This is a genomic window from Methylobacterium sp. P3_A11, from assembly GCF_056403155.1.
Genome location: NZ_JBFUGA010000010.1, coordinates 1 through 55,866 on the forward strand (window position 1 = coordinate 1; position 55,866 = coordinate 55,866).

General features: G+C 70.8%; 54 protein-coding genes (1 of these 54 only partly in view). 31 read left to right on the forward strand and 23 right to left on the reverse strand.

From position 1 onward, the window contains the following. On the forward strand, positions 1–254 hold a 254-nt coding region (locus AC1DXK_RS05025), incomplete at its 5' end, for an integrase core domain-containing protein (RefSeq protein WP_456686273.1). A 37-nt stretch (positions 255–291) separates the two neighbouring features. On the opposite strand, the gene AC1DXK_RS05030 is transcribed toward AC1DXK_RS05025, so the two are convergent. Then, the gene (locus AC1DXK_RS05030; RefSeq protein ID WP_477297060.1) at positions 292–633 is read right to left on the reverse strand and encodes a YidB family protein; all 342 of its coding nucleotides are present in this window, start codon (positions 631–633) and stop codon (positions 292–294) included. A gap of 166 nt (positions 634–799) precedes the next feature. Here AC1DXK_RS05030 and AC1DXK_RS05035 point away from each other — a divergent pair, with 166 nt between their 5' ends. Beyond that, a complete protein-coding gene (locus tag AC1DXK_RS05035; protein ID WP_457104856.1) occupies positions 800–1,060 on the forward strand; it encodes a hypothetical protein in 261 nt (86 codons plus the stop codon). 11 nt (positions 1,061–1,071) lie between these two features. Here the strand turns inward: AC1DXK_RS05035 and AC1DXK_RS05040 are convergent, their stop codons facing one another. Further along, entirely contained in the window at positions 1,072–1,464 is a 393-nt protein-coding gene (locus AC1DXK_RS05040) for a YidB family protein (protein WP_457104857.1), read from the reverse strand. 125 nt (positions 1,465–1,589) lie between these two features. On the opposite strand from AC1DXK_RS05040, the gene AC1DXK_RS05045 reads away from it, so the two are divergent. From AC1DXK_RS05045 to AC1DXK_RS05070, 6 genes are all read left to right on the forward strand, one after another. After that, positions 1,590–2,471 carry an alpha/beta fold hydrolase gene (locus AC1DXK_RS05045; protein WP_457104858.1) on the forward strand — a complete coding sequence of 294 codons (882 nt, stop codon included), beginning with the start codon at positions 1,590–1,592 and terminating at the stop codon, positions 2,469–2,471. A gap of 132 nt (positions 2,472–2,603) precedes the next feature. Continuing rightward, complete coding sequence (gene yajC / locus AC1DXK_RS05050) at positions 2,604–2,936, forward strand: preprotein translocase subunit YajC (protein ID WP_457104859.1); 333 nt, start codon at positions 2,604–2,606, stop codon at positions 2,934–2,936. Between the two features lie 57 nt (positions 2,937–2,993). Continuing rightward, a complete protein-coding gene (secD, locus tag AC1DXK_RS05055) occupies positions 2,994–4,598 on the forward strand; it encodes a protein translocase subunit SecD (RefSeq protein WP_457104860.1) in 1,605 nt (534 codons plus the stop codon). Positions 4,599–4,788: 190 nt separating this feature from the next. Beyond that, the gene (gene secF, locus AC1DXK_RS05060; RefSeq protein WP_457104861.1) at positions 4,789–5,730 is read left to right on the forward strand and encodes a protein translocase subunit SecF; all 942 of its coding nucleotides are present in this window, start codon (positions 4,789–4,791) and stop codon (positions 5,728–5,730) included. Between the two features lie 12 nt (positions 5,731–5,742). Beyond that, positions 5,743–6,141, forward strand: coding sequence for an Mth938-like domain-containing protein (locus AC1DXK_RS05065; RefSeq protein ID WP_457104862.1), 399 nt, complete (start codon positions 5,743–5,745; stop codon positions 6,139–6,141). Continuing rightward, a complete protein-coding gene (locus AC1DXK_RS05070) occupies positions 6,141–7,019 on the forward strand; it encodes a phytoene/squalene synthase family protein (RefSeq protein ID WP_477297064.1) in 879 nt (292 codons plus the stop codon). The genes AC1DXK_RS05065 and AC1DXK_RS05070 overlap by 1 nt, the downstream gene beginning before the upstream one ends. A 109-nt stretch (positions 7,020–7,128) precedes the next feature. Here the strand turns inward: AC1DXK_RS05070 and AC1DXK_RS05075 are convergent, their stop codons facing one another. From AC1DXK_RS05075 to AC1DXK_RS05095, 5 genes are all read right to left on the reverse strand, one after another. Then, positions 7,129–7,776, reverse strand: coding sequence for a protein-L-isoaspartate O-methyltransferase family protein (locus AC1DXK_RS05075; RefSeq protein WP_457104864.1), 648 nt, complete (start codon positions 7,774–7,776; stop codon positions 7,129–7,131). Then, complete coding sequence (surE, locus tag AC1DXK_RS05080; RefSeq protein ID WP_457104865.1) at positions 7,773–8,537, reverse strand: 5'/3'-nucleotidase SurE; 765 nt, start codon at positions 8,535–8,537, stop codon at positions 7,773–7,775. The genes AC1DXK_RS05075 and surE overlap by 4 nt, the downstream gene beginning before the upstream one ends. After that, positions 8,537–9,877, reverse strand: a complete 1,341-nt coding sequence (gene serS, locus AC1DXK_RS05085) for a serine--tRNA ligase (RefSeq protein WP_457104866.1) — start codon at positions 9,875–9,877, stop codon at positions 8,537–8,539. Before serS ends, surE begins: the two co-directional genes overlap by 1 nt. 99 nt (positions 9,878–9,976) lie before the next feature. Continuing rightward, positions 9,977–10,342, reverse strand: a complete 366-nt coding sequence (locus AC1DXK_RS05090; RefSeq protein WP_477297066.1) for a YybH family protein — start codon at positions 10,340–10,342, stop codon at positions 9,977–9,979. A 79-nt stretch (positions 10,343–10,421) separates the two neighbouring features. Then, positions 10,422–10,865: an OsmC family protein gene (locus AC1DXK_RS05095; protein ID WP_457104868.1), complete on the reverse strand. Its 444-nt coding sequence runs from the start codon at positions 10,863–10,865 to the stop codon at positions 10,422–10,424. Between the two features lie 166 nt (positions 10,866–11,031). Here AC1DXK_RS05095 and AC1DXK_RS05100 point away from each other — a divergent pair, with 166 nt between their 5' ends. Beyond that, a complete protein-coding gene (locus tag AC1DXK_RS05100; protein WP_457104869.1) occupies positions 11,032–11,907 on the forward strand; it encodes an ATP-binding protein in 876 nt (291 codons plus the stop codon). Positions 11,908–11,918: 11 nt separating this feature from the next. Here AC1DXK_RS05100 and dut read toward each other — a convergent pair whose 3' ends face one another. Both dut and AC1DXK_RS05110 read right to left on the reverse strand, forming a co-directional pair. After that, on the reverse strand, positions 11,919–12,389 hold the full coding sequence (gene dut / locus AC1DXK_RS05105) for a dUTP diphosphatase (RefSeq protein ID WP_457104870.1): 471 nt from the start codon (positions 12,387–12,389) through the stop codon (positions 11,919–11,921). Continuing rightward, positions 12,386–13,267 (reverse strand): HpcH/HpaI aldolase/citrate lyase family protein, encoded by an 882-nt coding sequence (locus tag AC1DXK_RS05110; protein ID WP_457104871.1) that lies wholly within the window; start codon positions 13,265–13,267, stop codon positions 12,386–12,388. The genes dut and AC1DXK_RS05110 overlap by 4 nt, the downstream gene beginning before the upstream one ends. A 110-nt stretch (positions 13,268–13,377) precedes the next feature. Between AC1DXK_RS05110 and AC1DXK_RS05115 the strand changes: the two genes are divergently transcribed. The 3 genes from AC1DXK_RS05115 (at position 13,378) to AC1DXK_RS05125 (ending at position 15,459) form a co-directional block, all read left to right on the forward strand. Then, the gene (locus tag AC1DXK_RS05115) at positions 13,378–14,145 is read left to right on the forward strand and encodes a DUF429 domain-containing protein (protein WP_457104872.1); all 768 of its coding nucleotides are present in this window, start codon (positions 13,378–13,380) and stop codon (positions 14,143–14,145) included. Between the two features lie 88 nt (positions 14,146–14,233). Next, on the forward strand, positions 14,234–14,749 hold the full coding sequence (locus tag AC1DXK_RS05120; RefSeq protein WP_457104873.1) for an NUDIX hydrolase: 516 nt from the start codon (positions 14,234–14,236) through the stop codon (positions 14,747–14,749). A gap of 44 nt (positions 14,750–14,793) precedes the next feature. Beyond that, positions 14,794–15,459 (forward strand): carbonic anhydrase, encoded by a 666-nt coding sequence (locus AC1DXK_RS05125; protein ID WP_457104973.1) that lies wholly within the window; start codon positions 14,794–14,796, stop codon positions 15,457–15,459. Between the two features lie 167 nt (positions 15,460–15,626). On the opposite strand, the gene AC1DXK_RS05130 is transcribed toward AC1DXK_RS05125, so the two are convergent. Beyond that, positions 15,627–16,328 (reverse strand): DUF4142 domain-containing protein, encoded by a 702-nt coding sequence (locus AC1DXK_RS05130; protein ID WP_457104874.1) that lies wholly within the window; start codon positions 16,326–16,328, stop codon positions 15,627–15,629. A gap of 283 nt (positions 16,329–16,611) precedes the next feature. Between AC1DXK_RS05130 and AC1DXK_RS05135 the strand changes: the two genes are divergently transcribed. From AC1DXK_RS05135 to nudC, 5 genes are all read left to right on the forward strand, one after another. Further along, positions 16,612–17,760, forward strand: a complete 1,149-nt coding sequence (locus tag AC1DXK_RS05135; protein ID WP_457104875.1) for an acyltransferase family protein — start codon at positions 16,612–16,614, stop codon at positions 17,758–17,760. Between the two features lie 27 nt (positions 17,761–17,787). After that, on the forward strand, positions 17,788–18,651 hold the full coding sequence (locus tag AC1DXK_RS05140; RefSeq protein ID WP_457104876.1) for a universal stress protein: 864 nt from the start codon (positions 17,788–17,790) through the stop codon (positions 18,649–18,651). 111 nt (positions 18,652–18,762) lie between these two features. Continuing rightward, positions 18,763–19,359 carry a hypothetical protein gene (locus AC1DXK_RS05145; protein ID WP_457104877.1) on the forward strand — a complete coding sequence of 199 codons (597 nt, stop codon included), beginning with the start codon at positions 18,763–18,765 and terminating at the stop codon, positions 19,357–19,359. A gap of 81 nt (positions 19,360–19,440) precedes the next feature. Beyond that, positions 19,441–19,860 carry an HIT domain-containing protein gene (locus AC1DXK_RS05150; protein ID WP_457104878.1) on the forward strand — a complete coding sequence of 140 codons (420 nt, stop codon included), beginning with the start codon at positions 19,441–19,443 and terminating at the stop codon, positions 19,858–19,860. Between the two features lie 7 nt (positions 19,861–19,867). Next, a complete protein-coding gene (nudC, locus tag AC1DXK_RS05155) occupies positions 19,868–20,770 on the forward strand; it encodes an NAD(+) diphosphatase (protein WP_457104879.1) in 903 nt (300 codons plus the stop codon). 82 nt (positions 20,771–20,852) lie between these two features. Here nudC and cysG read toward each other — a convergent pair whose 3' ends face one another. The 7 genes from cysG to AC1DXK_RS05190 all read right to left on the reverse strand — a co-directional run bounded on the left by cysG (position 20,853) and on the right by AC1DXK_RS05190 (position 32,526). Further along, complete coding sequence (cysG, locus tag AC1DXK_RS05160) at positions 20,853–22,325, reverse strand: siroheme synthase CysG (protein ID WP_457104880.1); 1,473 nt, start codon at positions 22,323–22,325, stop codon at positions 20,853–20,855. A gap of 210 nt (positions 22,326–22,535) precedes the next feature. Continuing rightward, positions 22,536–25,232 (reverse strand): nitrate reductase, encoded by a 2,697-nt coding sequence (locus AC1DXK_RS05165; protein WP_457104881.1) that lies wholly within the window; start codon positions 25,230–25,232, stop codon positions 22,536–22,538. 116 nt (positions 25,233–25,348) lie between these two features. Then, a complete protein-coding gene (locus AC1DXK_RS05170) occupies positions 25,349–26,953 on the reverse strand; it encodes a sulfite reductase subunit alpha (RefSeq protein ID WP_457104882.1) in 1,605 nt (534 codons plus the stop codon). Next, positions 26,950–28,767 carry a NirA family protein gene (locus tag AC1DXK_RS05175; protein ID WP_477297073.1) on the reverse strand — a complete coding sequence of 606 codons (1,818 nt, stop codon included), beginning with the start codon at positions 28,765–28,767 and terminating at the stop codon, positions 26,950–26,952. Before AC1DXK_RS05175 ends, AC1DXK_RS05170 begins: the two co-directional genes overlap by 4 nt. 10 nt (positions 28,768–28,777) lie before the next feature. Next, positions 28,778–30,046 (reverse strand): NAD(P)/FAD-dependent oxidoreductase, encoded by a 1,269-nt coding sequence (locus tag AC1DXK_RS05180; RefSeq protein ID WP_457104884.1) that lies wholly within the window; start codon positions 30,044–30,046, stop codon positions 28,778–28,780. A gap of 897 nt (positions 30,047–30,943) precedes the next feature. Continuing rightward, a complete protein-coding gene (locus AC1DXK_RS05185) occupies positions 30,944–31,942 on the reverse strand; it encodes a CmpA/NrtA family ABC transporter substrate-binding protein (RefSeq protein WP_457104885.1) in 999 nt (332 codons plus the stop codon). Beyond that, the gene (locus AC1DXK_RS05190; protein WP_457104886.1) at positions 31,939–32,526 is read right to left on the reverse strand and encodes an ANTAR domain-containing response regulator; all 588 of its coding nucleotides are present in this window, start codon (positions 32,524–32,526) and stop codon (positions 31,939–31,941) included. The genes AC1DXK_RS05185 and AC1DXK_RS05190 overlap by 4 nt, the downstream gene beginning before the upstream one ends. Before the next feature lie 220 nt (positions 32,527–32,746). Here AC1DXK_RS05190 and AC1DXK_RS05195 point away from each other — a divergent pair, with 220 nt between their 5' ends. The 7 genes from AC1DXK_RS05195 to AC1DXK_RS05225 all read left to right on the forward strand — a co-directional run bounded on the left by AC1DXK_RS05195 (position 32,747) and on the right by AC1DXK_RS05225 (position 43,096). After that, entirely contained in the window at positions 32,747–33,394 is a 648-nt protein-coding gene (locus AC1DXK_RS05195; RefSeq protein ID WP_457104887.1) for a hypothetical protein, read from the forward strand. A gap of 111 nt (positions 33,395–33,505) precedes the next feature. After that, complete coding sequence (locus tag AC1DXK_RS05200; protein WP_457104888.1) at positions 33,506–35,395, forward strand: glycoside hydrolase family 15 protein; 1,890 nt, start codon at positions 33,506–33,508, stop codon at positions 35,393–35,395. Next, the gene (gene tkt, locus AC1DXK_RS05205) at positions 35,392–37,467 is read left to right on the forward strand and encodes a transketolase (RefSeq protein WP_457104889.1); all 2,076 of its coding nucleotides are present in this window, start codon (positions 35,392–35,394) and stop codon (positions 37,465–37,467) included. The genes AC1DXK_RS05200 and tkt overlap by 4 nt, the downstream gene beginning before the upstream one ends. An 83-nt stretch (positions 37,468–37,550) precedes the next feature. Further along, positions 37,551–40,397: a bifunctional transaldolase/phosoglucose isomerase gene (locus tag AC1DXK_RS05210; RefSeq protein ID WP_477297077.1), complete on the forward strand. Its 2,847-nt coding sequence runs from the start codon at positions 37,551–37,553 to the stop codon at positions 40,395–40,397. A 153-nt stretch (positions 40,398–40,550) separates the two neighbouring features. After that, positions 40,551–41,528 (forward strand): phosphogluconate dehydrogenase (NAD(+)-dependent, decarboxylating), encoded by a 978-nt coding sequence (gene gnd, locus AC1DXK_RS05215; RefSeq protein ID WP_477297079.1) that lies wholly within the window; start codon positions 40,551–40,553, stop codon positions 41,526–41,528. Between the two features lie 55 nt (positions 41,529–41,583). Beyond that, positions 41,584–42,309: a 6-phosphogluconolactonase gene (pgl, locus tag AC1DXK_RS05220; RefSeq protein WP_457104892.1), complete on the forward strand. Its 726-nt coding sequence runs from the start codon at positions 41,584–41,586 to the stop codon at positions 42,307–42,309. Positions 42,310–42,574: 265 nt separating this feature from the next. Then, on the forward strand, positions 42,575–43,096 hold the full coding sequence (locus AC1DXK_RS05225) for a cysteine dioxygenase (RefSeq protein ID WP_457104893.1): 522 nt from the start codon (positions 42,575–42,577) through the stop codon (positions 43,094–43,096). A gap of 22 nt (positions 43,097–43,118) precedes the next feature. On the opposite strand, the gene AC1DXK_RS05230 is transcribed toward AC1DXK_RS05225, so the two are convergent. Continuing rightward, the gene (locus AC1DXK_RS05230; RefSeq protein WP_457104894.1) at positions 43,119–43,580 is read right to left on the reverse strand and encodes an Lrp/AsnC family transcriptional regulator; all 462 of its coding nucleotides are present in this window, start codon (positions 43,578–43,580) and stop codon (positions 43,119–43,121) included. 35 nt (positions 43,581–43,615) lie between these two features. Next, positions 43,616–44,731, reverse strand: a complete 1,116-nt coding sequence (locus AC1DXK_RS05235; RefSeq protein ID WP_477297082.1) for a 2'-deoxycytidine 5'-triphosphate deaminase — start codon at positions 44,729–44,731, stop codon at positions 43,616–43,618. 275 nt (positions 44,732–45,006) lie between these two features. Here AC1DXK_RS05235 and apaG point away from each other — a divergent pair, with 275 nt between their 5' ends. From apaG to speG, 3 genes are read left to right on the forward strand one after another with little or no spacing between them, the layout of a single operon-like run. Next, complete coding sequence (apaG, locus tag AC1DXK_RS05240; RefSeq protein WP_043355208.1) at positions 45,007–45,399, forward strand: Co2+/Mg2+ efflux protein ApaG; 393 nt, start codon at positions 45,007–45,009, stop codon at positions 45,397–45,399. A 34-nt stretch (positions 45,400–45,433) separates the two neighbouring features. Further along, the gene (gene argE, locus AC1DXK_RS05245; protein WP_457104896.1) at positions 45,434–46,603 is read left to right on the forward strand and encodes an acetylornithine deacetylase; all 1,170 of its coding nucleotides are present in this window, start codon (positions 45,434–45,436) and stop codon (positions 46,601–46,603) included. Beyond that, entirely contained in the window at positions 46,600–47,169 is a 570-nt protein-coding gene (gene speG, locus AC1DXK_RS05250; protein ID WP_457104897.1) for a spermidine N1-acetyltransferase, read from the forward strand. Before argE ends, speG begins: the two co-directional genes overlap by 4 nt. A gap of 44 nt (positions 47,170–47,213) precedes the next feature. Here the strand turns inward: speG and AC1DXK_RS05255 are convergent, their stop codons facing one another. From AC1DXK_RS05255 to AC1DXK_RS05270, 4 genes are all read right to left on the reverse strand, one after another. Next, a complete protein-coding gene (locus AC1DXK_RS05255; RefSeq protein ID WP_457104898.1) occupies positions 47,214–48,443 on the reverse strand; it encodes a hypothetical protein in 1,230 nt (409 codons plus the stop codon). A gap of 170 nt (positions 48,444–48,613) precedes the next feature. Continuing rightward, the gene (locus tag AC1DXK_RS05260; protein ID WP_477297085.1) at positions 48,614–49,645 is read right to left on the reverse strand and encodes an Hsp33 family molecular chaperone; all 1,032 of its coding nucleotides are present in this window, start codon (positions 49,643–49,645) and stop codon (positions 48,614–48,616) included. A 328-nt stretch (positions 49,646–49,973) separates the two neighbouring features. Continuing rightward, a complete protein-coding gene (gene argF / locus AC1DXK_RS05265) occupies positions 49,974–50,954 on the reverse strand; it encodes an ornithine carbamoyltransferase (protein WP_457104900.1) in 981 nt (326 codons plus the stop codon). 169 nt (positions 50,955–51,123) lie between these two features. Beyond that, complete coding sequence (locus AC1DXK_RS05270; RefSeq protein ID WP_457104901.1) at positions 51,124–52,314, reverse strand: aspartate aminotransferase family protein; 1,191 nt, start codon at positions 52,312–52,314, stop codon at positions 51,124–51,126. Between the two features lie 342 nt (positions 52,315–52,656). Here AC1DXK_RS05270 and AC1DXK_RS05275 point away from each other — a divergent pair, with 342 nt between their 5' ends. From AC1DXK_RS05275 to AC1DXK_RS05290, 4 genes are all read left to right on the forward strand, one after another. Continuing rightward, entirely contained in the window at positions 52,657–53,130 is a 474-nt protein-coding gene (locus tag AC1DXK_RS05275; RefSeq protein WP_457104902.1) for a RidA family protein, read from the forward strand. Positions 53,131–53,132: 2 nt separating this feature from the next. Continuing rightward, positions 53,133–53,882, forward strand: a complete 750-nt coding sequence (locus AC1DXK_RS05280; RefSeq protein WP_457104903.1) for a glycerophosphodiester phosphodiesterase family protein — start codon at positions 53,133–53,135, stop codon at positions 53,880–53,882. A gap of 190 nt (positions 53,883–54,072) precedes the next feature. Further along, on the forward strand, positions 54,073–55,341 hold the full coding sequence (locus AC1DXK_RS05285; RefSeq protein ID WP_457104904.1) for a GNAT family N-acetyltransferase: 1,269 nt from the start codon (positions 54,073–54,075) through the stop codon (positions 55,339–55,341). Beyond that, a protein-coding gene (locus tag AC1DXK_RS05290) for a M20 aminoacylase family protein (protein ID WP_457104905.1) crosses the window boundary here: on the forward strand, positions 55,338–55,866 show its 5' portion. Its footprint extends 632 nt past the window's final position; 529 of the gene's 1,161 nt are visible here — the first part of the coding sequence; its start codon is at positions 55,338–55,340; the stop codon falls past the right edge of the window. Before AC1DXK_RS05285 ends, AC1DXK_RS05290 begins: the two co-directional genes overlap by 4 nt.

The window sequence follows — 55,866 nt, forward strand, 5'->3', positions numbered from 1 at the left end:
ACCCGTGGACCAATGGCCAGGTCGAGCGCATGAACCGGACCCTCAAGGACGCGACCGTCAAGCGCTACCACTACGACAGCCACGACCAACTGCGGGAACACCTCGCCGCTTTCCTGGATGCCTACAACTTCGCCCGGCGGCTCAAGACCCTACGCGGCCTCACGCCATACGAAGCGACCTGCCGAGCCTGGGCAGACGACCCAGGCCGGTTCAGATACGACCCAACCCATCTCACCTCGGGACTGAACAGCTAGGGCTCATGGGCAGGGTCGGAGTGACGGCGTCCGAGCTCTAGGCCTTGGGCACCTGCAGCGTCCCGTCGGGGCTGTGATGATCCACCGTCGCGGGCAGCGCCTCGGCCAGGGTCGGGAAGAGCTGGTCCATCGGGACCCCGAGCTTCTGTGCCATCTGGCGGACCTGCTCGTTGTCGAGGACCTTGCGCAGGTCGTCCGCGGTGATCGGCTCGTTCGGCCCGCGCCCGAGCCAGGAATTGACCTGGTTCTCGTAGCCGGATCGCCGAAGCTGATCGAGGAGTGCGTTGAGGCCACCCGGTAAGACCTGCTGGATCACGCCCGGCAACGCCTTGAGGGCCATCTGCCCCAGCGAGCCGCCGAGGGAATTGAGCAGACTCATATGGGCCTCCCGTCAGACAATCGGTCTTCCGGCATTTTAGGGCGCCGATCGGGAAGAGGGAGAGGCCGGCCGCCTGCGGCGGGCTCGCGTGAACCGCAATTTACTCGACAGCGCCCGGCCGTTGGCCCGGTATGCCGCCCTGGACGTCGTTCCCCGGTTGGCGGTCATGAGATCCCTGGCGCTGTGTCTCGTGCTCCTGGTGACGGCCGGCGCGGCGAAGGCGCTGCCGGTCAACGAGACCACCCGGGCCGCTGATGAGCGCGTCCTCTCGGATGCCGTCTTCGTCCGGCCGCTCTACGGCGCATATCGACATTGCGGCGGCGCCTGTCTGAAGAGCGGCACGTTGACGTGGTTCTGCTTCGCGAGGCAGAGCTGCTACCTGAGCTGCGCGACTGCGCCGCCCCTGATGAAATGCGCCGCCCCCTGAGGCCCGGACGCTCAGCGCACCTGCGTGCTGAAGTTCGGCTGCGGCTTCAGCGCCCCGTTCTCGCTCTGGTCCGCGACCGCGGCGGGCAGAAACTCGGCCAGCGCCGTGGCGACGCGCGGCTCCGGAACCCCGAGATCGTAGGCGAGGCGCTCGGTCACGCCTTCCGGCAGGCAGGCCGCGACTGCGGTCGCCGGCACCGTCTGCCGCTCACCTGACGCGAGCCACGACTCGACGGCGGCGCCGTGTCCGTCGGCGCGCAGCCTGTCGAGGAAGGCTGCCAAGCCGCCCGGATAGAACTTCGCCAGGGCCATGGCGATTTTGCCGCTGCCGGCCTCTTCGAAGGCTCGATCGGCCGCCGCGACAACATCGCCGATCAGGTTCTTCGCATCGTCGAGCAGGCCCATCACTCTTCACCGTCGCGCTTCTTCGTCGCACGGAAAATCGGGCGCCGGCCGGGATCGGCAAGCACGTGCGGCAATTGCGCGACGGAACGGGTAAGGTCCGTGCCCGGGAATCGCGGGAGCCTTCGATGAAGCGCGTGCATGCCGGCGTGCTGGACGTCGCCTATCGGGAGATCGGGCCGGCGGACGGGCCGCCCGCGGTGCTGCTCCACGGTTTCCCGTACGATGTCCACGCCTGCACGGCCTCCGCGGCGCTGCTCGCTGAAACCGGCGTGCGCTGCCTCGTTCCGTACCTGCGCGGCTATGGGCCGACGCGGTTCCTGAATCCGGCGACCCCGCGCTCCGGCGAGCAGGCGGCCCTCGGGGCCGACCTCCTGGCCTTCCTGGACGCCCTCGCCATCGAGCGCGCCGTGCTGGCCGGCTACGATTGGGGCGGCCGGGCCGCCTGCGTGGTCGCCGCGCTCTGGCCGAGCCGGGCCACGGGGCTCGTGAGCTGCGGCGTCGGCTACAACATCCAGAACATCCCGGCTGCCGGGCGGCCCGTCGCGCCGGAGACCGAGCATCGGCTCTGGTATCAGTACTACCTCCACGGCGAACGCGGGCGCGCCGGTCTCGGGGCGAACCGGGACGCCTTCTGCCGCCTGCTCTGGCAGCTCTGGTCGCCGACCTGGGGCTTCGAGGCCGCGACATTCGCCGAGACCGCGCAATCCTTCGACAACCCCGACTTCGTCGACGTCGTGATCCATTCCTACCGCCACCGCTTCGGGCTCGTCCCGAGCGATGCGGCGCTGGTGGAGACCGAGGCGCGGCTCGCCGCGCAGCCGGACATCACCGTCCCGTCCATCGTGCTCCTCGGCGCCGACGACGGTGTCGGGCCGCCACCCGAGACCGACACGGATGCCCGTCACTTCACCGGCCCGTATCGGCGTGAGATCGTCGCGGGGGTGGGCCACAACTTTCCCCAGGAAGCACCGGAGGCCTTCGCGGCGGCGGTCCGCTCGCTGCTGTAGGGACGGCGCAGGGGCGCGTCGCTTCGGCGTTGCTTTCGGGAAGCCCCTGGCTATAGTCCGCGCGCTTTTCGACCGGTCTGTCCATGCCGAAAACCGGCGGCAGGCTCGTTCGCCATTTGCAGGAGACGCTCGTTGATCACCCCCGCCTTCGCGCAAGGGGCCGCTACGGCCGCTGGCGGAGCGGAGATCGCCTTTCAGGTGGTCCCGTTCGTCCTGATCTTCGTGATCATGTACTTCCTGATCCTGCGACCGCAACAGAAGCGGGTCAAGGACCACCAGGCGCTGCTCAAGTCCGTGCGCCGGGACGACACGGTGGTCACCAACGGCGGCATCGTCGGGCGCGTGACCAAGGCGTCGGACGACCAGCCTGAGATCGAGGTCGAGATCGCCCCGAACATCCGCGTGCGGGTGGTCCGGACGATGATCTCCGAGGTCCGCGCCAAGGGCACGGTGAAAGCCGCCTGACGTCCCGGTTGAACCGGCCGGCGCCGAGCGCCGGCCCAAAAGAGAAACAGACGGCCGATGCTGCGCTTCTCCCGTGCGAAGATCATCGCGACACTAGGCTTGATCCTGGTGGGGCTGATGCTCGCCGTGCCGAGCTTCTTCTCGCCCGAGCAGCGCAAGGGCTTCGTCGCCAGCCTGCCCTCCTGGTTTCCCAGCTGGGTCGTGCCGACGCGGGCCATCGTGCTCGGTCTCGATTTGCAGGGCGGCTCGCAACTCCTGCTCGAGGTCGACCAGAACGAGCTGATCGCGTCCCAGGCCAAGGCCCTGCGCGATGATGTGCGCCGGGTTCTCCAGCAGGAGAACGTCCGCGCCGACGGCGGCATCGGCCTGCTCCAGCGCGGCGTCCAGGTGAAGGTCGCGGACGATGCGGCCCGGGCCAAGGTCCTGCCGAAGCTGCAGGAGCTGGCGCTGCCGATCACCACCTCGCTGGGCCAGACCGCCGCCCGGACCCTCGACATCGCCGAGCAGCCCGGCGGCGTGATCCGCCTGACGCTCACCGATGCCGGCATCACCGACCGCACCCGCCGGGCCGTGAGCCAGGGCATCGAGGTCATCCGGCGCCGCCTCGACTCCACCGGCACCACCGAGCCGTCGATCCAGCAGCAGGGCGCCGACCGGATCCTGATCCAGGTTCCGGGCGAACAGAATCCCGAGCGGCTCGAGCGCCTCCTCGGCTCCACCGCCAAGCTCGAGTTCCGCATGCTCGCCGACAGCCCGTCGGGCGACGTCGACATGCTGCCGTCGAAGGACGAGAAGGGCGCCAAGGTCCCGGTCGAGCGCCGGGTGATGGCCGATGGCGGCGAGCTGACCGATGCGCAGCCCTCCTTCGACCAGCAGTCCCACGAGCCGATGGTGAGCTTCAAGTTCAACTTGCGCGGCGCGCAGCGCTTCGGGCAGGCGACCTCCGAGAACGTCGGCCGGCGCATGGCGATCGTGCTCGACAACGAGGTGGTCTCCGCCCCCGTGATCCGCTCGGCAATCACCGGCGGCTCGGGCCAGATCACCGGCAACTTCACGGTCCAGCAGGCCAACGACCTGTCGGTCCTGCTCCGGGCCGGTGCGCTGCCCGCGAAGTTCACCGTGGTCGAGCGCCGCGTCGTCGGCCCGGGCCTCGGTCGCGACTCCATCGAGGCCGGCAAGCTCGCAACCCTCGTCGCTGCGGGCCTCGTGGTGGCCTTCATGTTCGCGACCTACGGGACCTTCGGCTTCATCGCCAACATCGCGCTGATGGTCCACGTCGGCCTCATCCTGGGCCTGATGTCGGTGCTGGAGGCGACCATGACGCTCCCGGGCATCGCCGGCATCGTGCTGACCATCGGAACCGCGGTGGACTCGAACGTGCTGATCTACGAGCGCATGCGCGAGGAAAGCCATGCCGGCCGCTCGCTGATCTCGGCCCTGCAGGCGGGCTTCGACCGGGCGTTCGCCACGATCATCGACTCGAACTCGACCATGGCGATCGCCGCCTTGATCCTGTTCTTCCTCGGCTCGGGCCCGGTGAAGGGGTTCGCCGTGGTCTTCATCCTCGGCATCCTGACGACGGTCATCACCGCGGTGACGCTGACCCGCATGATGATCGCGGTGTGGTACAAGACCTTCCGGCCGAAGGCCCTGCCGTTCTGAAGTTTTGGAGGGTCGACGAAGGAAGCGCTGGCGGCGCGACGGACCCCCTCTCCCGTGTGGAAGAGGGTTGGGGTGAGGGATGCGACCCATCCGGATAGGGCACGCCCCTCACCCTGTCCCTCTCCCGCACGGGAGAGGGGACCTGCGCCTCGGCTTCTCGCGTCGCGGCTCCCGTAGAAGAGACACGACCATGCGCCTGCTCCGCCTCTGGCCCGATGAATCGCATTTCGACTTCATGCGATTCCGGCGCTTCACTTTCCCGCTCTCGGCGCTGCTCTCGCTCGCCACGGTGGCGCTGTTCCTGACCATCGGGCTGAATTTCGGCATCGACTTCAAGGGCGGTACCCTGGTGGAGCTGCAGGCGAAGTCGGGCACCGCGGATGTGGCGTCGATCCGCCATACCGCCGCGGGCTTCGGCTTCGGCGAGCCGGAGGTGCAGGAACTCGGCAACCAGGGCACCGTGCTGGTGCGCCTGCCGCTCCAGCCCGGCGAACAGGGCCAGACCGCGGTGATGAACAAGGCGCACGCCGCCTTCGACAAGGATTACGACTTCCGCCGCACCGAGACCGTCGGCCCGCGCGTCTCGGGCGAACTCGTGCAGTCCGGGACCCTCGGCGTCGTGCTCTCGGTCGTGGCGGTGCTGCTCTATCTGTGGTTCCGGTTCGAGCGGGAGCTGGCGCTGGGCGCGATCGTCGGCACGCTCCACGACATCGTGCTGACGGTGGGCGTGTTCATCATCACCCGCATCGAATTCAACATGACCTCGATCGCCGCGATCCTCACCATCGTGGGCTACTCGCTGAACGAGACCGTCGTGGTGTTCGACCGGACCCGCGAGCTCATGCGCCGCTATAAGACGATCCCGACCGTCGACCTGCTCAACCTGTCGATCAACTCCACGATGTCGCGGACCGTGATGACCTCGATCTCGTCATCCCTGTCGCTGCTGGCGCTGGTGCTGTTCGGCGGCGAGGCGATCAAGGGCTTCGCCGTGGTGATGCTCTGCGGCGTCGTGATCTGCACCTATTCGGCGATCTTCATCTCGACGCCGGTGTTGATCTATCTGGGCCTGATGCTCTCCGGCGCCCGCGCGGCGGCCGAGCGTTCCGGTGTCCCGCAGGCGGCGGAGTAGTTTTTTCACGTTATGGCCGAGCCGGAGACTTCCAAGGGTTTCGAATCCGGGTTCGTGCCGGGGCGCCACATCATCGACACCTACGGCAATGGCGGCTTCCGCTTCGCCGGAATGTCCCACCGCGGCTCGATCCTGCTCCTGCCATCGGGTGTGCGCGCCTGGGAGGTGATGGAGCCCAGAGCGATCGACCGTACGGCACTTCGCCCGGTCCAGGCCGAGGCGGCGGGGATCGAGCTCCTGCTCGTCGGGACCGGCCTCGACATCGCGGCGATCGACCCAGCCCTGCGGGGCTGGCTCAAGGATTTCGGGGTCGGCCTCGACGTCATGCAGACCGGAGCTGCGGCCCGCACCTACAACATCCTGGTGGCCGAGAACCGCAAGGTCGCGGCTGCCCTGATCGCGGTGGCCTGATGCCGGAGGCCGATGGCAGGACGGCGGAGACCGGGCTCCCCTTCGCGCAATCCCATTGCGAGGATCTCGTGCGGGYCGGCGACCCGGACCGCTACTACGCGACCCTGTTCGCGCCGGCGGCGGCCCGCCCGCATCTGTTCGCCCTTTACGCCTTCAGCTTGACCATCGCACGGGTGCGCGAGGCCGCCTCGAACCCGATGGCCGGCGAGATCCGCCTGCAATGGTGGCGCGACGCACTCCAGGGGGAAGCCCGGGGCGACGTGCGCGCCAATCCGGTGGCGGCCGCCCTGGAGGAGGCGATCCGGGTGAACCGGCTCGGGCGCCAGCCCTTCGTCGACCTGATCGACGCCCGCGTCTTCGACCTCTACGAGGACCCGATGCCCCGGGTGAACGATCTGGAGGGCTATTGCGGCGAGACCGCCTCGGCCCTGCTCCGGCTGGCGAGCCTCGTGATCGGCACCGGCACAGAGCCGGGGGGTGCGGGCGCGGCCGGCCATGCCGGCGTGGCCTACGGGATCACCGGATTGCTGCGCGCCCTGCCCTGGCATGCCCGCTCGGGTCAGGTCTACCTGCCTGCCGACATCCTCGGCCGCTACGGTGTCACCCGCGAGGACATCGTCACGGGGCGCGGCGGCCCGGGCCTGCGCCGGGCCTGCGCCGACCTGCGGGGGCTTGCCCGGCAGCACCTCAAGGCCTTCGAGGCGGCCCGCCCGACCATCGCGCCCTCGGCCGGGGCCGCCTTCCTCCCCGTGGCGTTGGTGGAGCCCTACCTCGCCGCCATGGAGCGGGCGAGCTACGATCCGCTCAACACGCTCATCGAGCTTCCGCGCTGGCGGAGGATGTGGCGCCTTTGGCGCGCGTCGCGGCGGTTGGGATAGCGGCCGGGACCCGAACGGTACCGTTGGGCTTTGCCCGCGCCCGGCCGCCCGCATGCCGGAAAAGGCCCGAGGCGGCGACGTGCAGACGGCGCCGCCGGTCCCGCTGCCCTCAGAGCACCCGCGCCAGCCCGGGGGTCAGTCCTGGAAGACGGGCCGCCGCACCGGGCTCGAGCTCGGCCTCCGGCGATGCCAGAGTGGCGATCCGGCAGAGCCCGTCGCGGATCAGTCCCGTCACGAGCCGCCCGCCGGGCTCGAGCGCCGCGCGCCAGTGCGGCGGAATCGCCTGCACACTGCCCTGCACGAGGATCCGGTCGAATCCGCCATCCGGCAGGTCCGCGCCCAGCCCGTCCGCCCGGACGACATGGACCTCCGCGAGGGCCGCGAGCCGCCGCGTCGCCTCGCCGGCGAGGGTCGCGTAGCGCTCGAGGCTGAGCACCGCGCCGGCCCCGAGCCGGGCAAGCAGCGCCGTCGCGTAGCCCGATCCGGTGCCGATCTCCAGCACCCGCTGGCCCCGCTCGACCCGCAGCAGCGCCAGCATCACCGCCACAGTCGACGGCGCCGTCATGGATGCCCCGCAGGACAGCGGCAGCGCGATGTCCCGCCTGGCGTGCTCCCGGTACTGCGGCGGCGCGAAGGCCTCCCGCGGCACCTGCTCCATGGCCCGCAAAACCGCAGTGTCCCGAAGGCCCCGCCCCCGGAGCGCCATCACGAAGGCCGCGTTGCCGGCAGCCGCCTCCAGGCTGCCCAGATCGATCACTCGGCGAAGGCCTGCGCGAATCGCGTCAGCGTCGGCTCGTCGGTGAGGTCGAGGCGCAGGGGCGTGACCGAGATCCGCTTCTCGGCGATGGCCTTCAGATCCGAGCCGTGGCCCGGCTCGAACCGAGCCTTGGCGAAGGCCAGCCAGAAATACGGGTTGCCGCGTCCGTCGACCCGCGCGTCGATCGACAGCAGCGCCTGGTTGCGGAAGCCCTGCGCGGCCACCGCGATGCCCTGCACGTCGGCCGGCTCGCAATCCGGAAAATTCACGTTGACCAGGATGCCCGGCTCGATCCCGGTCTCCAGGATCTTGCGGACGACCCGCGCCCCATGGGTCCGGGCGCAGTCCCATTTGAGATTGCCGCGGCCGCCGGCCCCATAGGCCTGACTCATCGCGATGGAGCGGATGCCGAGGATCGTTCCCTCCATGGCGGCCGCGATCGTGCCCGAATAGGTCACGTCCTCGGCGACGTTCTGGCCGCGGTTGACCCCCGACAGGACGAGGTCCGGCCCGTGGTCGCCCAGGATGTGGCGCACGCCCAGGATCACGCAATCCGACGGCGTGCCCTTCACGGCGAAGCGCTGCTCCGAGACCTGCCGCAGCCGCAGCGGGTCGTTGAGCGAGAGCGAGTGCGACACGCCGGACTGGTCGCTCTCCGGCGCCACGACCCAGACGTCGTCCGAGAGTTCCCGGGCGATCTCCTCCAGGGTGGCGAGGCCCGGCGCGTGGATGCCGTCGTCGTTGGTGACCAGGATACGCATCAGCGGGTGCCCTCGATCCGGTTGAGCCCGCCCATGTAGGGGTGGAGCACCGACGGGATCGTGAGGCTCCCGTCCGGGTTCTGGTAGTTCTCCATCACGGCGATGAGCGCGCGGCCGACCGCGACGCCCGAGCCGTTGAGGGTGTGGACATAGGCCGGCTTGCCGTCCTTGCCCCGGTAGCGGGCGTTCATCCGCCGGGCCTGGAAGTCGCCGCACACGGAACACGAGGAGATCTCGCGGTGGGTGCGCTGGCCCGGCACCCAGACCTCGATGTCGTAGGTCTTCTGCGAGGCGAAGCCCATGTCTCCGGTGCAGAGGGTCATCACCCGGTAGGGCAGGTCGAGCTTCTTCAGCACCGCCTCGGCGCAGGTGAGCATCCGCTCGTGCTCGTTGGCGGATTCCTCGGGCGTGGTGATCGAGACCAGCTCGACCTTGTTGAACTGGTGTTGGCGCAGCATGCCACGGGTGTCGCGCCCCGCCGCCCCGGCCTCGGCCCGGAAGCAGGGCGTCAGCGCGGTGAAGCGCAGGGGGAGTTCCTCCTCGCGGAGGATCGACTCGCGGACGAGGTTCGTCAGCGGCACTTCGGCGGTGGGGACGAGCCAGAATTTCTCGGTATTGCCCGAAGCCGGGTCCGCATCGGAGTCCCGCGCCTTGACGGCATCTAGCCCCTTGAACACCGAGAACTGGTCGTCCTCGAACTTCGGCAGCTGCGCGGTGCCGAACATGGCGGCGTCGCGCACCAGGATGGGCGGCGCCACCTCGAGATATCCGTGCTCCTGCGTGTGCAGGTCGAGCATGAACTGGCCCAGCGCCCGCTCCAGACGGGCGAGCTGGCCTTTGAGAACCACGAAGCGTGAGCCCGACAGCCGGGCCGCCGCCTCGAAATCCATCAGCCCGGCGGCCTCGCCGAGTTCGAAATGCTCGCGGCCCTCGGTCAGCCTTTCGCGCGTCGCTGCGTGACTGCGGTAGACGACGTTGCCGTGTTCGTCCGCGCCTTCCGGCACGTCGGCCTTCGGCCGGTTCGGGATCGCGGCGAGGCGGTCGGCCAGGGCCTTGTCGGCCGCGTCCTGCGCGGCCTTCAGTTCCGGCTCGGCTCCCTTCAGCGTCGCGACCTCGGCCATCAGGGCGGCGGCACGCTCTTCGTCCTTGGCCTTCTTGGCACCGCCGATCTCCTTGGCCAGCGCGTTGCGCCGCTCCTGGTTGGCCTGCGCGGCCGAGACCGACGCCTTGCGCGCCTCGTCGAGGTCGATCAGCGTGGCCGAGAGCGGCGCGAGGCCGCGGCGTTGGAGATCGTGGTCGAAGGCGTCCGGGTTCTCCCGGATGGCGCGGATGTCGTGCATCGAGTCGGCTCGGGTCTTCTGCGCAGCGTCGAGCGCGCGGGCTCGCTTTGCCGCATCGCGCCCGGTGGGACAAGCGCGGCTGGGATCCCGTGCCGCCGGTTACGCCTTCGGCGGCGCCAGCTTGAGCTGGTCGATCGCCCAGAGCCAAGTCCCGTCCGCCTGCTCCCGGGCGACCTCCACCGAGAATGCGCCGTTGGGCAACCGCGCGAAGGTCATGGCCAGCGCGCCGTTGCGCAGGGGCGGCAGCGTCTCCGGGGCCGGGAAATCGGATTTCCGCGCCAGCAGGTCGGTGTAGAAGCTCCGGATCTCGGCATGGCCCGTGGCGACGACGCGGCCCGCCGCCAGAACCGCGTCCGGCTCGTACAGCGCGACGAGCCCCTCGACGTCGCCGGCATTGGCGCGTCGGTTGAACAGGGCGGCAAGCGCTTCGGGGGCGCGGGCGGTCTCTCGCATCTCGTCCGACATAGCGTCTCCTCGTTTGGCCTCGGCGGCCGGCCGATGGTGCGGCAATGCGCCGGACGGCCGATCTTTCCCCGACCGCCGGTCATTTCAGGCGCGTGCCGTCGCGGTCGGCCACCGAGACGGCCACCGGTATCCCGGCCTTCACGCTCTCCGAGACGGTGCAGAACCGCTCGAACTGGTCCAGCACCCGGTCGATCCGCGGCATCTCGACCACCGCCGCGCCGAGGCGGATGCGCACGTCGATCCCGGTGATGCGGAGGCGCCCCTCCCCGTTGCGCTCCACCCGGCAGGAGGCCTCGGCGGACACGCCCTGCCCGTCCTGCCGGAACTTGCCGAGGGCGAAGACGAGGCTGGCGCACAGGCAGTTCGCGACGCCGGAGATCAGCAGCTGTTCCGGGAAGGGGCCGGTCCCGCCGCCGATCGGCGGTGCCTCGTCGGTGATGAGCGCCGGCAGCGCCGCGCTGAAATCCACCGTGAAGATGTAATCGGCGACCTGGGTGATCCGGATCGTCGGTCCCGCTTCCATCGATGCCCTCCGGCGGCCCTGCGCCTCGACCTGCCGCGATGTCCAACGCCCGATCCGGGTTCGCGTTCGGAAAGCCCGCGCCCTGCGTCGGGAGACGGATGATTTCCCCGGGCGATGTCCGTAGAACCGGCTGCCTGACCGATCCGAACGCGAACCCCCCGATCCGATGACGAGCCCCGCGACCCTGGATACCCTGATGCCTCTTCTGGAGCGCATCGCCACAGCGCTGGAGCGGGCCGCGCCGACCGCCCCGCCGGCCTTCGATCCCGCCGCCGCGGACGCCTTCCTGTGGGGTCCCGAGCGCCGTCTGACCCCGGTGCCGGAGGTGGCGCGAGTGGAGATGGGCCTGCTCACCGGCATCGACCGGGCGCGCGACATCCTGGTCGAGAACACCGAGCGCTTCGCCCGCGGCCTGCCGGCCAACAACGCCCTGCTGTGGGGCGCCCGCGGCATGGGCAAGTCCTCGCTGGTCAAGGCGGCCCATGCCGAGATCAACGCCCGCCGGCCCGCCGGCAGCCGGCCGATGAAGCTCGTGGAGATCCACCGCGAGGACATCGAGGCGCTGCCCGACCTGATGGCCCTGCTGCGCCCGGACCCGCACCGCTGGCTCGTCTACTGCGACGATCTCTCCTTCGACGCGGACGACACCTCGTACAAGTCGCTCAAGACCGCGCTGGACGGCGGCATCGAGGGCCGGCCGAACAACGTGCTGTTCTACGCCACCTCCAACCGACGGCACCTGCTGGCCCGCGACATGGTGGAGAACGAGCGCTCCACGGCGATCAATCCCGGCGAGGCCGTGGAGGAGAAGGTCTCGCTGTCCGACCGGTTCGGCCTGTGGCTCGGCTTCCACAAGTGCAGCCAGGACGAGTATCTCGCGATGATCCGCGCCTATGCCGACCGCCACGGCCTCGCCGTGCCGCCGGAGCAGCTGCGCGCCGAATCGCTGGAATGGTCCACCACGCGCGGCTCGCGCTCGGGCCGGACCGCCTTCCAGTTCATCCAGGACCTGGCCGGGCGGCTCGGCAAGACGCTGGACTGACGGATACCCAGCTACCGCCCGCTCGACCCGAACCCGCCCGACCCGCGCCCCGAGGCGGGGGCCGCCTCGCCCTTCAGCACGGTCAGCACCGGTCGGGTGATCCGCGTGAAGACGAGCTGCGCGATCCGCTCGCCCGGCTCGATCCGGACGGGCTCGGAAGCGTCGCGGTTCCAGGCGGAGACCATCAGCGGCCCTTCGTAATCCGCGTCGATGACGCCGGTGCCGTTGCCGAGCACCAAGCCCTCGCGGTGCCCGCGCCCCGAACGGGGAAAGATCAGCCCGCACCACGCGGGATCGCGGATCAGGACGCTGAACCCCGCCGGAATCAGCACCGGCTTGGCCTGGGGTTGCAGCACAAGCGGCGCGTCGAGGCAGGCATGCAGGTCGAGGCCCGCGGCGGCCGACGAGCCCCAACGCGGGAAGCCCCACTCGGGCAACCGCGGGTCGAGCAGTTGCAGGCCGACTTCCGGCAGATCGCTCACGCGCCGAGCCGCCCGATCGCCTCGGCCAGGGCCAGGGTGCGCCGGGCGGACTCGACGTGGAGGCGCTCGACCATCTGCCCGTCGAGGGCGATGACGCCCCGCTCGCGGTTCTCCGGCGCCGCGAAGGCGTCGACCACGCGCCGCGCCTGCGCGATCTCGTCGGCCTCCGGCCCGAAGGCGGCGTTGGCCGGGTCGATCTGGCTCGGATGGATCAGCATCTTGCCGTCGAAGCCGAGGTCGCGCCCCTGCCGGCACTCGGCGTCGAACCCCGGCGCGTCGCGCAGGTCGGTGAATACGCCGTCGATCGCCTCGATCTCGTAGGCCCGGGCCGCAGCCAGCACCGTCATGAGCCACGGCACGAGGGCCGCCCGTCCCGGGGGCCGGATACGCGCGGCCTTCAGCAGGTCGTTGGGGCCGATCACAAAGGCGGCGAGCCGACCGTCCACGTCCCGGGCCGCCCCAGCGATCTCGGCGGCGTTCACCACCGCCATGGGCGTCTCGATCATCGCCCAGACCCGGGTCGCCTGCGGCGCGCCGAGCCGGCGCAGCCGGGAGCCGACGGCGATCAGCGTGTCGGAACTGCGCACCTTCGGGACCAGGATCGCGTCCGGCGCGGCCGTGGCCAGCGCCGTGAGATCCGCCTCGCCATCCTCGGTCTCGGGCGGGTTGATCCGCACCACCACCTCGCGGGGGCCGAAGCCGCGCGCCGCCACCGCGGCGGCGACCTGTACGCGCGCCGCCGCCCTGGCCTCGGGCGCGGTGCCGTCCTCCAGGTCGATCAGGATGACGTCGGCCGGCAGCGACCGTGCCTTTTCCAGTGCCCGGGCGTTGGAGCCGGGCATCGCCAGCACGCTGCGGCGGGGACGGATCTCGCTCATCACGCTTCTCCCGGGGCGGCGGCGCCCGCCGCGTCGCGGATAGCTCTCCGCGGGCAGGCGGGCAAGGATCCGGACGGCGTTCTGCGGCGCGGGCGACAGTGAGGAGCGGCATGGGGCGGTGGATCGCGGGGCTGGACGGCTGCCAGGGTGCCTGGGCGGGGGCGCTGATCGACCTCGATGATCCCGGCCGGCACCGCTGCGCCCTGTTCCCGGACCTGGCTGCGCTCCTCGACGCACCCGAGCAGCCGCGCTGCGTCGGGATCGACGTGCCCATCGGGCTGCCCGACCGGATCCGCGGCGGCGGCCGGGCCGCCGACCGGGCGGCGCGTGCCCGGCTCGGAGCGGCGCGGTCGTCGGTCTTCCCGATGCCGCCGCGGGCTGCCGTCTACGCCCCAGACTACGCGGCCGCCAAGGCCGCTTCGCGCGCTGCCAGCGATCCGCCCTTCGCCCCCTCGATCCAGGGCTACAACATCTTCCCCTATGTCCGCGCGGTCGACACGCTGCTGCGGGAGCGGCCGGAGGTGCGCGGGCGGGTCCACGAGGTCCATCCCGAGGTCGCCTTCCATGCCCTCAACGGCGGCCACCCCCTCGGGCTGCCCAAGAAGGGCGCCCGCGCCCGGGCGGGGCTGGACCTCCGGCGGACGCTCCTCGCGGCGGCGGGCCTGCCGGCCCCGCTGATCGCGACACGGGTGAAGGGCGTTCCGGAGAACGACCACCTCGATGCTCTGGCCGCGCTGGTGGTGGCCCGCGACATCCTCCTGGGACGAGCCGTACCGCTGCCGGATCCGCCGGACGAGGACGCCTACGGGCTACCCGTGGTGATCTGGGCACCGGCGCTCGGCGGGACCGGGGAGAGCGCGGCGCACGCAGCGCGGTAGCGCCGTGCGCCGCCGATCGGCAGCGGAACCGTGCTGTTTTGCGCGGAGCCAGTGTCCGTGCCCGGGCATCCGCTCTAGCTCTGGCTGCATGAGTGCCGACAACCCCCTTCCCGTCCGTCACATCGCCCGCGCGATCGTCCTCGATCCGCAGGACCGCATCCTGCTCATCGCCTACACGTCGGTGCACGCGAAGGAGCCGGACGGCGCGCCGCTGCGCTTCTGGTTCATGCCCGGCGGCGGTCTGGAGCCCGGCGAGGACCACGTCACGGCCTGCCGCCGGGAGCTGGAGGAGGAGATCGGCCGTCCCGACGTCACGATCGGCCCGCAGGTCGCCGCCTGCGACGGCCCGTTCCACCTGTTCCGACAGTCGCGGGACGCCCGGGAGCGCTACTTCCTGGTCCGCCTGCCCGACGACCGGGTCGATACGAGCCGCCTCGCCGAGACCGAGGACAACCCGCTGATCGGAACGCGCTGGTGGCCCCTCGCGGAACTCCGCGCCAGCGGCGAGCGCGTCGAGCCGGCCGGCCTCGCCGACCTTGCGGCCGAGCTCGCGAGCGGGACTATTCCGACACAGCCACGCGTTCTTGCTTGGCGCGAACCTTGAGTTCACCCCCGCCGACGCGGGATTGTCTAACTGGAGACGACGTGATGTTCCCCGTTTACCTGACCGAAGGCTACCGGTCCTTCCTGCTCGACCGCTTCCCGACCGAGCGGCGGCGCTTCGCGCAACTCGCGTCCAGTCAGAACCCGGAAATCCTGGTCATCAGCTGCTGCGACAGCCGGGTGTCCCCGAGCGCGATCTTCAATGCCGGGCCGGGCGAGCTGTTCACGATCCGCAACGTCGCCAACCTCGTGCCGGTCTACCAGCCCGACGGCCAGTATCACGGCACCTCGGCGGCTCTGGAATTCGCCGTCCAGGCTCTCGAGGTGAAGCACATCGTGGTGCTCGGTCATGCTACCTGCGGCGGCATCAAGGCCTACGCCAACAAGGCCAAGCCGCTCTCGCCCGGCGACTTCATCGGGAAATGGGTCTCGCTCGTCGGTCAGGCCGAGGACAAGGCCGGCGATCCCGAAGCACCGGGCTATCTGACCCGGCTGGAACACGCCGTGGTCGTCCAGAGCATGGAGAACCTGTTGACCTTCCCGTTCGTGAAGGAGCGGGTCGATAGCGGCCGGCTGGAGATCCACGGCGCCCATTTCGGCGTGGCCAGCGGCTCCCTGCTGGTGCGCGATCCGCAGTCCGGCGAGTTCAAGGCGCCGATCGACACCGCCGGACTGGCGGTCCGCTCGGTGGCCGCCATCGCCTGCGAGTGAGCGAGCGGCGCTGACGCCGCGGATCGGAACCGGCCCTCCCGGTTCCGATCCGCGCGATCCCGGACCCGGGCCGCGGGCTCTCCCGACACGAAAAAGGCGGCGGGCTCGCGCCCCCCGCCTTTCGGCCCGGCCGAAGCCGAGCCGCCCATCAACCGGGTGCCGACGACTTACATCGCGCCCGGCAGGCGCTGGGCCTGGTTGTAATGCATCTGCAGCGCCGGCAGGGCCTGCTGGGCGTAGTTGCGCAGGGCCGGGTTCGGGCCACCCTGGGCGTAGGCCTGCGTCATCGCGATGGTCATCTGATGCGCCTGGAGCTGCTGGCTGGCGTACAGCCGATCGAAGCGCGGGCCGGCCGGGGCCGCGGACAGTTCGGACAGCATCGCCTGCTGCTCGGGGCTCGGCGGGACGATGGTCGAGGCGCCCGTGGCCATCCCGTCGCCGCGGCCGAGACGGCCGCCCGCCGCCGCGCCGTTCGCAGCCCCGGCACCGGCGCCCTCGAGGCCGCCGACGGGACCACCCGCCAGGGTGCCGCCGACCACGCCGGTCGCGGCACCGACGCCCGCGCCCACGGCACTGCCCGCCACAGCGAGCGGCGCGGTGACCAGACCGCCGAGGCCCGGCTCGCCGGCCACGCCGTTCATCTGGCCACCGGCGAGGGCGACGTTGGCGGCGCGGTGGTCACGCAGCACGGCCTGGGCGTAGGAGCGGACCTTCGGATTGCGCGACTTGGACAGGGCGATCTGCGAGGACTGGATCTCGAACGCGTTCGCCTGCATCGACTGAAGGCGGAAGTCGTTGGCGCTCTGCGCGAGGGCGGGGGTCGACAGCGCCAGGACGAGTGCGGACGCGGCAGCGTAGTTCTTCAGCATCGGGACCTCTCATCGAAATGGACGCGCGAACTGTTCGGGGACGCCGTATGCGCAGGGCTAGACACTCGGCGCCGGCGCGTTCGCGAATTGGTGCGTCAACGAGGCCATGGCCTTATGGTTCCTGTCATTTTTGCCTCGGGCCATGGGGTTCCGGACCGGCGTCCGGCCCGGCGATGAGCCGCCGGCGGCACGGGTTGGCCGCCCGGATCGCCCACTGCGCGGCCGGCAGCCGAGGCCGTCGCGCCGGCATCGCGGCGTCGTCCGCGCGGTTCCGGGGCTTCCGGTGATTTTCGTCGCGATCCAAATCCTGCGCGCCGCCGCCGCCCTGATGGTGGCGTGGCATCATGCGCGGCACGAGGCCGGGCTGCTCGCCCAGCGCGGTGCCGGTCCCGGGCTGGACCCTTCGACGCTCGTCCCCTGGTGGGGCGGGGTCGATCTGTTCTTCGTCATCTCCGGCTTCGTCATCGTCCATGCCGGCGGCCGGCTGGCCGGTATGCCGGGTGGACGTGCCCGTTTCCTCGCCCACCGGATCGCCCGGGTCGTTCCCCTCTACTGGCTGGTGAGCTTTGTCTATCTCGCCCTCGCCCTGGCGCGACCGGACCTGCTCGGCGATGCGGCGGCCCTGGCCCGCGATCCCGGCGCCCTCGTCGCCGGATTCCTGTTCTGGCCGGCGGCACGCCCAGACGGCTCCGTCCAGCCGCTCTACGGACTGGGCTGGACGCTGAACTACGAGGCGTTCTTCTACGCACTCTTCGCCTTCGGGCTCGGATTCGGCCGGCGTGGCGCCGTCGCGTTTCTGTGCGCGGCCCTGGTCCTGCTCGTGGCCGCCGGCGCCCTCGTGTCCGGCCTCCCGGTGGCCCTGCGCTTCTGGGCCGATCCGATCGTGCTCGAATTCGCCGCCGGCGCCGGCCTCGCCCTCGCCTACCGGGAAGGATTCCGGCCGAAGGCCGTCCTGCGGGTCGGCCTCTCGATCCTTGGGGGCGTCGGGCTGGTCCTGGCCGCGCGGGTCCTCGACGGCCAGGGCGAGGCTGCCGGGTTCCTGCGGCCTCTCCTCGTCGGGGTGCCGGCCGTCCTCTTGGTGGCGGCCGCCCTCGGGCCGGCGCGTGGGGCCACTGAGGTTGCGCGGCTGCCCGCCGCGATCCGGGGGCTCGTCAGCCTCGGCGACGCGTCCTACGCGCTCTATCTCGTGCATCCCTTCGCCCTCCGGCTGGTGCGCGAAGGGCTGGTCCGCTTCGGGCTCGCCTCGGACCTGCACCCCTGGGGCGGCATGGCCCTGATGCTCGCGGGCAGCGCCGTGGCCGCGAGCGTGGTCCACCGCTGGGTAGAGCGGCCGCTGACCGCGACGGTCCGCGCCCAGCTCGATCCGGGCGAACCGCAAAACCGTGTGCGCGCCGCGCCCGCCCCGGTTCCACCGGGCGGCCGGGCGGATTAGCTTCGCGAGCCCGAGGAGGAGGCCACCATGAAGACCCTGCTCGTACCCGTCGCGATGCACGATGCTCTGCCCTCCGTCTTCGAGACGACGCGGCTGGCGGCGACGCGCTTCGGAAGTCTGATCGAGGGCGTTTCGCTGCGCCCGGCGCTGGCCGAATACGTGCCCGTCGACATGGTTGGCGGCATGACGTGGCTGCGCGACGAGGAGGCCGACCGCGCCGAGGCCGAGGAGGCGGGCGGGCGCTTCGTCGCCTTCATGGACGGGGCCGGCATCCCCCGTCACGCCCGGGACGGTCTCTGCATACCGGACCGCGTGCCGGATGCCGGTCCGCGCTACCGCTGGCGGCAGGACGTGCCCACCGGCGACGCGTTCCTGGGCCAGTATGCGCGGCTGTTCTCGGCCACAGTGGTCGGGCGCCCGGGCACCACCGACAACGCTCCGCGCATGACCACCTTCGAGACGGCCCTGTTCGAGAGCGGCCGGCCGATCCTGCTGGCGCCCCCTACGGCGCCGACGAGCCTCGGCGACGCGATCATCATCGCGTGGAACGGCTCCACCGAGACCGCCCGGGCGGTGGCCTTCGCGATGCCGTTCCTGCGGCGGGCGGAACGGGTCCTGGTTCTCAGCGTCGAGGGCGGCATGGTGCCGGGACCGACCGCTCAGGATCTGGCCCAGGCGCTGGCCTGCGAGGGCGTGGACGCTTCGTATCGCGCCCTGCCGGCGGGCCGGCGGGTTCCGGGTGAGACGTTCCTGGCCGAGGCCAAGGCCTTCGGCTGCGACCTGCTGATCAAGGGCGCGTACACTCAGAGCCGCCTGCGCCAGATGATCTTCGGCGGCGTCACCAGCCACGTCCTGGCCCATGCCGACATGCCGGTTCTGATGGCCCACTGAGCCGACCGGGCGCCGGACCGCGACCGCGCCGGGAACCGGTGCCGGCCCCTGGCGTTCGGCTCCCGCACCCGGATGGCGGACCGATTGTAGAGGAGCCCCGTGACGAGCCTCGTGAGACGTCTCTTCCTCGCCGGCGTCCTGGCGGTCGCAGCCGGTCCCGCCGCGCGGGCCGAGCCGATGACGGTCCGGTTCCGCGGCGTCGTGGTGTCGGCCGATTCAGAGCGGCTGGAGATCCGCCGTTCCAGCGGCAGCACCCTCACGGTGCAGATGAGCCCGCGGACCCGGATCTACGCGGTCAACGGGGCCGCCCTGCGGAACATCAAGCCCGAGAGCTACGTCAGCGTTCTGGGCGCTGGCGGCTCCGAGCCGCGACAGGCCCAGGCGGTGACGCTGTACTCGCCCTCCGAGCGGGGCTTCGAGGCGGGCAGCCAGCCCTGGGACACGGCGAAGGGGGCGATTCTGTCGGCCGGATGGGTCGCCGACCTCCAGAGGGGGGCGCCGATGCGGCTGACGCTCGCCTATGGCGGAGGCCAAGCGTCCTTCGCGATCCCCGAGGGCACGCCGGTCACCCAGTTCTCCCCCGGCGAGAAGGCGATGCTCCAGCCGGGCGCTGCCGTCACGATCTTCGCGCGGTCGGGGCCGGAGGGTGGCGCCCTGGTGGCCGGGACGATCGCGGTGGGACGCCAGGGCGTCGTCCCGGGACTCTGACCGCGCCGATCGCCGCGCTGCGTCACCGACGGCGCAGGGAACCCGCGCGCGGACGCGCAAGCTGCGCTACATCGGTGGGCGATGACCGAGTCCGCCTTCACCCTCGATCCGCGCCTGGCCGCCGACACCGTCGAAGTCGGCGACCTTTCCCTGTGCCGCGTGCTGCTGATGGACGATGCCCGGTTTCCGTGGCTGATCCTGGTGCCCCGCCGTCCGGACGTCAGCGAGGTCACCGATCTCACCGAGACCGACGCGGCCACGCTCTGGCAGGAGATCCGTCTCGCCACGGGTGTGATGCAGACGTTGTCGAGGCCCGACAAGGTGAATGTCGGCGCCCTCGGCAATGTCGTGGCGCAGCTCCACGTCCACGTGGTCGGCCGATTCCGTTCGGATCCGGCCTGGCCGAGCCCCGTCTGGGGCTTCGAGACCCGCACGCCCTACCCGACCCATGCCCGCGCCCAGCTCCTGGAGCGCGCCGGCGCCTTGTTCTCCGCGGCCTGACCCTCGCATGACCGATCCCCGCGACACCCTGGGCTTCGTCCGCAACCGCCTCGAGCGCCACTCGGCCGAGCAGCCCGAGGAGGCGGTGCCCGCCTTCGACGCGCCGGGCGCCCGCCTCGTCCTGATCTGCGGCGACCGGATCGTCCTGCACGGGCCGACGGCGCTGATCGCGCCCGCGGCGGCGGCCGACCTCGAGCCCGGCCCGCGCATCTTCCTCGGCCATCGGGACGGGCAGCCTGTCTTCGCTGCCGCCGCACCCGCCGAGGCGGCGGAGCGGTTCGCCGACGACCGGACCCGGACCCTCGACCTGCGGTCGATCGCCACCGAAGCCGCCGTGGAGGCCGAAGAACTCGGCCTCTTGGCCGTGGCCAAGTCGATGCTCGACTGGCACGCTCGTCACGGCTTCTGCGCCAATTGCGGCACCGCCACCGTGGCGAAGGCGGGCGGCTTCCGGCGGGAATGCCCGCAGTGCAGCGCCCACCACTTTCCCCGGGTCGACCCCGTGGTGATCATGCTGGTGCGCCGGGGCGACACCTGCCTCCTGGGGCGGGGGCCGCATTTCCGGCCGCACATGTTCTCCTGCCTCGCGGGCTTCCTGGAGCCCGGGGAGACGATCGAGGACGCGGTCCGCCGCGAGGTCTTCGAGGAGACGCGGATCCGCGTCGGCGCGGTCACCTACCGGACATCGCAGCCCTGGCCGTTCCCGTCCTCCCTGATGCTCGGCTGCGCGGCCGAGGCCCTCGACGCGGCGATCGTGACCGACCCGAACGAGCTGGAGGACGCCCGATGGTTCACCCGGGGCGACGTCGCCGCCATGCTCGACGGCACGCATCCCGAGGGCATCCAGGCCCCCCCGCCCATGGCGATTGCCAATTATCTGATGCGCGCCTTCGTGGCCGGCGAGACCTGACCGACGTGGCTCGGTTCAGCCCGGGCCGCCGGGCTGTCGGTTCGGATCGTCGCGACGCAAGAGACGCGCGGAGGCTCTGCGGTCAGACCACCATGCGGCTCTGCTCCGCGTCCACCGGCACCGCGCCCCGCATTTCCGCGAAGGCCGTCCCGACCATCAGCAGCGCCGGCCCGTCGAGACCTGCCGCCTCCACCGCGTCGGCGAGGTCGGCGGCCGTGCCCCGCAGGGCCTGCTGGTTCGGGCGGGTGGCGTTGAACACGAGGAGCGCCGGGGTCGACGGCGCCAGTCCCTCCTCCACCGCCCGTGCCAGCAGCGCCCGGAGGGTGCGCTTGGGCATGTAGACCACCGTGGTGACGCTGGGATCGGCGAGCGCCCCCCAGTTCAGGTCATCGGGGAGCGCCCCGCGGCGGTCGTGGCCGGTGACGAACTGGAGCCGGCGCGCGGCGTCGCGATGGGTCAGGGACAGTCCGAGCGACGCCGCCGCACCCTGCGCGGCCGAGACGCCCGGCACCACCGTCACGGGGATGCCGGCGACCCGGCAGGCCTCGATCTCCTCGCCCGCCCGGCCGAAGACCAGCGGGTCGCCGGATTTCAGCCGCACCACCTGCTTGCCCGAGCGGGCGAGCTGCACCATCAGCGCGTTGATGTCGTCCTGGCGGCAGGAGGGTCCGTGGCCGGTCTTGCCAACCAGCATCGTGCGGGCCTCGCGGCGGGCGTAATCCAGGATCTCGGGGGCGACGAGGTCGTCGTAGAGGATCACGTCGGCGTTGCGGAGCGCCCGAAGCGCCTTGAGCGTCAGCAGTTCCGCGTCGCCTGGGCCGGCCCCCACCAGCCAGACCGCGCCGCCTTTCGGGGCGGCCTCGGTCTCGCCGAGCAGTTCGGCGAGGTCCGTGTCCGACGGCGCCCGGTCGGGCTCCGCGAAGGCGCGGTCTGTGAAGCGCTCCCAGAAGAAGCGCCGCTCCGCGAAACCGTGGAAGCGGGCCGTGACGCCGTCCCGCCAGTCGCGGGCGGCGCCGACCCAGCGGGCGAAGCCTCGGGGCAGCATCGCCTCGATCCGGGCGCGCACGGTCTGGCCGAAGACCGGGGCGGCGCCCTCCGTGGAGATGCCGACCACGAGCGGCGAGCGGTTCACGATGGCGCCGAACTTCACGTCGCAGAGATGCGGCCGGTCCACCGCGTTGACGATGGCGCCGGCCCCGCGGGCCGCGACCACGAAGGCGACGCACTCGGCCTCGTCCTCCATCGCGCCGATGCAGAAGGCCGCGCCCCAGAGATCGTCCGGGCTCCAGGTGCGTTGGTGCAGCACCACCTGCCCGTCGACGATCTCGCCCGGCACGGCGCGCAGCTCCTCGCTGGGCTCGGGCGCGTAGACGTCGACATGGGCGCCGGCCGCGGCCAGCACCTTCACCTTCCACGGGGCGCCCCCGGACGAGCCGGCGAGAACCACGCGCTTGCCGCGCAGGGGCACGAAGACGGGCAGCACCGCCAGCGGCTCCAGGCCGGCGGCCTTGGTCTCGCGGGGGGCGCGGGCGGCGCGCAGGGGGGTCTCGGTCACGGGCCTGTCCTGAATCGTCCTGATTTGACTGGTCCCGCCCACGCCCCTCATCCTGAGGTGCCAGAACGCAGCGGAGGCCTCGAAGGAGGGCTCCAGGGATCACGAGGCCGGCTGGAACCCTCCTTCGAGGCCCGCTCACGCAGGCACCTCAGGATGAGGTGATCTGGCAGGAGAAGCCGATCTGTCCTCGGCGGCGAGTGTATCAGAAAATCACGCGGCGCATGCGGTTTGCCCGGCCAGCATCCTGCGGATCTCCGGTATGCACGAGCCGCAATTCGTGCCGGCCTTGCAGGCGGCGCCCACCGCCTCCACGGAGGGGGCGCCCCCGGCGATCGTCGTGGCGATCACGTCGGCGCCGACGCCGTGGCAGGCGCACACCACCGGTCCCGCCGACGCCGCGGCCGCACGGCCCGAGAGCAGCGCCCGCCGCTCGGCGGCATCGGGCGCCTCGGCGGCGAACAGGGCCTTGGCGGCCTCCCAGTCCGGCCGCTCCGCGGCGGGCGCGTAGGCGAGGCAGGCGACGAGGCGGTCGCCGTCGTAGACCGCGCAGCGGTAGCGGTCGCGGGCGTGGTCGGCATATTCCGCCAATTCGCAGCCCGACAGCGCTTCGCTCTGGATCAGCCCGCGCACCATCAGCGCCACCGCCCGGGAGCTGTCGGCGGTGGCGAATTGCGCGCCCCAGCCGCCGGTGATCGCGGCGCGCGCCCACCACCAGCCGTCGGGGAGCGCCACCTGCCGGCGCGTCAGCAGGAAGCCGCGGGCGCGGTATCCGACGGGCGTGATGGCCGCGGGGGTCGCCTTGAGTTCGGGCTGACCCGAGACCGGGTCGGGCATGCCGCGCACCAGCGCGCCGACCCGCGCCTGCGACGCGAAGGCGCCGCTCCAGTGCATCGGCATGAACAGGCTGCCCGGCACCACCGTGTCGGTGACCGTCACCTCCAGCTCGGCCCTGCCGTGCGCAGTCGATACCCGGGCGATGTCGCCCTCCGCGAGGCCGTGGGCCGCGGCGTCGTCCGGATGGACCTCGACGAACGGGACGGCCCGGTGTGCCGACAGGCGCTGGCTCTTCCCGGTTCGGGTCATCGTGTGCCAGTGGTCGCGGACCCGGCCGGTGTTGAGCATGAGCGGGAACGCCGTCGAGGCCGCGAGCGCGAGGGCGGGCGGCTGCACCGCCACGAAACGGGCGCGCCGGTCGAAGGTGTAGAACCGGCCGTCGCCGAACAGCCTGGCCTTGCCCTGCGGGGCGCCCCGGAAGCCGGAGCGCTTCGGGATCGGCCACTGCACCGGCGGGCTCGCGTCGTAGGCGGCGTCGCTGATCTCCGCGAGCGCGCCGAGGTCGAAGTCGCGGGTGCCGTTGTTCTCGTAGGCCGAGAGCCCGGCATGCTCGCGGAAGATCTCGGCAGCGGAATCGAACGCGAAGGCCCGGCCGTGGCCGAGGCGGCGGCCGACATTCGCCAGCGCCGCCCAGTCGGGCCGGGCCTCGCCGGGGCTCGTGAGGAAGCGGCGCTGGCGCGAGATCCGGCGCTCGGAATTGGTGACCGTGCCGTCCTTCTCGCCCCAGGCCTGGGCGGGGAGAAGCACGGTGGTCTTGCCGCATCCCCGGGCCGTGTCGGAATCCGCCACCGCCTCGGAGACCACGTAGAGGTCGAGGCCGGCGAGCGACTCGCGGATCGCGTCGGCCCGCGGCATCGAGACCAGCGGGTTCGTGCCCATCACCCAGAGGGCCTTGATCTTGCCGCGGTCGATCGCCTCAAACAGCGCCACCGCCTTCATGCCCTCGCCGGTGATGATCCGTGGGGCGCCCCAGTAGCGGCGCACCCGGTCGACCTCCTCCGGGGTGAAGTGCATGTGGGCGGCCAGCATGTTGGCCAGCCCCCCGACCTCGCGCCCGCCCATGGCGTTGGGCTGGCCGGTCAGGGAGAACGGCCCCATCCCGGTCTCGCCGATGCGGCCGGTGATGAGGTGGCAGTTGATGATGCTGTTGCCCTTGTCGGTCCCCTGCGCCGACTGATTGACCCCCTGCGAGAAGGCCGTGACCACCCGGCGGGTCCCGGCGAACAGGGCGTAGAAGGCCGCGATGTCGGCCTCCGGCACGCCGGTGACGGCGGCGACCGCCGCGAGATCCGGTGCGATCTGGCGGGCGCGGTCGAGGGCGCCGTCGAGCCCGGCCGTGTGGGCGTCGACGAAGGCGCGATCGCGAAAACCGTTGTCGGACAGGTAGACCAGCAGGCCCGAGAACAGGGCGGTATCGGTGCCCGGCCGGATGCCAAGGAACAGGTCGGATTCCTCCGCAGTCTGGGTCCGGCGGGGGTCGATGACCACGAATCTGGTTCCGCGGCGCTCCTTGGCGTCGGCCATGCGGCGGAACAGGATCGGGTGGCACCACGCGGTGTTGGAGCCGACCAGCACGATCAGGTCGGCCTCGTCGAGATCCTCGTAGCAGCCCGGCACCGTGTCGGAGCCGAAGGCCCGGCGGTGGGCCGCGACCGCGCTCGACATGCACAGCCGCGAATTGGTGTCCACGTGCGGCGTGCCGATGAAGCCCTTCGCGAGCTTGTTGGCGACGTAGTAATCCTCGGTGAGGAGCTGGCCCGAGAGGTAGAAGGCGATCGCGTCCGGCCCGTGCTCCGCGGCGACCGCGCGCAGCTTCGCCGTGACCGTGTCGAGGGCCGCGTCCCACGAGACCTGCGCGCCGTCGACCTGCGGGTGGAGCAGGCGGTTCTCCAGCGACAGGGTTTCGCCCAGCGCCGAGCCCTTCGAGCATAGGCGGCCGAAATTGGCCGGGTGCTCGGCATCGCCAGCGATCGTGGCGCCGCCCTGCCCGTCCGGGCTCGCGAGCACGCCGCACCCGACCCCGCAATAGGGGCAGGTGGTCCGCACCGTCGGCGCCGCCACTGGCTGGGTCATGGCTCGAATCCTCGAAGGGTCGTTCCGGGCAGGAGCAAGCTTCGCGCCGCCGCTTCCCCGCTCCCGCCCCGCATCCGCGGCGCACCCTCCCCCGCAGGAGGAAGGGTTTTGGACGCTCAGTACACGTCGGCCTGATAGCGCCCGGCCTTCCTCAGCGCGGCGAGGTAGGCCACCGCGTCTTCGGGGCTCTTGCCGCCGAACTGCGCGGCCACGTCGATGATCGCCCGCTCGACATCCTTGGCCATGCGCTTGGCGTCGCCGCAGACGTAGAAGTGCGCGCCGCCCTCGAGCCATTTCCACAGCTCGGCGCCGTTCTCGCGCATCCGATCCTGGACGTAGGTCTTCTCCTTGCCGTCGCGCGACCAGGCCAGGGACAGGCGGGTAAGCACCTTGTCGTCCTTCAGCTTGGTCAGCTCGTCCTTGTAGAAGAAGTCGCTCGCCTGACGCTGGTGGCCGTAGAACAGCCAGTTGCGGCCGGGCGCCTGCGTGGCGGCCCGCTCGCGCAGGAAGGCCCGGAACGGCGCGACGCCGGTGCCGGGGCCGCACATGATCACGTCCTTCGACAGGTCGGCCGGCAGGCCGAAGCCGTGCGCCTTCTGGAGATAGACCTTCACCCGGGTCTGCTCGGGCAGGCGCTCGCCCAGGTGGGTCGAGGCGACGCCGAGCCGCAGCCGCGAGCGGTGGTTGTAGCGCACCGCGTCCACCGTCAGCGACACGCGGCCGACATCCATCTTCGGCGAGGACGAGATCGAGTAGAGCCGGGGCTGCAGCTCGTCGAGGGCCTCGAGGAAGACCTCAGCGTCGGGCCGGGCGCCCGGGAACTTGTGGAGCGCGCCGAGCACGTCGAGATAGGCGGCGTCGCCGTCCGGATCCTCGCCGGAGGCGAGCGCCTGCGCCTTCTTGCGGGCTGCGCCCGAGGTGAGGAGCGACAGGAGCTGGTAGAGATTGTCGGGCGCGGCGCCGAGTGCGTAGTTGATCAGCAGGTGCTCGCGCAGGGTCTTCTCGCCGATCACCCGTTCGGGCCGGGCGCCGAGTTCCGCGATCACCGCGTCGACCAGGGCCGGGGCGTTGGCGGGGAACAGGCCGAGCGAGTCGCCGACCTCGTACTGGATCGGCGTGCCGTCGAGGCCGATCTCGACGTGCCACGTCTCCTTCTCGCCGCCCGGGTCGTTGAGGCGGCGGCGGGACAGGAAGAGCGCCTCGACGGGGTTCTCGCGGCAATAGCCGAGCGGCCCGAGGTCGGCCGCCTTCGGGGCGTCGTCGTCCGCCTTCGGCGCGGCCGGGGCGCCTCCGGCGGCGCCGAACTCCTCATCCAGCTTCTTGAGCATGCGCAGGGTCTCTTTGCCGCCGGGCTGGCAAAGGTTCAGGCGCGCCTCGTTCTTCAGGAAGATCGCGTTGGCGTAGTCGGCGCAGTTGTAGCCGCACTGGCCGCAATCCTGCTGGGCCATGGCGGCCATCAGCTTCTGCGGCTCGGAGCGGTCCTTGGCCATCTCCATCCGGTCGCCGATCGGCACGGAAGGGTCGTGCCAGGGGGCGTCGTCGTTGTCGGCAAGCTGCTTCGCGCCGGCGCCCGGCAGTTCTCCGGGCGCCAGGGCCGTGGCGCCCTCGATGGCGGGGCCGAGCAGAGCCGCGAAGTAGCCCGAGAGCCAGGCCCGCTGGTCCTCGTTGAAGGGCGCGGTCTCGGGGATCAGGACGAGGGGGGGCGAGACGTGCTGGGTCATGCGGCGGCCTTCAGGGCGGGGTGGTCCTCGGCGGCGTCGCGGAGCGCCTCCGCGCCGGTGCGGCTGGTGAAGGCCTGGAAGCTCTCCTCCGGCCCCTGGCGGAGGGCGAGGTAGGCGCGCAGCAGAGCCTCGACGCGGGCGGGCGCGTCCTCGGCCTTCACGGCCTTCCAGATCTCGGTGCCGATCTTCGGGTTCTCGGCGAAACCGCCGCCGACCACGACGTCGTAGCCCTCGACGGTGTCGCCCTCCTCCGAGACGACGACCTTGGCGCCGATCAACCCGATATCGCCGATGTAGTGCTGGGCGCAGCTGTGGTGGCAGCCGGTGAGGTGGAGGTTCACCGGGACGTCGAGGTTCGGCAGGGCCGTCTCGACGTGGTCCGCGATGATCAGGGCGTGGCCCTTGGTATCGGAGGCTGCGAACTTGCAGCCTCGGGCGCCCGTGCAGGCGACGAGGCCGGAGCGGATGCCGGCCGCCTTAGTGGTGAGGCCGAGATCAAGCACCCGCTGCTCGACCTCGGCGACCTTCGCGTCCGGAACCCCTGAAAAAATGAAGTTCTGCCAGACGGTCAGGCGGATCTGGCCGTCGCCGCACTCGGCCGCGATCTTGGCCAGAGCTCGCACCTGATCGCTGGTCATCTTGCCCACGGGCAGGACGACGCCGATCCAGTTGAGGCCCGGCTGCTTCTGGGCGTGCACGCCGACATGGGCGAAGCGGTCGGTGGCCTTGCGCGGCGCCACGTGCTCCGGCGCGACCCGGTCGAGCTTGCGGCCGAGCTTGTCCTCGACGGCGGCGAGGTACTTGTCGAAGCCCCAGGCGTCGAGGACGTACTTCATCCGGCTCTTGTTGCGGTTCGTCCGGTCGCCGTTCTCGATGAACACCCGGATGATCGCGTCGGCGACCACGTTGCAGTCCTCGGGCTTCAGGACGATGCCGGTGTCGCGGGCGAGATCGCGGTGGCCCGAGATGCCCCCGAGCACGAGGCGCATGTAGAAGCCCGGCGCCACCGCGGCGCCGTCGAGCACCTCCACGGCCTGGAAGCCGATGTCGTTGGTCTCCTCCAGGGTCGGCATCACGCCGCTGCCGTCGAAGGCGACGTTGAACTTGCGCGGCAGGCCGTAGAGCGATCGGTCGTTCAGGATCCAGGTGTGCCAGGACTTGGCGAGCGGGCGCGTGTCCAGCAGCTCCTGGGCGTCGATGCCGGCGGTCGAGGAGCCGGTGACGTTGCGGATGTTGTCGGCGCCCGCCCCCCGGGCCGTGAGGCCGATATCGGTGAGCCCGTCGAGGAAGGGCTGAGCGTGCTCCGGGCTGATCTCGCGGACCTGCAGGTTCGCCCGGGTGGTGACGTGGACGTAGCCGCCGCCGTGTTCGTCGGCGAGGTCAGCGACGCCCGCGAACTGCCAGTGGTGGAGGATCCCGTTCGGGATCCGCAGCCGGCACATGTACGAGACCTGGTTCGGCGCGACCCAGAACATCCCGTGGTAGCGCCAGCGGAAATTGTCCTCGGGCTTCGGCTGCTTGCCGGCAGCGGCCTCCTGGATGAGACGGTTGTGGCCGTCGAACGGGTTCTCGGCGCGCTTCCACTTCTCCTGGTCGCAGAGCTTGCCGCCGTTCTTCACGGTCCGGTCCTGCGCCTTGATGTGGATCGCGTCCGGTCCCGTGGGCTCGGCGGGGGCTGCGGCCGCCGCAGCTCCGCCCCCGGCGAGGCCGCCGGTCATGCGGACGGCGGCGATGCCGGAGGCGAAGCCTTCGAGGTAGCGCTTCTGCTCGGCGTCGAAGACGCCCACGGCGGTCTGGGTATTGGTCTCGGACATGCGCGCCTCCTCAAGCAGCCAGCGGCTCGGGCGCGGGGCGCCCGAACATCAAGTCGTCCACGTTCTCGATGGGGGCGCCGGAGCGGATCAGCCCCTTGCAGGCGCCCTGCTCGGCGATGTCGCCGACGAACACCGCACCGATCAGCCTGCCCTCGCGCACCAACAGCTTGCGGTAGAGGCCGGCGCCGGGATCGGAGAGCACGATCGCCTCGGCGTCGTCGGGCGTGTCCACGACGCCCGCCGAGAAGACCGGCAGGCCCGATACCTTCAGGCTCGTGGACAGGGCCGTGCCCCGATACTCGGCCGGCTCACCCGCGAGGTTCCGGGCCAGCGTCTCGGCGTGCTCGTAGGCCGGCTCGACCAGTCCGTAGATCTGTCCGCGGTGCTCGGCACACTCGCCCAGCGCGAAGATGCTCGGGTCCGAGGTTGTCAGGCGGTCATCGACCGTGATGCCCCTGCCGATCGCCAGACCCGCCGCCTGGGCCAGCGCCACCGAGGGGCGCACGCCCACCGACATCACGACGAGGTCGGCCGGGAGCACGGTGCCGTCGGCCAGGACGAGGCGCTCGACGCCGGCCGCACCCTCGATCCGGGCGGTGTCGGCCTTGAGGATCACGCGCACGCCCCGCGCCTCCATGGCGCGCTTCACCAGCCCGGCGGCGTGATGGTCGAGCTGGCGCTCCATCAGCCGGTCCATGACGTGGAGCAGCGTGGTGTCGACGCCGAGCCGCGCGAGCCCGACCGCCGCCTCGAGGCCCAGGAGGCCGCCGCCGATGACGATCGCCCGGGCATGCTGCACGGCGGCCTTCCGGATCGCCGCCACGTCGGCGAGGTCACGGAAGGTGATGACGCCCGGCAGGTCCATGCCGGGCTTGGGCAGGCGGATCGGCAAAGAGCCGACCGCGAGGACCAGCTTGTCGAAGGGCAGGACGTGGGTTTCGCCCACGATGACGAGGCCGTTCTCCCGATCGATCCGCGTCACCGGCGCGCCGGTGATCAGGCGTATGCCGTGATCCGCGTACCAGTCGAGGCCGCGGAAGGTGCAGGCGGCCTCGTCCACTTCGCCGCCGAGCAAAGAGGACAACAGCACGCGGTTGTAGGCGGCGGTCGGTTCGGCTCCGACGCAGGTGACGTCGAACCGGTCGGGCGCGCACTCGGACAGCCGCTCGAGGAAACGCAGCGAGGCCATGCCGTTGCCGACGACGACGAGCCGCTCGCGCGGCAGAGCGATGTCACCGCGCACGTCGTTCTCAGGGAAAGCTTTGGGAGATGTCGCCATCGCTCGGTCGCGTCTGGAACCTCGATTGCAGGATCGTTGGCGGACCGCCCACGAAAAAGCCGCTGCCGGTCGTCTCCCGGCAGGCTCAAGCCTCAGGAGAACCGGATCAGCGGCCTCGCTGACGGCGCTGTCCGTCGCCGTTGACGGACGCCCGAGGCTCAGCAGGTTCCGTGCCAGCCAGAATGACTGACAGCAACATGTTGAAGTAATTTAGAAATCCGCGGCGGCTCGCAGACAGGCGGCCCCCGACCATCGTCGGCGTTGCGCTGCACAAAAAGTGTGCGGACCGTTGTAAAAACGGTCACGGATCGAGACAGGGATCAGAGAGGGCTGTCGCCGCGACGGGGGGATTTCCGGGGCGAGGGAAAGTGCTTGGCAACGCCGATCAGGACGAGGTCAAGGCGCGTGGCGACACGATAAATATCGCCTTATGCATGCAGGACGGCGGCAATACGGTAAGAAACCGCAACAAGACCGCACAATGTGTCCTGCTGAGAACAGATACCCGATCTCGATCCGCAATGCACCGAAGGCGAGTGTCGCCCGGTGATGCGATCGATCGATACCCGCTGCGCCGGGTGGATCGCCTGCTAAAGCAGCGTCGAGAGCATCGCCAGCAAGCCCAGGGTCGGCATCGCGCCGGCCGCGAGGACCCAGTACCACGTATAGGTCGGGCCGGGCCGGCGGTTATCGTTACACGCGCGGGGGACCTTGCCGCCCCGGCCTACGTAACGTCTCAGCTCGACCCGCCCGCGCGGATGCGAGATCGACGATCCAGTTTCGAGTTTGCGGCATCCGGGCATGGCATGACCACAACGGGTGAGCCTGTCCGACGTTCCGCCTCGGTTCGCACCGGCGCCTCGGGTCGGTGACGAAAGGCCGCGACTGTCGCGGTCCTCAGAAATCGGCGACGGCTGCGCGATACAGGTCGCCACGGAAAACGGTCGCCGCCGCCGCGAGGTCCAGGTGACGGGGGATCTGCTGCGACGCGCCCATCTGCTTCAGAAGCCACCGGGCGTGCTCCGCGCGCGGCTCCTGGATCGTCGCGTCGAACCGGAGGACCGCGCCGGCTGCGGCCGGCGCTTCGGCCCCGTCGGCAAAGGCCTGCCCGAGCAGCGACGGTTCGAGATTCAGGTAGGTGGCGCGGGCGAGCCGATGGATCAGCTCGGTGCGGTTCTCGGGATCCGCGCACCAGCGTCCGGCCCGGGCGACCGCCCGCACCAGCGGTAGGATCGCGCCGTCGAGCCGTGCGGAGACGGCCAGCACCTTCTCGGGCGCGTCCGGCGCCAGGGCGCCGCCGCGCACAGCGATGCACCCATGGCCGGCCGCGACAGCGACGTCGTTCCAGGGCGCCCCCGCGCAGAACCCGTCCACCAGGCCGCGGGCCAGGGCCTCCACGCAGTGTTGCGGCGGGACGACGACGGTGCGGACGGTCGAGGGATCGAGCCCGCCGGCTTCGGCGAACAGCCGTAGCTGGTAGCTGTGGCACGAGAAGGGATGCACGGTGCCGAGCGTGACGGGGCTGCCGGCGCGGTACCTCTGCTCCGCCACCCGGGCGAAGGCGCGGGCGACGGCCGCAACGGCCGTGCTCTCAGCGCCCATCGTCGTCCAGAGGGTGTGGGACAGCGTCACGGCGTTGCCGTTGACGCTGAGCTGCATCGGCACGATCAGGTCGGAGGGCGGCCCCGACAGCGCGAGGCGGCTGGCGAGCGCCAGCGGTGCCAGCATGTGGGCGCCGTCGAGATGCCCCAGCGCCAGACGGTCGCGCAGGGTCGCCCAGGACGGCTCGGCGGTGAGATCGAGGTCGAGGCCCTCGGCCCGGGCGAAGCCGAGTTCATGCGCGGCGATCAGGGGCGCCGCGTCGCAGAGCGGGACGTAGCCGAGCTGCAGCCTCATCCGAGCAGGTCCGCGGTGGTGACGATGGCCCGGGCGATGTCGGCGATCTTGCGCTTCTCGTTCATGGCCTTGCGGCGCAGCTGCTTGTACGCTTCATCCTCCGAGAGGCCCTTCATGGTCATCAGGATGCCCTTCGCCCGCTCGATCAGCTTGCGGTCGGCGAGTTCGCTCCGGGCCTCCGTCAGCTCGCGCTGGAGCCGCGCGAAGGCGTTGAAGCGCAGGATCGCGATGTCGAGGATCGACTTGATCCGCTCGGCCCGCAGACCGTCCACCACGTAGGCGGAGATCCCGGCATCGACGGCGGCCTGCATCATGGTCGAGTCCGACCGGTCGACGAACATCGCCACGGGCCGCTCGACTTGCCGCGAGACGCCGGACATCTGTTCCAGGATGTCCCGGCTTGGGCTCTCAAGGTGAATCACCACCACGTCGGGCCTCAGCGCCGCCACGCGCTCCATGAGGTCGGCCGAATCGGGGATGACCACCACGCGTCCGATCCCGGCGGCGCGCAGGCCCTCCTCCAGGATGGCCGCGCGGGCTCGGCTCGGGTCGATCACGGCGACGGTGAGGTTGGTTTCGGTCATCTTGGCCCGGTTCGGGGCGAGTCTCGACGGGCGGGCGGCCCGGCTCGGGCCGTGGCAGGCCAAGCAAGCCCTATGCCCGAGTTGGCGCCCGCCGCGGAGGGTCGAGGGGAATCCCATCCTAGGCCTTGGTAACCGCCCCGCAAAGAAACGGTCCAGCTTCCGCCGCAATGCTGGCCGCATCCTGAGCGCCTCGAAGCGATCAGGGAGATCGGTGATTCGGATGCGCAGGCCAGATCAGCCCGCCCTGACGGACGCCGCGACCGGCCGCGTCTCCATGCCCTTCCTGCCGACGCTGGCCGTCGTTGCCCTCCTGGGCGTGGCCTCTCTCTATTGCCCATCGTCGAGCCCGACGCCGGCGCGCGTCCGGGCGGAGGTGGAAGAGCCCGCGGCCCCCGGACCCACGGATTTCGCCCCCGTCGCCGCGATCGCAACGCCCGGCCGCCTGCCGGCCGCGATCGTGTTCGCAGAGTTGTACCCCCTCGACTCCGCGGCTTCGCGAACGGGCTCTCTGCCGTCCCGTTCCGCCGGAGCTGCCCGGGCGCCGGCCCACGTCGCGGCGGCGGTGCGACGCGCTTGCCCGGGCCGGCGCTGCCCGGAGACGCCGCGCACGCCTGGCCCTCTTCCGGATTCCCTTGCCGATCCCTTCGTCGATCCCTTCGCCGATCCCCTGGCGGCTGCGCGTGCGGACAGCGCCCAGACGGCTGAGGACGCGCCGCTGCCGTCGCAGGCCCTGCCCTTCGCGGCCTCCGTGGTCGAGACCCTGGTTCCCGCCGCCCGGGCCGTCGGCGATGCGGCGGACCTCGTTCGCTCAGGCGCTGCGGCCGTCCAGGGCTCGGTGGCCCTGGCGGTGGTCGATTGCCTGCGCTGATCCCGTCCGCGGACTGCCCCGTAGGACGCCTCTGGATCTCCTGACCGCACGTCCTAGGTGCGTCGCAGCGGACGGCCCGGGCCGCCGACCGCTGATCGGAGCCGGGGCCGGATGGCTGCACGAATCGAGGATTACGCGCTCGTCGGCGATTGCCGCAGCGCGGCATTGATCAGCCGGCAGGGCAGCGTCGATTGGCTGTGCTGGCCGCGCTTCGATGCGGCCGCCCTGTTCACCCGCCTGCTGGGGACCGAGGCGCACGGCTTCTGGAAGATCTTCCCCGAGGCAGAGCACGTCGAGACGCGCTGGGCCTATCGCCCCGGCAGCCTCGTCCTCGAGACCCGTCACACCACCCGGCTCGGCGAGGTTCTGGTCACGGACTTCATGCCCGTCGGCGACGGATCGCATCTCGTGCGCCTCGTCGAAGGCGTGCACGGGCGGGTCGCCATGCGGATGGAGATGGCGGTCCGGTTCGATTACGGCTCGGCCGTGCCCTGGGTGTCCCGCTCCGAGCTGGGCGACCTGCGCGCCGTCTCGGGACCGCACAAGGTCGTGCTGCGTACCGACGTCCATCTCAAGGGCTCTGAGGCGCAGACCACCGTCGCCGAGTTCACGGTCCATGCCGGCGACAGGCACCGGTTCGTCCTGAGCTACGGCCCCTCCCACGAAGACGACCCGCACCCGATCGAGCCCCGTAAGGTCCTCGACGCCACGGACCAGCACTGGCGCGAATGGGCGTGCCGCTGCGCGGGCGGCACGCCCTGGGACCGGATGCTCCAGCGCTCCCTTCTGACCCTCAAGGCGCTGATCTACGAACCCACCGGGGGCATCGTGGCGGCGCCGACGGCCTCGCTGCCGGAGGGGCTCGGCGGCGAGCGCAACTGGGATTACCGCTTTTGCTGGCTGCGCGATTCGACCCTGACGCTGATCGCCCTGATGGACGGGGGATACATCGACGAGGCGCGCAACTGGCTCGACTGGCTGCAGCGGGCGGTGGCCGGGAACCCCGAGCAGGCGCACATCCTCTACGGGATCGCCGGCGAGCGGCTTCTGCCCGAGATCGAGCTGGATTGGCTTCCGGGCTATGAGGGTTCCCGGCCCGTCCGGATCGGCAACGCCGCCGCCAGCCAGTTTCAGATCGACGTCTATGGCGAGCTGTTCGACGCGCTCTATCAAGCCCATGCCCGGGGCCTGCCGGTCAGCCAGGACGGGTTGCGGGTCGGGCTGGCGATCCTCGGCCACCTGGAGCAGGCATGGCGCCTGCCCGACGAGGGGATCTGGGAGGTGCGCGGCGGCCGCCGCCACTTCACCCACTCGAAGGTCATGGCCTGGGTGGCGTTCGACCGGGCGCTGCGCATGCACGAGATGCACGAATCAGGCGCCACCGAGGAACATGCCAAGCGCTGGCGCGCTATCAAGGACGAGATCCACGCCGAGGTTTGCGAGAAGGGTTTCGACCCGGAACTCAAGAGCTTCGTCCAGTCCTACGGATCCAAGGCGCTGGACGCGAGCCTGCTGCTCATCGCCCATACCGGCTTCCTGCCACAGCACGATCCCCGGGTGATCGGGACCGTCGAGGCGATCGGCAAAGGGCTGATGCGGGACGGTTTCCTTCTGCGCTACGAGACCGAGGGTCAGACGACCGACGGCCTCTCGGGCAACGAGGGGGCTTTCCTGCCCTGCACCTTCTGGTACGCGGACAATCTCATCGGCCTGGGGCGCCGCGACGAGGCGGGGGTGCTGATCGAGCGCCTGATCGGCATCTGCACCGATCTCGGCCTCGTCAGCGAGGAATACGACGTGCAAGCCAAACGACTTGTGGGTAACTTCCCGCAGGCTTTCACTCACGTCGCGCTCGTCAACACGCTGCTCAGCTATACGCGCGGCGAAGGGCCGGCGGATCGGCAGGGTGGTAAGGGCAACGGAGCTCCTCCCGCCGTCCTTCGGCAGCGCGAAGCCGCGAAGCGGCACGCGAGAGGCGAACTGGAAGACGCGACATCATGAGCGGTGCTGACACTCCCGCCAAGGCGGCTCTCGCTGAGATCGATACGCTCAGCATCAACACGATCCGGACGCTCGCGATCGACGCGGTGCAAAAGGCCAATTCCGGGCATGCGGGGGCGCCCATGGCGCTGGCGCCGGTCGCCTACACCCTGTGGAACCGCTACCTGCGCTACGACCCGGCGCATCCACACTGGCCGAACCGCGACCGGTTCGTGCTGTCCTGCGGCCACGCCTCGATGCTGCTCTACGGGCTACTGCACCTCGCAGGCGTCGCCGAGAGCGACGGCGGCAACGCGCCGGCAGTGACGCTGGAGGACATCAAGAAGTTCCGCCAGCTCGACAGCCGGACCCCCGGCCACCCGGAATACCACTTCACCACCGGCGTCGAGACCACCACCGGCCCGCTCGGCCAGGGCGTCGCCAACTCGGTCGGCATGGCCATGGGCAGCCGCTTCCTGGGCCAGCACCTCAACCGGCCGAACCTGCCGCTGTTCGACTACAACGTCTACGCCGTCTGCTCGGACGGCGATCTCATGGAGGGCGTCGCCTCGGAGGCCGCCTCGCTGGCCGGCCACCTGCGCCTCGCCAACCTCTGCTGGATCTACGACGACAACACCATCACCATCGAGGGCCACACGGAGCTGGCCTTTGGCGAGGAGGTCGCGACCCGGTTCCTGGCCTACGGCTGGCAGGTCCTGCGCGTCGCCGACGCCAACGACGTGCACGCGCTCGCGGGCGCCATCGAGACTTTCCTCGCCACCAACGACCGGCCGACGCTCATCATCGTCAAGTCGGTGATCGGCTACGGCGCGCCGAAGAAGCAGGGCACCTCCAAGGCCCATTCTGACGCGCTCGGCGAGGACGAGGTGAAGGGCGCCAAGCGCGCCTACGGCTGGCCGGAGGACGCCCAGTTCCTCGTGCCGGACGGCGTGCAGGAGAATTTCCGGACCGGCATCGGCAAGCGCGGCGCCGGCCTCTACGACGCGTGGCAGGGCCTGCTCGCCGAGGCCAAGGCGGCCGACGCCGCTCACGCCGAGGACCTCAACGCCTTCCTGGAAGGCCGCCTGCCGGCCGGCTGGGACAAGGACATCCCGGTCTTCGAGCCGGACGCCAAGGGCCTCGCCACCCGCGAATCCTCTGGCAAGGTGCTGAACGCCATCGCCCAGCACGTGCCGTTCCTGCTCGGCGGCTCGGCGGACCTGGCCCCGTCCAACAAGTCGAACCTGACCTTCGAGGGCGCGGGATCCTTCGGCCCGTTCTCGCCGGGCGGCCGCAATCTGCATTTCGGCGTCCGCGAGCACGCCATGGGCTCGATCGTGAACGGGCTCGGCCTCTCCGGGCTGCGGGCCTACGGCGCGACCTTCCTGGTCTTTGCCGACTACATGCGGCCGCCGATCCGGCTCGCCGCTCTCATGGAGCTGCCGGTCTTCCACATCTTCACCCACGACTCGATCGGCGTCGGCGAGGACGGGCCGACCCACCAGCCGGTGGAGCAGCTCCTGTCGTTGCGCTGCATCCCCGGCCTCGTGACCCTGCGCCCGGCCGACGCCAACGAGGTCGCCGAGGCCTACCGGGTGATCTTCTCCCTGAAGAACCAGCCGGCGGTGCTCGCGCTGTCGCGCCAGCCGCTGCCGACCCTCGACCGCGCGAAGTACGGGGCCGCCTCCGGCACCGCCAAGGGCGGCTACGTGCTCGCCGACAGCGAGGGCACGCCCGACGTCATCCTGCTGGGCTCGGGCTCCGAGGTGCAACTCTGCGTCGGTGCCTATGAGGCCCTGAAGGCCGAGGGCGTGAAGGCCCGCGTGGTGTCGATGCCGTCCTGGGACCTGTTCGAGCGGCAGGATCAGGCCTACCGTGACGCGGTGCTGCCGCCCGCCGTGAAGGCGCGGGTCGCCGTGGAGCAGGGCAGCGTCATCGGCTGGGACCGCTACGCCGGCTCCGAGGGCACGGTCATCGGCATGCACACCTTCGGCGCCTCGGCGCCGATCAAGGATCTCCAGACCAAGTTCGGTTTTACCCCCGATAAGGTCCTGGACGCCGCGAAAGCGCAGCTGGCCAAGCACAGGACGTAGCCCGAGGGCCTGCTCCCCCGCCCGATCCGGGCGGGCGGGCGCGTTCGGGCGAGAGTACGCGGTACGCGAGGCGAGGAACCGACATGAACGCGCTCAAGGCCCTGCACGACGAACAGGATCAAGCGGTCTGGCTCGACTTCGTGGCCCGCGGATTTGTCCAGAAGGGCGAGCTGAAGCAGCTCGTGGAACGCGACGGCCTGCGGGGCGTCACCTCCAACCCGTCGATCTTCGAGAAGGCGATCGGCCACTCGGACGAGTACGACGACAGCCTGAAGGCCGTGCAGGCGACCGGCGACAGCCGCGTCATCGACCTCTACGAGGGGCTCGCCATCGCGGACATCCAGGCGGCCGCCGACGTGCTCCGACCGGTCTACGAGGCGAGCGACGGCGCCGACGGCTACGTCAGCCTGGAGGTCTCGCCCTACCTTGCCCTCGACACCGAGGCGACGCTCGCCGAGGCAAGGCGCCTGCACAAGGCGGTCTCCCGTGACAATCTCATGGTCAAGGTGCCGGCCACCCCAGAGGGCATCCCGGCGATCCGGCAGCTGACGAGCGAGGGCATCTCGATCAACGTCACCCTGCTGTTCTCGCAGGAGGCCTACGAGGCCGTTGCCCGCGCCTTCATCGACGGTCTCGACGCGCGGGCCAAGGCCGGGCACGACGTCTCGCGGATCGCCAGCGTGGCGAGCTTCTTCATCAGCCGCATCGACGTGCTGGTCGACAAGCTCCTCGACGAGAAGATCGCTCAGGCCAACGACCCCGATGAGAAGATCGCCCTGGAGCAGCTGAAGGGGAAGGTGGCGATCGCCAACGCCAAGCTCGCCTACCAGCGCTACCGCAAGATCTTCGCCGAGGCGCAGTGGACCGCCCTGGCCGAGAAGAGCGCCAAGGCGCAGCGTCTGCTCTGGGCCTCCACCGGCACGAAGAACAAGGCCTATTCGGACGTCCTCTACGTCGAGGAGCTGATCGGGCCGAACACCGTCAACACCATGCCGCCCGCCACCATGGACGCGTTCCGCGACCACGGCGTGGTGCGGGCGACCATCGAGGAAGACGTTCCCGGCGCCGAGGCCGTGATGGCCCGCCTCGCCCGGGCGGGCATCGACATCGAGGCGGTGGCCGAGCAGTTGGTGCGGGAAGGCGTGCAGCTCTTCATCGATGCGGCCGACAACCTTTTGGGTGCGGTCGCTGGCAAGCGCGTCGCGCTCCTGGGGCACCGGCTGGACGGCCAGAGCCTCGCCATGGACGACGCCCTGGCGGCCGAGGCGAAGAAGACCGTCGAATCGTGGCGGGCGAACGGCTCGATCCGCCGGCTCTGGGCGGGTGACGCCTCGGTCTGGTCCGGCCACGACGAGGCGCACTGGCTCGGCTGGCTTCACATCGTCGAGGAGGAGCTCGAGAAGGCCGCCGACTACGCCGCCTTTTCCGACTGGGTGAAGGCGCAGGGCTTCACCGACGCCGTCGTGCTGGGTATGGGCGGATCGAGCCTTGGTCCGGAGGTGCTGAGCCTGACCTACGGCCAGCGCGAGGGCTTCCCGAAGCTCCAGATCCTCGATTCGACGCACCCGGATCAGGTGCGGGACCTGGAGGCCAGCATCGACCTGGCCAGGACGCTGTTCATCGTCGCCTCGAAATCCGGCTCGACGCTGGAGCCCAACGTCTTCCGCGACTACTTCCTGGCACGTGCCAAGGACGTGCTCGGCGACCGGGCCGGCGACCATTTCGTGGCCGTCACCGACCCCGGCTCCGACATGGAGCGCGCCGCCCGGGCGGACGGGTTCAAGAAGATCTTCTACGGCGTGAAGCAGATCGGCGGGCGCTACTCGGTGCTCTCGGCCTTCGGCCTCGTGCCGGCCGCCGCCATGGGCCTCGACGTGAAGGCGCTCCTCGAGACCGCCCGCATCATGGTCCGCTCCTGCGGCCCGGCCGTGCCGCCGGCCGTCAACCCGGGTGTGCTCCTCGGGACCGCCATGGGGGCCGCGGCGCTGTCTGGCCGCGACAAGGTGACGGTCGTGGCCTCCCCGGCGATCGCCAGCTTCGGCGCCTGGGCCGAGCAGCTGATCGCGGAATCGACCGGCAAGCAGGGCAAGGGTCTCGTGCCGGTGGACGGCGAGCCGGTGGGCGTGCCGGCGGTCTATGGCCACGACCGGTTCTTCCTCTATCTCCGCCTCGACGGCAACGCCGAGGCGGCGCAGGACGAGGCCCTGCGCGCCCTGGAGCGGGACGGCCATCCGATCGCCCGCATCACTTTGGATTCGATCGAGCAGCTGCCGCAGGAATTCTACCGGCTGGAGATGGCTACCGCGGTGGCCGGCGGGGTGATCGGAATCAATCCATTCGACCAGCCGGACGTCGAGGCCAGCAAGGTCGAGACCAAGAAGCTGTTTGCCGAGGCTGAGGCGAAGGGCGCCCTCCCCGCCGAGACGCCGCTCTTCTCGGACGACGCGATCGCCCTCTACGCCGACGCGCGGAACGCCGACGGCTTGAAGCAGGCGGCCGAGGGTCTGGAATCCGCCCTGAAGGCGCAGATCGCCCGGCTCAAGGACGGCGATTACCTCGGGCTGCTCGCCTACGTCCCGCGCAATGCCGAGACCGCGGGCATCCTCCAGGAGGCGCGGATCGCCGTGCGCGATGCCCGCAGGGTAGCGACCTGCCTCGAATTCGGGCCGCGATTCCTGCACTCCACCGGCCAGGCCTACAAGGGCGGCCCCGATACCGGCGTCTTCCTCCAGATCACCGCGGATCCGTCCCAGGATCTCCCGATCCCGGGACGGTCCCTCGGCTTCGCCACCGTGGTCGCCGCGCAGGCCCGGGGCGATTTCGCCGTGCTGGCCGAGCGGGGCCGGCGGGCGCTGCGGGTCCACATCAAGGGGGACCTTGTGGCTGGGCTGAAGCGCGTCGCGGCGGCCCTCAAGGCCGCAGTGGCTTAGGCGCCGGCTCGCTCTTCCCCTTCTCGGGGAGGAGCCGGAGACGGGGGTGATGGCGGACGAGGCTCAGCGGTCCCGTACGCACCCGCCCCCAACCCCACTCCACCCCTGGCCCCCTCCCCGCTTGGGGGCGGAATCGTCCTGAGGAGATCGGCAATGCAACTCGGCATGATCGGCCTCGGCCGGATGGGCGGCAACATCGTCCGTCGCCTTCTGCGGGACGGGCACACGGCCGTGGTGTTCGACCAGAACCCGGCCGCCGTCGCCGGCCTCGTCGAGGCCGGGGCGATCGGCGCGTCGAGCCTGGAGGATCTGGTCTCCAAGCTGGAGGTGCCGCGCGCGGCCTGGGTGATGCTGCCGGCCGGCGCGATCACCGAGCAGACCGTCCAGGCGCTCTCGGGCCTGATGCAGTCCGGCGACTGCATCATCGACGGCGGCAACTCCTTCTACGGCGACGACGTCCGCCGCGGTCTCGCCCTCAAGGCGAAGGGCCTCCACTATGTGGATGTCGGCACCTCGGGCGGCGTCTGGGGCCTGGAGCGCGGCTACTGCATGATGATCGGCGGCGACACCGAGACCGTCGACCGCCTCGACCCGATCTTCAAGACCTTGGCGCCGGGCGTCGGCGACATCCCGAAGACCCCGAACCGCGAGGGGCGCGACCCCCGCGCCGAGCAGGGCTACATCCATGCTGGGCCGACCGGCGCCGGTCACTTCGTCAAGATGGTCCATAACGGCATCGAGTACGGGCTGATGCAGGCCTACGCCGAGGGCTTCGACATCCTGCGCCATGCCAATGCCGAGGATCTGCCGGCCGAGCGCCGCTTCGACCTCAACATGGGCGACATCGCCGAGGTCTGGCGGCGGGGCAGCGTCGTCTCGTCCTGGCTCCTCGATCTGACCGCCCAGGCGCTGGCGGGCGACGAGCAGCTCACCGACTTCTCCGGCTACGTGGAGGATTCGGGCGAGGGCCGCTGGACCATCAACGCCGCCGTCGAGGAGGGCGTCCCGGCCACGGTCCTCTCCGCCGCCCTCTACCGTCGCTTCCGCTCCCGCGAGCACGCGAGCTACGCCGACAAGCTGCTCTCGGCGATGCGCAAGGGCTTCGGCGGCCACCAGGAGCCGAAGGGCTGAGCCGGCAGCCCCGGGCCGTCAGAGGCCGATTCCTGAAGCCGCAGGGCCGGAACCCATGAGCCTTCCCGTCGGAACGCATGTCCTGAAGGATCCGGAGGCGGTCGCCCGCGAGGCGGCCGAGCGGATCATTGCGGCTTGCGGCGAGAGCCGATCGGAGCGGATCGCGATCTGCCTCTCGGGCGGCTCGACGCCCAGGATGCTGTACGGGCTTCTCGCCGGCCCGGACTACGCCGCCCGAATGCCGTGGGAACGGATCCACTGGTTCTTCGGGGATGACCGCGCGGTACCGTGGGACGATCCGCGCAGTAATGTCCGGATGGTCCGGGAGGCGTTCGGCCACGGGTCCCGGATCCCGCCGACCCATCTCCACTTCATCCCGTCCGACGACGGTCCGGACGCGGGCGCCCGCGCCTACGAGCGGACGCTCCTCGATTTCTACGGCGCCGCGCGCCTCGATTCCGCTCGGCCGCTGTTCGATTGCGTGTTGCTCGGCCTCGGCGAGGACGGGCACACCGCCTCGCTGTTCCCCGGCAAGCCCGCCGTCGATGAAATTGAACGGCTCGTCGTCCCCGTGCCGGAGTCCGGCCTGGAGCCGTTCGTCCCGCGGATCAGCCTGACGCTGCCGGCGCTGGCCTCCGCGCGGCACGTGCTGTTCCTGGTCACGGGCGCCGGCAAGCGCGCGCCCCTCGCCCGGCTCGCCGCCGGAGAGGACCTGCCCGCCGGCCGCGTGACCAGCACGGGCGCCGTAGCGTGGCTGCTCGACGACGCTGCGGCCGGATAACACCGTCCGTCCCGACGACGCAGCGGGGTTCGGCCGCCCAGGAGACGGCCATCCCGGCTGTCCGGAACCGGTTCGGCGAAGCCGGTCTCGCCGGCATGGCGAAGACCGCGCAATGTCATTTCCGGTCCCGGCCCCTCTGCGCAATGACTTTGCCGCTTCGGGCGCCATCAAGCGCGACAACGCAACCCGTTGCGGCAGGCCTCCGGGTATCCTTCTCGCAGCCTCGAAAGGGCACCGCGCAAAGGGCACCGAAGGAGACCCGCCGATGCCGCAGACCACCAGCCCGGCCGACGTCGCGGCGATGATGGCGAACCTGGCCCGCTCCGCCAGCCGCTCGCCGGAGGCCTATCTGGCCTCGGCCCGGGCCACCCTGGTCCGCATCCTGGCCGAGCCCGATCTCCTCGATCCGGCCAAGCTGGCCGGCCGCGGGTCGGGATTGAGCCGGAATCTCCTGTTCGGCACCGAGGCGATCAGCGTCTGGGCGATGGTCTGGGCGCCCGGCGCCGTGACGCCGGTGCACGACCACCATTGCTCATGCTGTTTCGGCCTGCTGCGCGGTAGTCTGCGGGAGACATGGTATCGCCCGGTCAGCGAGACCCACGCCGTCGCGACCGTCGACGCCGTCCGCGAGCCCGGTTTCGTCGCCTGCATGATGCCGTCGGGGCCGAACCTGCACCGGATCGCCAATGACGGGCCAGAGGCGGCCGTCTCGATCCACGTCTACGGCTACGACCACCGGGCGCAGGATTCCTCGATCCATCGGACCTACGCGGTCGCGGCGGGCTGAGCCGCACCGCGGAGCGGCCGCCTCACGCCACGTAGATCGTCGGGACCGCGGTCGTGTACTTCAACTCTTCCATGGCGATGGAGGCGGACAGGTTCGAGAACTCGAGCTTGGCGATGAGGCGCTGATAGACGGCGTCGTAGGCCTCGATGTCCGGCACCACGATCCGCAGCAGGTAGTCGATCTCGCCGGTCAGGCGCCACGCCTCGACGATCTCGGGGAATCCGGCCAAGACCCGCCGGAAGGCGTCCGACCAGTCGGCGGCGTGGCGCGGCGCCTTCACGGCAACGAACACCGTGGTGGGGACGTTGACCTTGCGGCGATCCACCAGGGCGACCCGGCGGCGGATCACCCCGGAGGCCTCCAGCTTCTTCACCCGGCGCCAGCACGGCGCGGCGCTGATGCCGACCTGCTCGGCGAGTTCGGCCACTGGGAGAGTCGCGTCCTGCTGGAGGAGATCGAGGATCTTCCGGTCCACGGCGTCCATGCGGTCGATGCTCCCGTCGGCGGGTCCGGGCCGGACTACAGGGCGAAGTGCTTCGAGAGCTTGAGCCCCTGGGCTTGGTAGTTCGAGCCGGCCCCCGCCCCGTAGAGCGTCTCCGGCAGATCGAGCATCCGCTCGTAGACGAGGCGGCCGACGATCTGCCCGTCCTCCAGGAGGAACGGGACGTCGCGGGAGCGGACCTCCAGCACGGCCCGCGCGCCCGCCCCGGCATAGCCGAAGCCCGGATCGAAGAAGCCGGCGTAGTGGACCCGGAATTCGCCCACCAATGGATCGAACGGCACCATCTCGGCGGCGTGGTCCGGCGGCACCTGGACGGCCTCCTTGGAGGCCAGGATGTAGAACTGCCCGGGATCGAGGATCAGGCTGCGCGATCCGTCGGCGGCCAGCGGCTCCCAGAATTCTGCGGCCCGGTGGCGGCCGGGGGCATCGACGTCCACGAGGCCGGTATGACGCTTCGCCCGGTAGCCGACGAGGCCGTCGAATCCGGCGAGGTCCACCGAGACTGCCACCCCGCCCTGGAAGGACGGGCTATCCACGTCCACCAAAGGCGAGCGGGCATGCAGCAGGACGAGGTCCGCCTCCGTCAGCCGCGGTGCCCCGCGGCGGAAGCGGATCTGCGACAGGCGCGAACCGGTGCGTACGAGAACCGGGAAGGTGCGCGGCGAGATCTCGGCGTAGAGCGGTCCGTCATAGCCGGGCTCGACCTGATCGAAGGCTTCGCCCCGGTCGGTGATGACCCGCGTGAAGACGTCGATGCGGCCCGTCGAGCTCTTCGGGTTCGCCGCCGCCGCGAGATCGCCCGGCAGGACGAGGCGCTCCTGCAGCTCGGCGATATAGACGCAGCCCGTCTCCAGGACGGCACCGGGGCGCAGGTCGACGGCATGCAGCGACAGCCGATCGACGCAGGCCTGGACCGTCCGGCCCGCGCCCGGCAGGAAGCTCGTCCGCACCCGGTAGGCCTTCGCGCCGAGGCGCAGGTCGAGGCTCGCGGGCTGGATCTGGTCGGGCGCGAAGGGGCTCTCGGTCCGGATCCCGCCGACCTTGGCCAGGGCGGCGATCGCCTGGGCCGGCAGAATGCCCGACCGGCCCTCCGCACCTGAATCGGCGGCTCCGGTGGCTGCGCCCGCGTTCATCGCGCCCCTGACTCCTTCGCGCGCCCGGCAGGTCCGCGTCCGTGAGGGTTGTCCGCCCGGACCGGCTAACGTTGGCTTAACCGAGCGCGCAGGCCGCGTCATGCCGGAGCCTCAACTTGGCCGGTCTCAACCCCCGGATCGGGGGCCGGATCGAGACCGTCCGAGGTAGTCCGCCGCGATTGACGGCGATTCCCCCGCCCACTACCACCGGCCGGGACGCAGGTTCCACTCGACTTCAGCGAATCGTACAGTCCGAAGAAGGGCCAAATAGGGCGATGTACAAGGCCGAGACGCGGGGAATAAGTGTCACCGTTCAGTCCCGCTTCGTCGAGGAAGAATCCTCGCCGAACGAGAGCCGCTACTTCTTCGCTTACACGGTCGAGATTGTGAACAACGGCAGCGAGCAGGTCCAGCTGCGCTCGCGTCATTGGCGCATCATCGACGGCCACGGTGCCTGCCAGGAGGTGCGCGGCACCGGCGTGGTCGGCAAGCAGCCGGTGCTGGAGCCGGGCGAGTCCTTCTGCTACACCAGCGGCTGCCCGCTCAACACACCCGACGGGTTGATGGCCGGCAGCTACACCATGGCGACGGTCGCCGGCGAGAGCTTTGAGGCGGAGATCCCCGCCTTCTCCCTCGACAGTCCGCACGTCCGCCGCAGCCTGCACTGAGGCCCCGGCCCGGGGCCGCGCCCCGGAGGAATCCATGTCCGCGACCGGCGAGCGGCTGAGCCCGCTCGACATGCTCGCCCGCCTCGTGTCCTTCGACACGGAGAGCGACACATCCAATCTCCCCCTGATCGACGCGGTCTGCGCCTATCTCGACGGCTGGGGTGTGCCGTACCTGCGCCTCCCGAACGCCGCGGGCGACAAGGCCGCCGTCCTGGCCACGATTGGCCCCATGGTCGACGGCGGCGTCGTGCTCTCAGGCCATACCGACGTGGTCCCCGTGACGGGTCAGGCCTGGACGAGCGATCCGTTCACGCTCCGCATCGCCGACGGCCGGGCCTACGGACGGGGCGCGGTCGACATGAAGGGCTTCGACGCCCTCGCGCTGGCCCTGGTGCCCGACATGCTCGCGGCCGGGCTGACTCGGCCGATTCACATCCTGCTCTCGTACGACGAAGAGACGACCTGCCTCGGCTCCATGGACGGCATCGCCCGGTTCGGTGCCGACCTGCCGCGACCCGCCGCGGTGATCGTCGGCGAGCCCACCGGCATGGACGTCGCGGACGCCCACAAGAGCATCGTCACCTGCCTCACCACGGTCCACGGCCACGAGGCCCACTCCGCCCGGCCCGCTCTGGGGGCGAACGCCGTAACGGCTGCCTGCGACCTCGTCGCCGGCCTCAACCGCATCGCCGACCTCATGATCGAGCGCGGCGACCGGTCGGGACGTTTCGACCCGGCCGCCACCACGGTCCATGTCGGCACCATCCACGGCGGCACCGCCCGCAACATCCTGGCCAAGGAGTGCCGCTTCCACTGGGAGTATCGCGGCCTCCCGGATCTCGATCCGACCGAGATCCCGCGCCTCTTCGCCCGGGAGGTGGAACGCGTGACCCGCGAACGCCTCAACCGCTACGGCGATTACGGGCGGATCGAGACCCTGGAAGAGGTGGACATCCCGGGTCTCGCCCCCGAGCCGGGCTCGGAGGCCGAGCGGCTCTGCCTGCGGATCGCTGGACGAAACCGCACCGTCGCAGTGCCCTACGCCACGGAGGCCGGACGGTTTCAGGCGGCGGGCCTGCCGACCGTCGTCTGCGGACCCGGCGACATCGCCCAGGCGCACCAGCCCGACGAGTTCATCACCCTCGACGCCCTCGCCCAGGGTGAGCGGTTCCTGCGCAACCTGATCGAGATGTGTTCGTCATGAACGCGGTGACCGGAATCACCATTAAGCTGCGGCCGCTTGAGCGGGAGGACCTGCGCTTCGTCCACCAGCTCAACAACAACGACAGCATCATGCGCTACTGGTTCGAGGAGGCCTACGAATCCTTCGCCGAACTGCAGCAGCTCTACGAGCGCAACATCCACAATCAGACCGAGCGCCGTTTCATCGTGGCCGATCCGAGCGGAGAGCCGGCCGGCCTGATCGAGCTCGTGGAGATCAACCACCTGCACCGGCGCTGCGAGTTTCAGATCGCCATCCACCCGAGCTTCCAGGGCCGCGGCTACGCGTGGCAGGCGACCCGGATCGCCATGGATTACGCGTTCAGCGTGCTCAACATCCACAAGCTCTACCTGCACGTCGACCGGGACAATGCCCGGGCCGTGCGCATCTACGAGCGTTGCGGCTTCCGCCCCGAGGGCGTGCTGAGGGACGAATTCTTCGTGAACGGGCGCTATCGCGACGCGGTTCGGATGTGCCTGTTCCAGCCCGACTATCTCAAGGCCCGCGGTGGGGCCGGCGACATCGCCGAGCCCGTGCTCAAAGTATGAGGGAGGGGCTGCGAAAGCCCCTCCCCCCGACGATTCGCGACCGTTCAGTTGCGGCCGGCACCCGGCTGGCCACTGGTCCGGCCGGCACCCTGGGCGCCGCCCATGCTGCCGTTGCCGCCGGAATTCATGCCGCCGCGCTCGGCGCCACCCGTCCGGCCGCCCTCGGCGCCGGACTTCATGCTGCCCTGCTGGCCGCCGCGATCCGAGGCGTTGCGGATCCCGTCCTGCTGGCCGCCGCGCATGTCGCTGTTGCGCATGCCGGCGCCCTTGCCGCCGTTGCGGCCGTCCTGGGCTACCGCCCGATCCGGGCCACGGTCGTTGCGGCCCATCCGGCCGTCGTTGCGGCCCTCGGCCCGGGCGCCATTGTGGATGCCGTCCCGATCGCCGTGCCGGTCGAACCGCGCGCCGGCGCGCTGCTCGGACCGGAAGCTGGCATTGACCGTCCCGCCACCGCTCAGGCGGCGATACTCGGCCGAGCCGTAGCGCACGCGCTGGCCCCGGATCGTCACGAAGCGGTCGTCCTGCACCGTTACGAGGCGGCGATACTCGGGGGAGCCGTACAGGACACGGTGGCCGCGGACGACGACGTAGCGCTCGCGGGGACCGGACTCGCGCACGCTGACGAGACGGCGGTATTCCGGCGACCCGTAGAGGACGCGCTGGCCGCGAATGACGACGTAGCGCGCGCGCGGGCCGTGGTTCTCGGTCACGATCAGGCGGCGGTACTCGGGCGAGCCGTACACGACCCGGCGGCCACCGATGAACACGAACCGGCCCTCGCGGCGGACGCCGCCTTCGAACCGCTCGGACCGCACGTTCGTCCGGCTCACATCCGTCCGGCCGCGGAAGTCCGCCCGGTCGGCGTGACGATCGCCATGCCGGTCCCCATGACGATCGGCGACGCGGTCGCCGCGCTCGTTCCGGTCACCGCGCTCGTTGCGGTCGGCGCGGGCGCCGTCACGGCCGCCGCGCCCGGTGTCGCCGCGATCGCGATCCTGGGCCATGCGGCCCTCGCCGCCGGCATCCCGGCCCTGTGCGGCCCGGCCCGACTCTGCGCCGCCCCGGTCGGACGTCGCCTGACGGCCACCCTTCATATCGCCTTGCAGGCCGCCCTGCGCGCCACCCTGAGCGCCACCGCGCTCGGCACCACCCGCCTTCATCCCGGACTCGGCACCGGCTTGGCCGCCGCGGCCGCCCATCCCGGCGCCGGCCTGCTGCGCATAGGCCGAGGTGCTGATCAGCAGCGCGGCCAACCCAATCGACAATTTCCGCATCGCGAGGTCTCCAATGTTGAATCTGCGACGCAACGTCGAAGGTCGCGAAACGGTTCAGATCGGAGTGACCAAAAATTCATGCAACGAATACCGGGCATCGTACGTTTCGCGCGGAAAAGCTTGACCGTAAGGATGGGTATTGCTGCTCCGTAACCTGGCTGGCCGGCGCTCTACTGCGTCGGCGGACCACCGATCTCAGCCTCGACCTCCTGGGGATCGAGGTCGTAACGCCGCGAGCAGAACTCGCAGGTGATGACGATGCGCCCGTCATCCGCGACCATGTCGTGCCGCTCCTGGGGGCTGAACGAGCGGATCATGCCCATCACACGCTCGCGCGAGCACCGGCAGGTCTCGTGGACCGGCTGACGATCGAACACGCGGACGCCGCGCTCGTGGAACAGCCGGTAGAGCAGGCGCTCGCTCGACACGTGGGGGTCGACCAGCTCGTGATCCTCGATCGTCGCCACGAGGGAGCGCGCCTCGACCCAGGCATCGTCCTCCGGCGCGCCACCCGAGAGATGCGCGCGACCCTCCGGGATGTCGCCCGGCGGCAGGTCCGCGAGGCGCGCCCGGTCCACCGATTGCGGCAGGAACTGCACGAGCAGCCCGCCGGCGCGCCAGCGCCCGCTGCCCTCCTCCACGGCTTCGGCCACGGCGAGGCGCACCTGCGTGGGGATCTGTTCGGATTGGCGGAAATACTGGTGCGCCGCCTCCTCCAGGCCCTGGCCCTCGAGGGCGACGACGCCCTGGTAACGGCTCGACGCGCTGCCCTGGTCGATGGTCATGGCCAGATGACCCGTGCCGATCAGGTCGGCGTCCTTGAGCGGGCCGGTGCCGAGGGCGGCGACCCGGTCCGGGTCGAACCGTGCGGTAGCGCGGAGGCGATCCGGCGCCTCGAAATCGACCACGATCATCGCCACCGGGCCGTCGGTCTTGGTCTGGAGCTGGAACCGGCCCTCGAACTTGAGGGACGAGCCGAGAAGCACCGTGAGCGCCGCCGCCTCGCCGAGCAGCCGGGCCACCGGGTCCGGATAGCCGTGGCGGCGCAGGATGGTATCGACGGAATCGCCCAGCCTGACCACGCGCCCGCGTACGTCCAGCGCCTCGACGGCGAAGGGGAGCACGGCGTCGTCATCGCCCGCGTGGCCGTTTCCGGCCGTGGGCTGCTGCGGCTGGGTCGGGGTGTGCGTTCCTGAGGTCATGCCCTCTCCGATCGATGCGTCCGGCGCCTGCGGCGCCCTGCCCCCGGATCAGGCGACCGTCCCGGCATGATCCCGGCTTGGAGCGGGATCCGCGGCGCGGATCCGTCTTCCGGACTGGCCGGGCGGTGTGAGGCGATGACCTTGGCGGCGCGATCGGATCCCTCACCCCGCCCGGCCCGTGCGGGACAGCGCGCGTCGCGCGTCAGATCCGTCGCGGGGAATGCCGCCTGTCGGCAGCCGTGATGGGGAGGCGGGCGGCCTGGACTACCCGCTCACGCCTATATGGTGCGCCCGCCCCGCCCGCGCGAGCCCGGACGCGGCGGTCGCTTCAAAGCCCGCTCGCCCGCAGGCACCAGGCCAGGATGCCCTTCTGCGCATGCAGGCGGTTCTCGGCCTCGTCGAACACCACGGAGCGCGGTCCGTCCATCACCTCGGCGGTGACCTCCTCGCCGCGATGGGCCGGCAGGCAGTGCATGAAGATCGCGCCGGGATTGGCCGCCGCCATCAGCTTGTCATTGACCTGATAGGGGCTGAGCAGGTTGTGCCGGTGGGCCTCGTCATCGTCGCCCATCGACACCCAGCAATCGGTGACCACGGCATCGACGCCCTCCACCGCCGCGAAGGCGTCGGTGGTGACGTGGACGTCGGCGCCCTCCTGCTGCGCCCAGGCGAGGAGCGCCGGGGGCGGAGCCAGTTGGGGGGGGCTCGCGATGTTCAGGGTGAAGTCGAACCGGGCGGCCGCGTGGACCCAGCTCGCCAGGACGTTGTTCGCATCGCCCGACCACGCCACCTTGCGGCCCTTGATCGGCCCGCGATGCTCCTCGAAGGTCAGCACGTCGGCCATGATCTGGCACGGGTGCGAGACCTTGGTCAGGGCGTTGATCACCGGGACGGTGGCGTACTCGGCCAGTTCGAGCATCTGGCCGTGGTCGAGGATGCGGATCATGATCGCGTCGACGAAGCGCGACAGCACCTGCGCGGTGTCGCCGATGGTCTCGCCGCGGCCGAGCTGCATCTCGGAGCCGGTGAGCATCAGGGTCTCGCCGCCGAGCTCGCGCATCGCCACGTCGAACGAGACGCGGGTGCGGGTCGAGGGCCGGTCGAACACCATGGCCAGGGTCTTGCCGGTGAGCGGTCGCTCCGCGGCCAGCTCGCCCTTCCGACGGCGCGCCTTGATGGCGGCGCTGGCATCGAGAACCCGGCGCAGCTCCGCACCGGAGAAATCCTTGAGATCGAGGAAATGACGAGGGCCGGCACCGTTCAGGTGCCTGGCCGGGGCCTCTGCCCGGCCGTCAATCTGGGCTTTCATCGCGTCACAATACCTAGAGTCTGCTCACCGATCACCTGATCATGAACCGCACTCTACCTCCTGACAGGGGCATCTCCGTCACGCGCGGCGGGATCGACCGCGCCCGGAAATGCTTCGGGCCGCCCTCCGGGAGCCGGAGGGCGGTGTTCTGAAATCCGACCTCGCGATCCTATTCGGCCGCGCCGCGTACGGCTTCGAAGCCGGACGCCGCCGAGTCCAGGCGGCGGACCGCCTCGTCGATCTCGGCCTCGCCGATGGTCAGCGGCGGCAGCAGGCGGACGATGTTGTCGCCCGCCGGGATCACCAGCAGATGCGCATCCCGCGCGGCGGCGGCGAAATCCGTGTTCGGCACGCCGAGCTTGAGGCCGAGCATCAGGCCCTCGCCGCGGATCTCCTCGATGACGTGCGGATGCCGGTCGCGCAGGGCGGCGAGCTTCTGCTTGAGCAGCAGGCCGGAGCGGGCGACGCCCTCGAGGAAGCCATCGGCCAGCACGACGTCCAGCACGGCGTTGCCTACCGCCATGGCGAGGGGGTTGCCGCCGAACGTAGTCCCATGTGTGCCTGCAGTCATTCCGCGGGCGGCCTCGCGGGTCGCCAGGCAGGCGCCCAGGGGAAAGCCGCCGCCGATGCCCTTGGCGACGCTCATGATGTCCGGGGTGATGCCGGACCATTCATGTGCAAACAGCCGGCCGGTGCGGCCCACGCCGGTCTGGACCTCGTCCATGATCAGGAGCAAGCCCTGCGCGTCGCAGATCTCGCGCAGCCGGCGCAGGTCCGCGTGGGGGATCTCCCGCACGCCGCCCTCGCCCTGGATCGGCTCGATCATCAGCGCGGCCGTCTCCGGCCCGATCACCGCCTCAAGCGCCGCCCAGTCGCCCGCCGGAACTTGGTCGAAGCCCTCGACCTTCGGCCCGAAGCCCTCGATGTATTTCTGCTGGCCGCCCGCCGCGAGGGTCGCCAGCGTCCGCCCGTGGAAGGCGCCCGCGAAGGTGACGATCCGGTAGCGCTCCGGATGGCCGCCTGCCGCGTGGTACTTGCGGGCGATCTTGATTGCCGCCTCGTTGGCTTCCGCCCCCGAATTGCAGAAGAACACGACGTCCGCGAAGGTCGCCTCGGCGAGGCGCTGGCCAAGGCGTTCGCCGCCGGGAATCTGGAACAGATTCGAGGTGTGCCAGATCTTGGCCGCCTGCTCGGTCAGGGCTCCGACGAGGTGCGGGTGGGCATGGCCGAGCCCGTTCACCGCTATGCCGGCGCCGAAGTCGAGGTATCGCTCGCCGCCCTCCGTCACGAGCCAGGCGCCCTCGCCGCGCTCGAAGGCGAGCGGCGCACGGGCGTAGGTCGGCAGAAGGGCTGACGTCACGGGTCCCATCTCCGTTTCAAGCAGGATCTCGGAGCAAGCGTTGAGCCGGCTCCAAATGAAAGTGCCGCCTCAGTCCTGGGCGGCACGCGCGCGATTACTATGAAAGAGCCGGCCTCTGTCAACGTTTCAATGTCCGGCGGAACTGCCGGACAGGCCTGCACGCGGTCCTTGGGAGGCTGATCTCGGCGGCGAATCGGACGCCCGCGGCGCGGATGCCGCGACGGTTGCGCCGGGACAGGCGCGTCCCGGACCGATTCCGGCCTTCGGGCCATGCGGCCCTTGCGCCGCGGGGGCCGCCCGTGCTCCTGCTCCCGCGGATTCGACGGAGGCTGGGAGATCCCGATGAGCACGATCAAGGAACGTCTGCAGGCGCAGGGCCTCACGCTGCCGAAGGCGGCGGCGCCGGTCGCCAACTACGTGCCGTTCGTGCGCACGGGCAGCCTCGTGGTGATCTCCGGTCAGATCTGCTTCGGTGCCGACGGCGCCATCGCGGCCGAGCACAAGGGCAAGGTCGGCGGCGACGTCTCCGCGGAGGCCGGCAAGGCGGCCGCTCGCCTCTGCGCGCTCAACGTCCTCGCCCAGCTCGAGGCGGCGGTTGGCGACCTCGATCGCGCGGTGGTCCAGTGCGTGCGGCTCGGCGGCTTCATCAACGCGGCGCCGGGCTTCTCGGCGGTGGCCGGGGTGATGAACGGCGCCTCCGACCTGATGGTCGAACTCCTCGGCGACCGCGGACGCCACGCCCGCTCCACGGTCGGCGTCGCGGAACTGCCCCTCGACGCCGCCGTCGAGGTCGAGGCGATGTTCGAGGTCCGCTGACCATGGCCGCGCCCGACTGGCTCACCGCGCGGCCGATCGCCCATCGCGGCCTGCACGACCGCGGGGCGGGCCGGCCGGAGAATACCCTGGCGGCGGCCCGGGCTGCGGTCGCGGGCGGTTTCGCCATCGAGTGCGACGTCCAGATGAGCGCCGACGGCGAGGCGATGGTGTTCCACGACGCCGCCCTCGGGCGTCTGACGGGCGCGAGCGAGGCGGTCGCCGAGACATCGGCTGCCGAACTCGGGACGCTTGCCGTCGCCGGCTCGGCGGAAACGATCCCGACCCTGCCGGCCTTCCTGGCGGCGGTGGCCGGGGCGGTGCCGGTGGTGATCGAGGTGAAGTCCCGCTACGACGGCGACCTGCGGCTCGCGACCCGTACGGCGGACGTCGCGGCCTCCTATGCCGGGCCGGTCGCCCTGAAATCCTTCGATCCGAAGGTGGTTGCGGCCCTGCGCGACCTCTGCCCTCCCACTATCCCGCGGGGCATCGTCGCCGAGACGACGCAGGACGATCCGCTCTACGCGGCCCTGCCGCCCTCTTTCCGCCGGGCGCTGTCCAACGTGCTGCACTTCGCGGAGACGCGGCCGGACTTCCTGTCCTGGCGGGTGGACGACCTGCCCAGCGCACCGACCTATCTCTGCCGGCTGCTCGGGCGGATCCCCGTGATGGCCTGGACGGTCCGGACCGAGGATCAGCGCGCCCGCGCGAGCACGCATGCGGACCAGATGGTGTTCGAGGGATTCGTCCCATGATCTGTCCCTGAGGGCGCCAGACTTCGCTGTCCTCGACCGCGCGAGCCGGAGGCAGCGCGGCGGGCTCTGGCGCATCCGGTCAGGGCCGCCTGAAAACCGGTGACGTCGGCAGCCGTCTGACAAGCCCGGCATGGCCGCCGCGCGCATCCGCCCGCTTGCCCCGCCCCCGACACCGGCTAGACTCACGGCCATGAAGCAAGCACCCGGGCCGACGCCGGAGGCCGCCACGCTGACTGTGCGGGCGCTTCCCGGATTGAAGGAGATCGGCGCGGCGGACTGGGATGCCTGCGCCTTCTCGGCCGAGACCCTGGCGGGCGGCGACGAGACCCACAATCCCTTCGTGTCGCACGCCTTCCTCTCGGCACTGGAGGATTCGGGGTGCGTTTCCCGCAAAACCGGCTGGCTGCCCCTCCACGTCTCCGTCGAGCGTGACGGCGAGCGCCTCGGGGTCGTACCCTGCTACCTGAAATCGCACAGCCAGGGCGAATACGTGTTCGATCACGGCTGGGCCGACGCCTACGAGCGGGCCGGCGGTTCCTACTACCCGAAGCTGCAGGTCAGCATTCCGTTCACGCCCGTCACCGGGCCGCGCTTCCTGATCGCCCCCGGGGCCGACCCGGACGAGGCCACGGCGGGCCTCGTCGCCGGCCTGCGGGCATTGCGGGGCGAGACCAAGGCGTCCTCGATCCACGTCACCTTCATGGGCGCGGCCGAGTCGGACCGGGCGGGAGCCGCGGGCTTCCTGCAGCGGACCGACCAGCAGTTCCACTGGGAGAACGACGGCTACGCGGGCTTCGACGACTTCCTCGCCGCCCTCGCCTCCCGTAAGCGCAAGACCATCCGCAAGGAACGTCGCGACGCCCTCGCGCCCGGGATCACGGTCGAGCACCTGACCGGCGCGGACATCACCGAGGCGCATTGGGACGCGTTCTACGCCTTCTACCTGGATACGGGGTCCCGGAAGTGGGGGCGCCCCTATCTCAACCGTCGGTTCTTCTCGCTGCTCTCCGAGCGCATGGCCGACCGGGTGCTCCTGATCATGGCGAAGCGGGCGGGCGCCTACATCGCCGGCGCCCTCAACCTGATCGGCGACACGGCGCTCTACGGACGCAACTGGGGCTGCGTCGAGGACCACCCCTTCCTGCATTTCGAGGTCTGCTACTATCAGGCGATCGACTTCGCGATCGCCCGGGGCCTGAAGCGGGTCGAGGCGGGGGCTCAGGGCGAGCACAAGCTCGCCCGCGGCTACCGGCCGGTCCTGATGCACTCGGCCCACGACATCGCCGACCCGGCCTTGCGCCGTGCGGTGGCCGATTACTTGCAGCGAGAGCGCGCCCACGTCGCCGAGGCGGTTGACGTCCTCGACACGCTGACGCCGTTCCGGCGTACGGATGCGGGCGGCGCCTGCGACGGCGCCGCGCCTGCCCAGATTTCGTCCCTCGAGAGTCCCGAGACATGAACCCGATCGACCGCATCCAGACCTATGCCGACGCGTTGACGGCCCTGCGCCGCGACCTGCACGCCCATCCGGAACTCGGTTTCGAGGAGGTCCGCACCGCCGGCATCGTCGCCGACCTTCTGGAGTCGTTCGGCTGCGAGGTGCATCGCGGCGTCGGCGGCACCGGCGTGGTCGGGCTGCTCAAGGGCCGCACCGACAACGGCCGGCGCATCGGACTGCGCGCCGACATGGACGCCCTGCCCATCGAGGAGGAGACCAACCTCCCCTACCGCTCGACCTATGCGGGCAAGATGCACGCCTGCGGCCATGACGGCCATACCACCATGCTGGTCGGCGCGGCGCGCTACCTCGCGGAGACCCGCGATTTCGACGGCACCGCCGTCTTCGTGTTCCAGCCGGCGGAGGAGGGACGGGGCGGCGCCCGCGCCATGCTGAAAGACGGGCTGTTCGAGCGCTTCCCCTGCGACGAGATCTACGGCCTGCACAACCAGCCGGGCGGCGGCCACGGCATGATCAAGCTGCGGC

Coding starts and splice junctions, on each gene's coding strand:
- AC1DXK_RS05030 (WP_477297060.1), bottom strand. CDS start 633: ATGAGTCTGCTCAATTCCCTCGGCGGCTCGCTGGGGCAGATGGCCCTC.
- AC1DXK_RS05035 (WP_457104856.1), top strand. CDS start 800: ATGAGATCCCTGGCGCTGTGTCTCGTGCTCCTGGTGACGGCCGGCGCG.
- AC1DXK_RS05040 (WP_457104857.1), bottom strand. CDS start 1,464: ATGGGCCTGCTCGACGATGCGAAGAACCTGATCGGCGATGTTGTCGCG.
- AC1DXK_RS05045 (WP_457104858.1), top strand. CDS start 1,590: ATGAAGCGCGTGCATGCCGGCGTGCTGGACGTCGCCTATCGGGAGATC.
- secD (WP_457104860.1), top strand. CDS start 2,994: ATGCTGCGCTTCTCCCGTGCGAAGATCATCGCGACACTAGGCTTGATC.
- secF (WP_457104861.1), top strand. CDS start 4,789: ATGCGCCTGCTCCGCCTCTGGCCCGATGAATCGCATTTCGACTTCATG.
- AC1DXK_RS05065 (WP_457104862.1), top strand. CDS start 5,743: ATGGCCGAGCCGGAGACTTCCAAGGGTTTCGAATCCGGGTTCGTGCCG.
- surE (WP_457104865.1), bottom strand. CDS start 8,537: ATGCGTATCCTGGTCACCAACGACGACGGCATCCACGCGCCGGGCCTC.
- serS (WP_457104866.1), bottom strand. CDS start 9,877: ATGCACGACATCCGCGCCATCCGGGAGAACCCGGACGCCTTCGACCAC.
- AC1DXK_RS05090 (WP_477297066.1), bottom strand. CDS start 10,342: ATGTCGGACGAGATGCGAGAGACCGCCCGCGCCCCCGAAGCGCTTGCC.
- AC1DXK_RS05095 (WP_457104868.1), bottom strand. CDS start 10,865: ATGGAAGCGGGACCGACGATCCGGATCACCCAGGTCGCCGATTACATC.
- AC1DXK_RS05100 (WP_457104869.1), top strand. CDS start 11,032: ATGACGAGCCCCGCGACCCTGGATACCCTGATGCCTCTTCTGGAGCGC.
- AC1DXK_RS05110 (WP_457104871.1), bottom strand. CDS start 13,267: ATGAGCGAGATCCGTCCCCGCCGCAGCGTGCTGGCGATGCCCGGCTCC.
- AC1DXK_RS05115 (WP_457104872.1), top strand. CDS start 13,378: ATGGGGCGGTGGATCGCGGGGCTGGACGGCTGCCAGGGTGCCTGGGCG.
- AC1DXK_RS05120 (WP_457104873.1), top strand. CDS start 14,234: ATGAGTGCCGACAACCCCCTTCCCGTCCGTCACATCGCCCGCGCGATC.
- AC1DXK_RS05125 (WP_457104973.1), top strand. CDS start 14,794: ATGTTCCCCGTTTACCTGACCGAAGGCTACCGGTCCTTCCTGCTCGAC.
- AC1DXK_RS05130 (WP_457104874.1), bottom strand. CDS start 16,328: ATGCTGAAGAACTACGCTGCCGCGTCCGCACTCGTCCTGGCGCTGTCG.
- AC1DXK_RS05140 (WP_457104876.1), top strand. CDS start 17,788: ATGAAGACCCTGCTCGTACCCGTCGCGATGCACGATGCTCTGCCCTCC.
- AC1DXK_RS05150 (WP_457104878.1), top strand. CDS start 19,441: ATGACCGAGTCCGCCTTCACCCTCGATCCGCGCCTGGCCGCCGACACC.
- nudC (WP_457104879.1), top strand. CDS start 19,868: ATGACCGATCCCCGCGACACCCTGGGCTTCGTCCGCAACCGCCTCGAG.
- AC1DXK_RS05165 (WP_457104881.1), bottom strand. CDS start 25,232: ATGACCCAGCCAGTGGCGGCGCCGACGGTGCGGACCACCTGCCCCTAT.
- AC1DXK_RS05170 (WP_457104882.1), bottom strand. CDS start 26,953: ATGACCCAGCACGTCTCGCCCCCCCTCGTCCTGATCCCCGAGACCGCG.
- AC1DXK_RS05175 (WP_477297073.1), bottom strand. CDS start 28,767: ATGTCCGAGACCAATACCCAGACCGCCGTGGGCGTCTTCGACGCCGAG.
- AC1DXK_RS05180 (WP_457104884.1), bottom strand. CDS start 30,046: ATGGCGACATCTCCCAAAGCTTTCCCTGAGAACGACGTGCGCGGTGAC.
- AC1DXK_RS05185 (WP_457104885.1), bottom strand. CDS start 31,942: ATGAGGCTGCAGCTCGGCTACGTCCCGCTCTGCGACGCGGCGCCCCTG.
- AC1DXK_RS05190 (WP_457104886.1), bottom strand. CDS start 32,526: ATGACCGAAACCAACCTCACCGTCGCCGTGATCGACCCGAGCCGAGCC.
- AC1DXK_RS05195 (WP_457104887.1), top strand. CDS start 32,747: ATGCGCAGGCCAGATCAGCCCGCCCTGACGGACGCCGCGACCGGCCGC.
- AC1DXK_RS05200 (WP_457104888.1), top strand. CDS start 33,506: ATGGCTGCACGAATCGAGGATTACGCGCTCGTCGGCGATTGCCGCAGC.
- tkt (WP_457104889.1), top strand. CDS start 35,392: ATGAGCGGTGCTGACACTCCCGCCAAGGCGGCTCTCGCTGAGATCGAT.
- AC1DXK_RS05210 (WP_477297077.1), top strand. CDS start 37,551: ATGAACGCGCTCAAGGCCCTGCACGACGAACAGGATCAAGCGGTCTGG.
- gnd (WP_477297079.1), top strand. CDS start 40,551: ATGCAACTCGGCATGATCGGCCTCGGCCGGATGGGCGGCAACATCGTC.
- pgl (WP_457104892.1), top strand. CDS start 41,584: ATGAGCCTTCCCGTCGGAACGCATGTCCTGAAGGATCCGGAGGCGGTC.
- AC1DXK_RS05225 (WP_457104893.1), top strand. CDS start 42,575: ATGCCGCAGACCACCAGCCCGGCCGACGTCGCGGCGATGATGGCGAAC.
- AC1DXK_RS05230 (WP_457104894.1), bottom strand. CDS start 43,580: ATGGACGCCGTGGACCGGAAGATCCTCGATCTCCTCCAGCAGGACGCG.
- AC1DXK_RS05235 (WP_477297082.1), bottom strand. CDS start 44,731: ATGAACGCGGGCGCAGCCACCGGAGCCGCCGATTCAGGTGCGGAGGGC.
- apaG (WP_043355208.1), top strand. CDS start 45,007: ATGTACAAGGCCGAGACGCGGGGAATAAGTGTCACCGTTCAGTCCCGC.
- argE (WP_457104896.1), top strand. CDS start 45,434: ATGTCCGCGACCGGCGAGCGGCTGAGCCCGCTCGACATGCTCGCCCGC.
- speG (WP_457104897.1), top strand. CDS start 46,600: ATGAACGCGGTGACCGGAATCACCATTAAGCTGCGGCCGCTTGAGCGG.
- AC1DXK_RS05255 (WP_457104898.1), bottom strand. CDS start 48,443: ATGCGGAAATTGTCGATTGGGTTGGCCGCGCTGCTGATCAGCACCTCG.
- AC1DXK_RS05260 (WP_477297085.1), bottom strand. CDS start 49,645: ATGACCTCAGGAACGCACACCCCGACCCAGCCGCAGCAGCCCACGGCC.
- argF (WP_457104900.1), bottom strand. CDS start 50,954: ATGAAAGCCCAGATTGACGGCCGGGCAGAGGCCCCGGCCAGGCACCTG.
- AC1DXK_RS05275 (WP_457104902.1), top strand. CDS start 52,657: ATGAGCACGATCAAGGAACGTCTGCAGGCGCAGGGCCTCACGCTGCCG.
- AC1DXK_RS05280 (WP_457104903.1), top strand. CDS start 53,133: ATGGCCGCGCCCGACTGGCTCACCGCGCGGCCGATCGCCCATCGCGGC.
- AC1DXK_RS05285 (WP_457104904.1), top strand. CDS start 54,073: ATGAAGCAAGCACCCGGGCCGACGCCGGAGGCCGCCACGCTGACTGTG.